At 65.9% G+C, this 57,671-nt stretch carries 50 protein-coding genes (2 of these 50 cut by a window edge); 35 read left to right on the top strand and 15 right to left on the bottom strand.

Features of this window, described 5'->3' with window-relative positions:
• The 23 genes from dinB to dnaE all read left to right on the top strand — a co-directional run.
• Window positions 1-862, top strand: the 3' portion of a protein-coding gene (gene dinB, locus QFZ36_RS00260) for a DNA polymerase IV (protein ID WP_306632951.1). It extends 374 nt beyond the left edge of the window; only the last 862 of its 1,236 coding nucleotides appear in the window; the start codon falls outside the window, past its left edge; its stop codon occupies window positions 860-862.
• Between the two features lie 272 nt (window positions 863-1,134).
• Window positions 1,135-1,506, top strand: coding sequence for a DUF3040 domain-containing protein (locus QFZ36_RS00265; RefSeq protein WP_306632953.1), 372 nt, complete (start codon window positions 1,135-1,137; stop codon window positions 1,504-1,506).
• A gap of 381 nt (window positions 1,507-1,887) precedes the next feature.
• Window positions 1,888-2,316, top strand: coding sequence for a division/cell wall cluster transcriptional repressor MraZ (mraZ, locus tag QFZ36_RS00270; protein ID WP_306632955.1), 429 nt, complete (start codon window positions 1,888-1,890; stop codon window positions 2,314-2,316).
• A gap of 166 nt (window positions 2,317-2,482) precedes the next feature.
• Window positions 2,483-3,475 (top strand): 16S rRNA (cytosine(1402)-N(4))-methyltransferase RsmH, encoded by a 993-nt coding sequence (gene rsmH, locus QFZ36_RS00275; protein WP_306632957.1) that lies wholly within the window; start codon window positions 2,483-2,485, stop codon window positions 3,473-3,475.
• Window positions 3,472-4,179, top strand: coding sequence for a hypothetical protein (locus QFZ36_RS00280; RefSeq protein WP_306632959.1), 708 nt, complete (start codon window positions 3,472-3,474; stop codon window positions 4,177-4,179). The genes rsmH and QFZ36_RS00280 overlap by 4 nt, the downstream gene beginning before the upstream one ends.
• 48 nt (window positions 4,180-4,227) lie before the next feature.
• Window positions 4,228-6,030, top strand: a complete 1,803-nt coding sequence (locus QFZ36_RS00285) for a peptidoglycan D,D-transpeptidase FtsI family protein (RefSeq protein WP_306632961.1) — start codon at window positions 4,228-4,230, stop codon at window positions 6,028-6,030.
• Window positions 6,031-6,101: 71 nt separating this feature from the next.
• On the top strand, window positions 6,102-7,733 hold the full coding sequence (locus tag QFZ36_RS00290) for a UDP-N-acetylmuramoyl-L-alanyl-D-glutamate--2,6-diaminopimelate ligase (protein WP_306632963.1): 1,632 nt from the start codon (window positions 6,102-6,104) through the stop codon (window positions 7,731-7,733).
• Window positions 7,734-7,739: 6 nt separating this feature from the next.
• Window positions 7,740-9,206, top strand: a complete 1,467-nt coding sequence (locus QFZ36_RS00295) for a UDP-N-acetylmuramoyl-tripeptide--D-alanyl-D-alanine ligase (protein WP_306632964.1) — start codon at window positions 7,740-7,742, stop codon at window positions 9,204-9,206.
• Window positions 9,203-10,312, top strand: a complete 1,110-nt coding sequence (gene mraY, locus QFZ36_RS00300) for a phospho-N-acetylmuramoyl-pentapeptide-transferase (RefSeq protein ID WP_306632966.1) — start codon at window positions 9,203-9,205, stop codon at window positions 10,310-10,312. Before QFZ36_RS00295 ends, mraY begins: the two co-directional genes overlap by 4 nt.
• The gene (gene murD / locus QFZ36_RS00305) at window positions 10,294-11,865 is read left to right on the top strand and encodes a UDP-N-acetylmuramoyl-L-alanine--D-glutamate ligase (RefSeq protein ID WP_306632968.1); all 1,572 of its coding nucleotides are present in this window, start codon (window positions 10,294-10,296) and stop codon (window positions 11,863-11,865) included. Before mraY ends, murD begins: the two co-directional genes overlap by 19 nt.
• Before the next feature lie 2 nt (window positions 11,866-11,867).
• Window positions 11,868-13,211 (top strand): putative lipid II flippase FtsW, encoded by a 1,344-nt coding sequence (gene ftsW / locus QFZ36_RS00310; protein WP_306632970.1) that lies wholly within the window; start codon window positions 11,868-11,870, stop codon window positions 13,209-13,211.
• Between the two features lie 6 nt (window positions 13,212-13,217).
• A complete protein-coding gene (gene murG, locus QFZ36_RS00315; protein WP_306632972.1) occupies window positions 13,218-14,318 on the top strand; it encodes an undecaprenyldiphospho-muramoylpentapeptide beta-N-acetylglucosaminyltransferase in 1,101 nt (366 codons plus the stop codon).
• Window positions 14,315-15,691 carry a UDP-N-acetylmuramate--L-alanine ligase gene (gene murC, locus QFZ36_RS00320; RefSeq protein WP_306632974.1) on the top strand — a complete coding sequence of 459 codons (1,377 nt, stop codon included), beginning with the start codon at window positions 14,315-14,317 and terminating at the stop codon, window positions 15,689-15,691. The genes murG and murC overlap by 4 nt, the downstream gene beginning before the upstream one ends.
• Window positions 15,684-16,682 carry a cell division protein FtsQ/DivIB gene (locus QFZ36_RS00325; RefSeq protein ID WP_306632976.1) on the top strand — a complete coding sequence of 333 codons (999 nt, stop codon included), beginning with the start codon at window positions 15,684-15,686 and terminating at the stop codon, window positions 16,680-16,682. Before murC ends, QFZ36_RS00325 begins: the two co-directional genes overlap by 8 nt.
• A 184-nt stretch (window positions 16,683-16,866) precedes the next feature.
• Window positions 16,867-18,105 carry a cell division protein FtsZ gene (gene ftsZ, locus QFZ36_RS00330; RefSeq protein WP_306632977.1) on the top strand — a complete coding sequence of 413 codons (1,239 nt, stop codon included), beginning with the start codon at window positions 16,867-16,869 and terminating at the stop codon, window positions 18,103-18,105.
• 8 nt (window positions 18,106-18,113) lie between these two features.
• Entirely contained in the window at window positions 18,114-18,803 is a 690-nt protein-coding gene (locus tag QFZ36_RS00335) for a polyphenol oxidase family protein (protein WP_306632979.1), read from the top strand.
• Window positions 18,796-19,533: a YggS family pyridoxal phosphate-dependent enzyme gene (locus QFZ36_RS00340; RefSeq protein WP_306632981.1), complete on the top strand. Its 738-nt coding sequence runs from the start codon at window positions 18,796-18,798 to the stop codon at window positions 19,531-19,533. Before QFZ36_RS00335 ends, QFZ36_RS00340 begins: the two co-directional genes overlap by 8 nt.
• Window positions 19,534-19,623: 90 nt before the next feature.
• Window positions 19,624-20,154, top strand: a complete 531-nt coding sequence (locus tag QFZ36_RS00345; RefSeq protein ID WP_306632983.1) for a cell division protein SepF — start codon at window positions 19,624-19,626, stop codon at window positions 20,152-20,154.
• Window positions 20,155-20,277: 123 nt separating this feature from the next.
• Window positions 20,278-20,565, top strand: a complete 288-nt coding sequence (locus QFZ36_RS00350; protein ID WP_306632984.1) for a YggT family protein — start codon at window positions 20,278-20,280, stop codon at window positions 20,563-20,565.
• Window positions 20,566-20,742: 177 nt separating this feature from the next.
• Window positions 20,743-21,432: a DivIVA domain-containing protein gene (locus QFZ36_RS00355; RefSeq protein WP_306632985.1), complete on the top strand. Its 690-nt coding sequence runs from the start codon at window positions 20,743-20,745 to the stop codon at window positions 21,430-21,432.
• Between the two features lie 91 nt (window positions 21,433-21,523).
• Window positions 21,524-22,096, top strand: a complete 573-nt coding sequence (gene lspA, locus QFZ36_RS00360) for a signal peptidase II (RefSeq protein WP_306632986.1) — start codon at window positions 21,524-21,526, stop codon at window positions 22,094-22,096.
• On the top strand, window positions 22,089-23,015 hold the full coding sequence (locus tag QFZ36_RS00365; protein WP_306632987.1) for an RluA family pseudouridine synthase: 927 nt from the start codon (window positions 22,089-22,091) through the stop codon (window positions 23,013-23,015). The genes lspA and QFZ36_RS00365 overlap by 8 nt, the downstream gene beginning before the upstream one ends.
• Before the next feature lie 35 nt (window positions 23,016-23,050).
• Entirely contained in the window at window positions 23,051-26,608 is a 3,558-nt protein-coding gene (gene dnaE / locus QFZ36_RS00370) for a DNA polymerase III subunit alpha (protein ID WP_306632988.1), read from the top strand.
• 91 nt (window positions 26,609-26,699) lie between these two features.
• Here dnaE and QFZ36_RS00375 read toward each other — a convergent pair whose 3' ends face one another.
• Entirely contained in the window at window positions 26,700-27,200 is a 501-nt protein-coding gene (locus tag QFZ36_RS00375; protein ID WP_306632990.1) for a flavin reductase family protein, read from the bottom strand.
• Between the two features lie 130 nt (window positions 27,201-27,330).
• On the opposite strand from QFZ36_RS00375, the gene QFZ36_RS00380 reads away from it, so the two are divergent.
• The 3 genes from QFZ36_RS00380 to nrdR all read left to right on the top strand — a co-directional run bounded on the left by QFZ36_RS00380 (window position 27,331) and on the right by nrdR (window position 29,933).
• On the top strand, window positions 27,331-27,861 hold the full coding sequence (locus QFZ36_RS00380) for a hypothetical protein (RefSeq protein WP_306632991.1): 531 nt from the start codon (window positions 27,331-27,333) through the stop codon (window positions 27,859-27,861).
• A gap of 9 nt (window positions 27,862-27,870) precedes the next feature.
• Window positions 27,871-29,268 (top strand): histidinol dehydrogenase, encoded by a 1,398-nt coding sequence (gene hisD, locus QFZ36_RS00385; RefSeq protein ID WP_306632993.1) that lies wholly within the window; start codon window positions 27,871-27,873, stop codon window positions 29,266-29,268.
• Window positions 29,269-29,426: 158 nt separating this feature from the next.
• Window positions 29,427-29,933 carry a transcriptional regulator NrdR gene (nrdR, locus tag QFZ36_RS00390; protein WP_306632995.1) on the top strand — a complete coding sequence of 169 codons (507 nt, stop codon included), beginning with the start codon at window positions 29,427-29,429 and terminating at the stop codon, window positions 29,931-29,933.
• 121 nt (window positions 29,934-30,054) lie between these two features.
• On the opposite strand, the gene ppgK is transcribed toward nrdR, so the two are convergent.
• Together ppgK and map are read right to left on the bottom strand one after the other, a co-directional pair.
• A complete protein-coding gene (gene ppgK / locus QFZ36_RS00395; RefSeq protein ID WP_306632996.1) occupies window positions 30,055-30,858 on the bottom strand; it encodes a polyphosphate--glucose phosphotransferase in 804 nt (267 codons plus the stop codon).
• A 166-nt stretch (window positions 30,859-31,024) separates the two neighbouring features.
• Entirely contained in the window at window positions 31,025-31,903 is an 879-nt protein-coding gene (map, locus tag QFZ36_RS00400) for a type I methionyl aminopeptidase (protein ID WP_306632998.1), read from the bottom strand.
• 121 nt (window positions 31,904-32,024) lie between these two features.
• On the opposite strand from map, the gene QFZ36_RS00405 reads away from it, so the two are divergent.
• A complete protein-coding gene (locus QFZ36_RS00405; protein WP_142035603.1) occupies window positions 32,025-32,192 on the top strand; it encodes an SPOR domain-containing protein in 168 nt (55 codons plus the stop codon).
• 36 nt (window positions 32,193-32,228) lie between these two features.
• Here QFZ36_RS00405 and panB read toward each other — a convergent pair whose 3' ends face one another.
• On the bottom strand, window positions 32,229-33,125 hold the full coding sequence (gene panB / locus QFZ36_RS00410) for a 3-methyl-2-oxobutanoate hydroxymethyltransferase (RefSeq protein WP_306632999.1): 897 nt from the start codon (window positions 33,123-33,125) through the stop codon (window positions 32,229-32,231).
• A 266-nt stretch (window positions 33,126-33,391) separates the two neighbouring features.
• Between panB and glnA (QFZ36_RS00415) the strand changes: the two genes are divergently transcribed.
• The 5 genes from glnA (QFZ36_RS00415) (at window position 33,392) to QFZ36_RS00435 (ending at window position 39,725) form a co-directional block, all read left to right on the top strand.
• Window positions 33,392-34,732: a type I glutamate--ammonia ligase gene (glnA, locus tag QFZ36_RS00415; RefSeq protein WP_091421917.1), complete on the top strand. Its 1,341-nt coding sequence runs from the start codon at window positions 33,392-33,394 to the stop codon at window positions 34,730-34,732.
• Window positions 34,733-34,741: 9 nt separating this feature from the next.
• On the top strand, window positions 34,742-37,753 hold the full coding sequence (locus tag QFZ36_RS00420; protein ID WP_306633003.1) for a bifunctional [glutamine synthetase] adenylyltransferase/[glutamine synthetase]-adenylyl-L-tyrosine phosphorylase: 3,012 nt from the start codon (window positions 34,742-34,744) through the stop codon (window positions 37,751-37,753).
• 69 nt (window positions 37,754-37,822) lie between these two features.
• Window positions 37,823-38,263 carry a VOC family protein gene (locus QFZ36_RS00425; RefSeq protein ID WP_306633005.1) on the top strand — a complete coding sequence of 147 codons (441 nt, stop codon included), beginning with the start codon at window positions 37,823-37,825 and terminating at the stop codon, window positions 38,261-38,263.
• Complete coding sequence (locus QFZ36_RS00430) at window positions 38,260-38,802, top strand: GNAT family N-acetyltransferase (protein ID WP_373427060.1); 543 nt, start codon at window positions 38,260-38,262, stop codon at window positions 38,800-38,802. Before QFZ36_RS00425 ends, QFZ36_RS00430 begins: the two co-directional genes overlap by 4 nt.
• 272 nt (window positions 38,803-39,074) lie before the next feature.
• Window positions 39,075-39,725, top strand: a complete 651-nt coding sequence (locus tag QFZ36_RS00435; RefSeq protein ID WP_306633006.1) for a hypothetical protein — start codon at window positions 39,075-39,077, stop codon at window positions 39,723-39,725.
• 162 nt (window positions 39,726-39,887) lie between these two features.
• On the opposite strand, the gene glnA (QFZ36_RS00440) is transcribed toward QFZ36_RS00435, so the two are convergent.
• Window positions 39,888-41,312, bottom strand: coding sequence for a type I glutamate--ammonia ligase (glnA, locus tag QFZ36_RS00440; RefSeq protein WP_306633007.1), 1,425 nt, complete (start codon window positions 41,310-41,312; stop codon window positions 39,888-39,890).
• 278 nt (window positions 41,313-41,590) lie between these two features.
• Between glnA (QFZ36_RS00440) and QFZ36_RS00445 the strand changes: the two genes are divergently transcribed.
• Window positions 41,591-42,028: an RDD family protein gene (locus QFZ36_RS00445; protein ID WP_306633008.1), complete on the top strand. Its 438-nt coding sequence runs from the start codon at window positions 41,591-41,593 to the stop codon at window positions 42,026-42,028.
• Between the two features lie 11 nt (window positions 42,029-42,039).
• On the opposite strand, the gene QFZ36_RS00450 is transcribed toward QFZ36_RS00445, so the two are convergent.
• The 4 genes from QFZ36_RS00450 to lipB all read right to left on the bottom strand — a co-directional run bounded on the left by QFZ36_RS00450 (window position 42,040) and on the right by lipB (window position 45,092).
• A complete protein-coding gene (locus QFZ36_RS00450; protein ID WP_373427061.1) occupies window positions 42,040-42,393 on the bottom strand; it encodes a DUF3817 domain-containing protein in 354 nt (117 codons plus the stop codon).
• Between the two features lie 172 nt (window positions 42,394-42,565).
• Window positions 42,566-43,318 carry a DUF4191 domain-containing protein gene (locus QFZ36_RS00455; protein ID WP_306633010.1) on the bottom strand — a complete coding sequence of 251 codons (753 nt, stop codon included), beginning with the start codon at window positions 43,316-43,318 and terminating at the stop codon, window positions 42,566-42,568.
• A gap of 101 nt (window positions 43,319-43,419) precedes the next feature.
• Window positions 43,420-44,427, bottom strand: coding sequence for a lipoyl synthase (lipA, locus tag QFZ36_RS00460; RefSeq protein ID WP_306633012.1), 1,008 nt, complete (start codon window positions 44,425-44,427; stop codon window positions 43,420-43,422).
• Window positions 44,424-45,092, bottom strand: coding sequence for a lipoyl(octanoyl) transferase LipB (gene lipB / locus QFZ36_RS00465; RefSeq protein ID WP_306633014.1), 669 nt, complete (start codon window positions 45,090-45,092; stop codon window positions 44,424-44,426). Before lipB ends, lipA begins: the two co-directional genes overlap by 4 nt.
• Window positions 45,093-45,256: 164 nt before the next feature.
• On the opposite strand from lipB, the gene QFZ36_RS00470 reads away from it, so the two are divergent.
• Complete coding sequence (locus QFZ36_RS00470; protein ID WP_306633016.1) at window positions 45,257-47,086, top strand: serine/threonine-protein kinase; 1,830 nt, start codon at window positions 45,257-45,259, stop codon at window positions 47,084-47,086.
• 30 nt (window positions 47,087-47,116) lie between these two features.
• On the opposite strand, the gene QFZ36_RS00475 is transcribed toward QFZ36_RS00470, so the two are convergent.
• Window positions 47,117-48,010: a TIGR01777 family oxidoreductase gene (locus QFZ36_RS00475; RefSeq protein WP_306633018.1), complete on the bottom strand. Its 894-nt coding sequence runs from the start codon at window positions 48,008-48,010 to the stop codon at window positions 47,117-47,119.
• Window positions 48,011-48,086: 76 nt separating this feature from the next.
• Between QFZ36_RS00475 and QFZ36_RS00480 the strand changes: the two genes are divergently transcribed.
• The gene (locus tag QFZ36_RS00480; protein ID WP_306633020.1) at window positions 48,087-51,623 is read left to right on the top strand and encodes a S41 family peptidase; all 3,537 of its coding nucleotides are present in this window, start codon (window positions 48,087-48,089) and stop codon (window positions 51,621-51,623) included.
• A 76-nt stretch (window positions 51,624-51,699) separates the two neighbouring features.
• Here QFZ36_RS00480 and QFZ36_RS00485 read toward each other — a convergent pair whose 3' ends face one another.
• The 5 genes from QFZ36_RS00485 to QFZ36_RS00505 all read right to left on the bottom strand — a co-directional run.
• The gene (locus QFZ36_RS00485) at window positions 51,700-52,128 is read right to left on the bottom strand and encodes an OsmC family protein (protein ID WP_306633021.1); all 429 of its coding nucleotides are present in this window, start codon (window positions 52,126-52,128) and stop codon (window positions 51,700-51,702) included.
• 190 nt (window positions 52,129-52,318) lie between these two features.
• A complete protein-coding gene (locus tag QFZ36_RS00490; protein ID WP_306633022.1) occupies window positions 52,319-52,669 on the bottom strand; it encodes a hypothetical protein in 351 nt (116 codons plus the stop codon).
• A 176-nt stretch (window positions 52,670-52,845) separates the two neighbouring features.
• Complete coding sequence (gene sucB / locus QFZ36_RS00495; protein WP_306633023.1) at window positions 52,846-54,615, bottom strand: 2-oxoglutarate dehydrogenase, E2 component, dihydrolipoamide succinyltransferase; 1,770 nt, start codon at window positions 54,613-54,615, stop codon at window positions 52,846-52,848.
• Window positions 54,616-54,731: 116 nt separating this feature from the next.
• On the bottom strand, window positions 54,732-56,114 hold the full coding sequence (lpdA, locus tag QFZ36_RS00500; protein WP_306633025.1) for a dihydrolipoyl dehydrogenase: 1,383 nt from the start codon (window positions 56,112-56,114) through the stop codon (window positions 54,732-54,734).
• Window positions 56,115-56,385: 271 nt separating this feature from the next.
• Window positions 56,386-57,671 carry the 3' portion of a leucyl aminopeptidase gene (locus QFZ36_RS00505; RefSeq protein ID WP_306633027.1) on the bottom strand. Its footprint extends 241 nt past the window's final position, so the window shows 1,286 of its 1,527 coding nt (coding positions 242-1,527); its start codon lies beyond the right edge, outside the window; its stop codon occupies window positions 56,386-56,388.

Raw genomic sequence — 57,671 nt, forward strand, 5'->3', positions numbered from 1 at the left:
TGTGACCGGTGCCATCCGCCGGCTGGGTCCACCCCGGGCCATTGGCGAGCTGATCCGCAGCAGGGTGGCTGCGGAGCTGGGGATTACCGCCTCGGTGGGGATAGCGGAGACAAAGTTCGTAGCCAAAATCGCCTCCACCCGCTGTAAGCCGGACGGACTGCTCCTCATCGGCCCCGATCAAACGGTGCCCTACCTGCACAGCCTGCCGGTAGGCGCACTCTGGGGCATAGGCGCCAAAACCGCAGAGGTCCTTGCACGGATGGGCATCCGGACCGTCGCCGATGTGGCAGCCACGCCGGTCTCGTCGCTTCGGAAGATGCTGGGCGCCACAGGAGTGCATGTCCATCAGCTGGCCTGGGGACAGGACCCGCGTCCCGTAACGCCCGTCCGGCTGGAAAAAAGCATCGGTGCCGAAGAAACGTTTGCCGTGGATACAGCGGACGACGCCCTCCTTCACCGGGAACTGCTCCGCCTCGCGCACCGGACGGCCGGGCGCCTGCGCAGTTCGGGAATGGTGGCCCGGACCATCGCGCTGAAGCTGCGCTTCGCCGATTTTTCCACCATCACCCGCAGCCGCACGGTCCAGACACCCGTGGACAGCGCCCAGCTCATCTATGGAGTCGCGCTGCAGCTCCTGGGCTCGGTGGACCGGCCAATGACGGTGAGGCTGGTGGGCGTGCGGGCCGAACAGCTCGAAGACGCGGCCACCACCTCGCTCCAGCTCAGTATTGACCGGCGGGATGACAACTGGCGGGCGGCCGAGCAGGCCCTTGACCAGGTAGCACGCAAATTCGGCAATAAATCCGTTCTTCCTGCCCGTCTCCTGGACCCGGGGAGCGGACCTGATGAACGGGCTGGATAAGCGCCCGGAATAAGCTCCCTGGAGTGCCGGCGAAAGTCATTGCCGTCTTTCAGAACGGCCCTCAACAAACTATCCTTATAAATACAAAGTTTGTGAGTGACTGGACTTACTGCCAGGCTCTCCTGGACATGCTTCCGCACCGGTCTGCATGCCCGGTTTTCGTTTACCGCCACAGCCGGCGGGTACGGGAACCACCAGGGCATACCAGACGTTATTGGTGCAGAAGAATGGCTGGGACCAGCCCGGACGTTGGCCTACAAAAGGAGGTCGTGATGCCGCTGTCGGAGCACGAGCAGAAGCTGCTGGAGCAGCTGGAGAAGCAGCTTCACGAGGATGATCCAAAGTTCGCGAATTCCATGGGGTCGGACCCCGGGCGTTCGTGGTCGACAAGACACGTCGTGATCGGCGTTCTTGGTGCGCTTGCCGGCGTCTTCCTGTTACTCGTCGGCGTCACCCTCCAAAGCATCTTCGTCGGTGTCCTTGGTTTTGTTGTGATGGGCGGCGGCGTGTATTTCGCCACCATGCGCAGCAGTTCGTCCGGCAAGGGCTCGAAGTCCGGCACGGGCAAGGCCGGTAAGCAGCGCAGTTCGTTTATGAGCAGTCTCGAGGAACGTTGGGACGAGAGGCGCAGGGGAGAATCCTGAGTCGCCCTGCCTGCTGACCCGGGCGCCCCCGATCCACCACTTTGCTCCCCCGAATTGGGAGAGAGCAGCAAAAGGACCCGCTTCGGCGGGTCTTTTGCGTTTAATTCAGGTCCTTTGAGGACCTGGCCGCCTGGCTGCGACAAGATCCGGCGGCTGGACGGCCCGCGCGGCGGGTAATTCCGACCTTGCGCCGGGAAAGTCCTCCACTTCCCACCACCAGTGCAATTCCGCGCGAATTCGCGCCTTCTTTCCCAAAGTTTGACCGCCGCCGGCGCCAATTTGCGTTGACTGTGGGGGAAAGTGGAGTAATGTGGAGGACATAAGAGGGTGGTTGCAACATAGGGGATGTGCAGTTCCTGACATCGGACAGGCGGTGGGCCAGTGTTTCTGGGCACTCACTCGCCGCGTCTGGATGAAAAGGGCCGGATCATTCTCCCCGCGAAGTTCCGGGAGGAACTTGCCAGCGGACTGGTCCTTACCAGGGGCCAGGAACGTTGCATCTACGTCTTCAGCGAGAAGGAATTTGCCCGGGTCCACGAGCAAATGCGGGAGGCGCCAATCTCCTCAAAACAGGCGCGGGACTACATCCGCGTCTTTCTCTCTGGAGCCTCGGACGAGGTACCTGACAAGCAGGGGCGCGTGACGATTCCGCCAGCGCTCCGGGAATACGCAGGACTCGGGAGGGAGCTGGCCGTGATTGGTGCCGGAATCCGCGCCGAGATCTGGGACGCCCAGGCCTGGAATGAATACCTCGCAGAGAAGGAAACGGCCTTCTCTGAAACCGATGACCCCATTCCGGGCATTTTGTGACCGGAGCAGGACAGCGGACAACTTCTTGGTTGGGATCTCCAGCCGGCCCACCGGCCGTCCAACCTGGCTCAACTTCCCCGGAGCCAGGCGGGCAGGACGGTAGGCGCGGATGGGGATCCGGGCCAAGAAGCATCCAGGTGACAGCGACGGCGAGAAAGGACGAGGCATGAACGATCAACCGAAGCCCACGTCCGAACGCCATGTACCGGTCCTTCGGGACCGGTGCATCAATTTGTTGGTGCCCGGATTCGAAGCGGCCAGGGGCCGCGGTGAAACCCCCGTGGCCATCGATGCCACGCTCGGTATGGGTGGCCACTCCGAGGCCATGCTGCAGCGCTTCCCCGACTTGCACCTGATCGGTATCGACCGTGATGAAGAAGCCCTTGCCCTGGCCGGAGAACGGCTGGCGCCCTTCGAAGCGCGCACAGACCTTGTGCACGCCGTCTACGACGAAATCGAAGACGTCCTGGCTGACCTCGGCGTTCCCGAAGTGCACGGAATCCTGATGGACCTCGGCGTTTCCTCCCTCCAGCTCGATGAGCGTGAACGCGGCTTCGCCTACTCCTTTGACGCTCCGCTGGATATGCGGATGGACACCAGCCGCGGGCAGACAGCTGCGGACGTGGTGAACAACTACAGCGAAGAGGAACTGGTCCGGATAATCCGTAAATGGGGCGAGGAAAAGTTCGCCGGCCGGATCGCCAACCGGATCGTGGCTGCCAGGGCCGCCAAGCCATTCACCACCACCGGCGAACTCGTGGAGCAGATCCGCTCCGTCGTTCCGGCCGGCGCTGCCAAGTCCGGCGGACACCCGGCCAAGAGGACGTTCCAGGCTCTGAGGATCGAGGTCAACGAGGAACTCGAGGTGCTGGAACGGGCGGTACCCGCCGCGGTGGACGCCACGGCACTGGGGGGCCGCATCGTGGTCATGTCGTACCACTCCCTCGAGGACAAGATCGTCAAGGGTGTCTTCCAGGCCCGCTCGAAATCCTCGGCTCCTCTGGGCTTCCCGGTGGAGCTGGAAGAACACAAACCCGAACTGAAGACCCTGACCAAAGGCACCGAGGTGCCAACCGCCGTCGAAATCGCCGAAAACCCCCGCGCTGCCTCAGCAAGGCTCCGCGCTGTGGAACGAATCCGAGCCAGGAGAGCTGAATGAGCACCGCTGCCGTGAAGAACTTTCCCGTCGTCTCAGGCGCGGCGGCGAAGCAGCTCCCCGCAGGTTCGCCTGAGGCGCCGCGCAGGAGCCGGACGCCCCTCTCCGTAGTCCGGACGGTTCCCCGCAAGCGGCGGGCGCCTTTTGTTGTGCTGTGCTTCGGCATGCTGGCCCTGGCCCTGATCGCCGTCCTGGTGCTGAACATCTCTGTTTCCACCGCCCAGTACCAGCTGGTGGAATTGCGCGCCACCCAGAGCACGCTGACGAAACAGAACCAGGACCTCACCCAGCAGGTCCAGAACTTCGAAGCACCGCAGAATCTTGCCGCGCAGGCGACGAAACTGGGGATGGTCCCTTCCACCGTGAAGGGCCAGATTGACTTGTCCACCCTCTCGGTGACCGGGAAAGCCACGCCGGCTGTCAAGGATGGTGCCGTCGGAGCCGTGATCCCGGCGCCGGCAGTCGCCGGACAGCTGACTGTGGTTCCGCCGCCAAGCAAGGGCGACCCCCTGGAAGCACAGAAACCTGTAGAACAGGCCCCGGCACCGGCTCCGGCCGCTGCAGCCCCCGGTGCCACAACAGGCACCACTGCCGGCGCTGCGCCGGCAGCAACGCCGGCCCAGGCACCCGCAGCCCCGGCGGTGCCCCCCGTTGAACTCCACGGTGGATCGGTTCCCGCTCCGGAGCAGAAGGTTCCCGGGCAGTAACACGGCAGGTCTGACAGGCAACAAGGTCGAGCAGCAAGGAATATCACGGTGGCGCAGAGGACCGGCAAGGCAAGAAGCAGCAAGGTGCCCAACGCCACCAAACGCCTCCGGCTCGGCCTGGGAATCATGCTCACGCTCTTGCTGGTGGTGGGCGGGAAACTCTTCCTGGTCCAGGGGCTCGACGTCGGGGGAATGGCCGAAGCGGCCCTCAACAGCAGGATGAAGCAGACTGTGCTTCCCGCCGAGCGGGGCAGCATCGTGGACTCCACCGGCACGGTCCTGGCCAACAGTGTGATCCGCTACAACGTTGTGGTGGACCAGCGGGTCAACACCAAAACCGAGACGTTCAAGCGCCTGGAGACGGTGGACGGCAAGGAGAAACTGGTGGACGTCAGCCGGGACCAGGGGCTGACAGAGCTCGGCGCGGCGCTCGGCATGCAGAAGGATGCCATCCGCGATGCCGTCACCGGCAAGCAACCCTATTACATTGTGGCCAAGGATGTGAAGCCCGACGTTGAGGACCGCATCTCCAAGCTCCAGATCCCGGGCATCGTCACCGAAGGTGTCAGCAAGCGGGTCTATCCCAACGGTTCCGTGGCGGGCGGCATCATCGGCTTCCTGCAGGACGGCACCACCGGCCTGGCAGGCATCGAGCAGACCCAGGACGGACAGCTGAAGGGCACGGACGGCAAACGCCTGTTCGAGATCGGTGCCGACGGCCTGCGGATCCCGGTGGGCATGGATGAGCTGACGCCGCCGGCGGACGGCAAGGACGTCAAGCTCACCATCAATTCGGACCTGCAGTATTTCGCCCAACAGGCCATCCAAAGCCAGTCAGACAAGCTGGGTGCGGAATGGGGGGTCATCATCGTGATGGACGTCAAAACCGGGAACCTGGTGGCCATGGCCGATACCAATGCTCCCGATCCCAACGATCCCGGCCGCGTGGCCGCCAAGGACCGCGGCGTCCGCGCCATCACCGCTGCCTATGAGCCCGGTTCGGTTGAAAAAATGATCACGGCGGCCGCGCTGATCGATGAGGGGAAGGCCACGCCCCTGGATACCTTTACCCTTCCGCCGTCCTACACAGTGGACGGTCAAACGTTCAGCGATTCATTTGCCCATGGGACCGAGGAGCGCACGCTGGCGGGCATCCTTGGCTACTCCATGAACACCGGTACTGTGATGGCCGGGCAGCGCCTCAGCAAGGAACAACGGTACAACTGGCTCCAGAAGTTCGGCATCGGCGACGCTCCGGACATTGGACTCCCCGCCCCGGCGTCCGGCATCCTCACGCCGTGGGAGCAGTGGGACGGGCGGCAGGAATACACCGTGCTGTTCGGGCAGGGCGTCTCCCAGTCCACCCTCCAGACGGTGCGGGCGTTCCAGTCCATTGCCAACAACGGCGTCATGCTCCAGCCGCGGCTTATCGACTCCTATATTTCCGCCGACGGAACAGAGGAGAAGGTACCCGCCGCCGAGGCACGGCAGATTGTCTCGGAGAACACGGCCCAGCAGGTCCAGGACATCCTGGAAAGCGCGGTAACCGAAGGCCAGATCAAGGACGCCGGAATCGACGGCTACCGGGTCGGGGCAAAGACGGGCACCTCGGAATCGCCCTGCGACGACGGCAAGTCCGGTTTCTGCGGGTACACCGCCTCCATGGTGGGGATGGCACCGATGGATGATCCGCGGTTTATTGTGGAGGTGGTACTCCAGCGGCCCAAGGGCAGCATCTACGGGATTACCAACGGGCCGGTCTTCCGGTCGGTCATGAGCCAGGCGCTGCGGACGTACAACGTCCAGCCGTCCACGGGTGAACCGGCCCGGCTGCCCCAGTTCGCCAAGTAGCAGTCCCGCCCAGAGCATCACCACCGGCCCACCCATGCCGGGCATGATCCACTAGCACCATCGGAGATTCCTTGTCAGAGATCAACTCGCCGGATAACCGCGCCGTCCCGGAGGGACCCGCCGGCCAGGGGCGCTTCCGCCCCTCAAACGTCGAACCGGTGCGGCTGGCAAGCATCGGCGAAGCCATGGACGTTGCGGTGCCCGGCCCCGCAGCTGAAGTGGAAGTCACCGGGATTTCATTGAACTCGCGGACCGTGGAGCCGGGGGACCTGTACGTCGCACTGCCCGGAGCCAGCCGGCACGGGGCCGATTTCGTGCCGCAGGCCATCGAAGCAGGAGCCGTTGCGGTTCTCACCGACGAAGCCGGTGCCAGGCTGCTGGCGTTGTCCGCTGACACGCCCGTACCCGTGGTGATCGTGGAGTCGCCACGGAACGTGGTGGGCCCGCTGTCCGCGGTGATCTATCGCAGCCAGCCGGGTTCCGGCCAGCCGCAGTTATTCGGCGTCACGGGCACCAACGGGAAGACCACCACCACCTACTTCATCAACTCCCTGCTGCGCGCCCTCGGCCGCAGTACCGGCCTGATCGGCACCATCGAGATCCACGCCGGCGGGGACCCGATTCCCAGCCTCCTCACCACCCCGGAATCCACCGATGTGCACGCACTGCTCGCCCTCATGCGCGAAAGGGGGCTGGCGGCCGCTGCGATGGAAGTTTCCTCCCACGCCATCTCCTTCCAGCGGGTGGACGGGGTGCTGTTCGATGTTGCCGGCTTCACCAACCTCACCCAGGACCATCTGGACCTGCACCTCACCATGGAGGACTACTTCGACACCAAAGCTGAGCTTTTTACTCCGCGCCGCGCCCGCGCGGCAGTGGTAACGGTCGACGACGAATGGGGCCGGCGGCTTGCCGGCAGCGCCACCGTGCCGGTCACCACCCTCAGCACCGCCGGAGCGGCAGCCGACTGGACCGTCACGGGAACGGCTCCCCGCGGGCTCGGGACGGAGTTCACCCTGAGCGGACCGGACGGGACGCAGCTTAACGTGCACACCGGGCTGCCGGGCAGCTTCAACGTGGCCAACGCGGCGCTTGCGGCAGTCATGGTGGCCGCGGCAGGAGTGGACTGCGCGACGCTGCAGGCGGCTCTTGATGAGTCCGATCCCTTCACCGTGGCGGTCCCAGGACGCATGCAGCTGGTGTCCACGGAACCTGCCGCCATCGTTGACTTTGCCCACAACACCGACGCCTTGGCCAGGGCCTTGGAGGCCGTACGGTCCCCGGCGGACGACGCCAACCTAATCGTGGTGTTTGGCGCCACAGGCCAGCGTGACCAGGGGAAACGCCCGGCCATGGGTGCCATCGCCGCCCGCCTCGCCGACACCGTCATCATCACCGATGACGACCCCCACGACGAAGATCCGGCCGCAATTCGTGCCGATGTCCTCGCCGGAGCCCGGGAAGCGCAGGAAAAGGACTCCCTGCCCTGCCAGGTCCTGGAGGTCTTCCCGCGCGCTGACGCCATCCGCCGCGCCGTGGAACTGGCCCGCCGGCAGGACACCATCCTGGTGGCCGGCCGCGGCCATGAGGTGTGGCAGGAAGTGAAAGGCGTCAACCTTGCCCTGGACGACAGGGTGGAGCTGCGCAGCGCCTTGACAGCCAGGGGATTCAACGTTCTCCAAGACGACCGGATAGAGTCCTAGACCGAGATGATTGCTTTTACTGCGGCGGAGATCGCCGAAATCACTAACGGGCGCCTGGACGCCGATCCCGGGATCACGCCTCTGTCGGTGGTGACGGACTCCCGCGACGTCACCCCCGGTTCGCTCTACGTCGCAAAGCCCGGCGAGTACGCTGACGGCCACGATTTTGTGGCCGCCGCGTTTTCAGCCGGTGCAAGCCTCGCCCTGGTGGAGCGGCCTGTCCCCGCCGCGGACGGGACAAGCTACCCCTCCGTCCTGGTTCCGGATGCCGTGCTGGCGATGGGGGCCCTGGCTCTAGAGGCTGTGCGCCGGATCCGTAAGGCCCGCGCCGGCCAGGGCAGCGAACTGACGGTAGTGGGAATCACCGGCTCGGCGGGAAAAACCACCACCAAGGACCTCCTCGCCGGAATCCTGTCCACGCAGGGAAACACCGTGGCGCCGCAGGGTTCCTACAACGGCGAAATCGGAGTTCCGCTCACCGTCTTCCGGGCGGGCACCGATACGCGTTATCTCGTGATTGAGATGGGCGCCACCGGAATCGGGCACATCCGTTACCTGGCAGACATGGTCAAACCGGACATCGGGGTGGTCCTGGCCGTGGGAACCGCGCATGCCGGCGAGTTCGGGGGAGTGGAGAACATCGCCCTGGCAAAGGGTGAGCTGGTCGAAGCGATTGCTCCTGCCGGCACTGCCATCCTCAACCTCGACGACGACCGCGTGGCGGCCATGCGCACACGCACCCGGGCCAAGGTACTCGGGTTCTCTGCAGAGGGCCGCGCCGATGCCGCGGTGCAGGCACTAAACGCCGACACCAACGCGGAGGGCAACCCGGAATTCGATCTCCAGCTTCCCGATGGCGAAAGCGGCCTGCACGTCAGTAGCCGCCTCATCGGCGCGCACCATACGGGCAACCTGCTGGCCGCCGCCGCAGCCGCCTGGGCCGCCGGCGTCCCGGGGCAGGACATCGCGTCCTCCCTCAGCAGCCAGACCGCCGTCAGCCGGTGGCGGATGGAGCGGACCGAACGGGCAGACGGCGTCACCATTATCAATGACGCCTACAACGCCAATCCCGAATCCATGCGCGCCGCCCTCCGCACGCTGGCGGACCTGGGACGCGGACGCCGCACCTGGGCGGTGCTGGGCGCCATGCTCGAACTCGGCAGTGACTCCATCCGGGAACACACCACGGTTGGAACCCAGGTGGTCCGGCTCAACATTTCCCGCCTGCTGGTGGTGGGCCGGGAGGCCCGTGCCCTCTATGTCTCCGCCGTCCAGGAAGGCTCCTGGGGCGATGAATGCCTCTTCGCGGAAACCGTGGATGAGGCCTACGACGTACTGAACACCGAACTCGAACCCGGGGACCTGGTCCTGTTCAAGTCCTCCAACAGCGTGGGACTTCGCCATCTGGGCGATCGGATAGCATTACCCCCACAAACCCCTCAACCGGCCGACGAAAGGAGCACTCTGCTGTGATTGCACTTTTGATCGGCGCCGGCCTGGCTCTCTTATTCGCCCTGGTGGGGACTCCGCTCTTCATCCGGCTCCTGGTCCGCCGGGGCTATGGCCAGTTCATCAGGGACGACGGACCCACCTCGCACCACACCAAGCGCGGAACACCCACCATGGGCGGGACTGTAGTGGTGGCAGCCGTACTGCTGAGCTACGGACTCACCCACCTCATCATGCTGATGGTGAATCCTGCTTCTCCGGGCCCCTCCGCCTCCGCCCTGATCCTGCTGTTCCTGATGGTGGGGATGGGGCTGGTGGGCTTCCTTGATGACTTCATCAAGATCTCCAGGCAGCGCAGCCTCGGGCTCAACGCCAAGGCCAAGCTGATCCTGCAGGCCGCAGTTGGCATCATCTTCGCCGTGCTTGCCCTGAACTTTCCCAACGGGGCCGGAGCAACGCCGGCCTCCACCAAGATTTCCCTGGTGCGTGACCTGCCCTGGCTGGACCTTGCCTTCGGCGGGACGGTGCTGGGAACCATTCTTTTTGTGGTGTGGTCCAACCTGATCGTTACGGCGGCCACGAACGGCGTCAACCTGACGGACGGCCTCGATGGCCTGGCTGCGGGCGCCTCGATCATGGTCTTCGGCGCCTATACCCTGATGGGAATCTGGCAAAGCAACCAGGCGTGCGGATCGCCGCGGGAAGCGGGCAGCGGCTGCTACTCCGTCCGTGACCCCCTGGACCTTGCCTTGCTGGCAGCCATCATGAGCGCGGCACTGGTGGGCTTCCTGTGGTGGAACACCTCGCCGGCCAAGCTCTTTATGGGTGACACCGGATCGCTGGCTATTGGCGGCGCCATCGCAGGCTTCGCCATCCTGTCCCGGACCGAACTGCTGCTGGGCATCATCGGCGGACTGTTCGTGCTGATCACCCTGTCCGTGATCATCCAGGTGGGTTACTTCAAGGCCACCGGCGGTAAGCGCGTCTTCAAGATGGCACCGCTGCAGCACCACTTCGAACTGCAGGGGTGGGCCGAAGTAACAGTGGTGGTCCGCTTCTGGATCCTCGGCGGGCTTTTTGTGGCCGTGGGACTGGGAATTTTCTACGCCGAATGGGTGGTGCTGCTGTGACCGTTTCCTCCCGCCTCCAGGACCTTGTCAGCTGGGACTCAGACTGGTCCGGGCTCCGGGTTGTGGTGACCGGCATCGGCGTTTCCGGCTTTGCGGCCGCCGATACCCTCATCGAACTCGGCGCCCGGGTGGTGGTGGTTGATGCCGCCACGAGCGGCACGGCGAAAGCCCATGCTGAAACCTTGAAGATCGTCGGCGCGGCAGATGTCCTGCTGGGGGAGGATGCGGTGGCCCGCATCCCGAAGATCGACGGCGAACTGCCCGAACTGATTGTGACCTCGCCGGGTTGGCGTCCGGACCAGGCGCTCCTCGCCGCCGCCGCACGGGCCCACATCCCGGTATGGGGCGATGTGGAACTCGCCTGGCGGGTGCGGGTCCGCGAGGGCCGCAAGACGGCCGACTGGCTCGCGATCACCGGAACGAACGGCAAGACCACCACCGTTGGGCTCACCGAGTCCATGCTTCGGGCGGCCGGCCTGAAGGCCATCGCAGTGGGTAATGTGGGCACACCCATCCTTGACGCCCTCCGCGACCCTGTGGAGTACGACGTGTTCGCCGTCGAGCTCTCCAGCTTCCAGCTGCACTGGGCGCAATCCCTGTCGCCGGTAGCCAGCGTGTGCCTGAATGTGGCCGAGGACCATGTCGACTGGCACGGCTCGTACGATTCCTACCTTGCGGACAAGGCCAAGGTCTATGAGCAGACGCAGAAGGCCTGCATCTACAACGCCGAACAGATCGAAACCGAGCGGATGGTGGAAAACGCCGACGTCGTGGAAGGCTGCCGCGCCGTCGGTTTCACCACCGTCACTCCTGCCATCAGCATGCTGGGCGTGGTGGAGGGTCTCCTCGTGGACCGGGCGTTCATCACTGAGCGCAAGGACAGCGCCGCGGAACTCGCCTCCATGAGCGACCTCGGCGCCTTCGCACCCCGCCACATGGTGGCCAACGCCCTGGCAGCCGCAGGTCTGGTGCGCGCCTACGGCGTGGACGCAGCAGCGGTTCGCAGGGGAATCCAGGACTACATCCCCGGCGACCACCGGATCCAGCCGGTAGCCCGCCACAACGGCGTGCTGTGGGTCAACGATTCCAAGGCCACCAACCCGCATGCGGCGTCCGCCTCCCTGGCCACCTTCAGCAATGTCGTCTGGATTGCCGGAGGCCTCTCCAAGGGAGTCACCTACGACGAACTGATCCGTGAGCACGTCCGACGCCTCAAAGCCGTGGTGCTCATTGGAAGCGACACTTCTGCCCTCAGCAAGGCCCTCCAGCGACACGCGCCGGATGTCCCGGTGATCATCCCGGGCACGGGCGAAACTGAACAGGTGCAGACTGCCGCAGCGGCTGGTGCCGTCCACGCCGGTTCCTCCGGTGAAACGGTGATGGCCAGTGCCGTTGCGTCAGCAGCACAGCTCGCTGAATCCGGCGATACTGTGCTGATGGCCCCGGCAGCTGCTTCCATGGATCAGTTCTCTTCCTATGCTCACCGTGGCGACACTTTCATCGAAGCTGTCCGCGAGCTGGTGGAAGGGCAGGCCCAGACCGGCGAGGAGTAACAATGGTCAGCACGCCCACCCGGCCCCAGCCAGATAAACAGCAGGCGGGCAAGCCGCGCCCAGGCTCTTCGGCAGCACCGGCGCAGCGTCTGGTTTCCGCCCCCCTCCGGGTAAAAGCCGCCTACCGGAAATTCTGGTCGGCACTGGAAGGAACAGGGACCTCCAAGAACGGCTCCACGTACTACCTCATCCTGGGTTCAACCCTGGCGCTGACCGCGATCGGGATCATGATGGTCCTCTCCGCCTCCAGTGTGGAGTCCATTGCCGCGGGGAAGTCTCCCTACGGGGATGCGCTGAAGCAGGGCGTGTTCGCCGCGATCGGCATCTTCACCATGTTTGTCCTGTCCCGCATCAACGTGGTGTGGCTCAAGCGGCTCGCGTGGCTGGCAATCATCGCCGCAGTGGTCCTCCTGGGCCTGGTGCAGATTGTGGGCGCGGAGGTCAACGGCAACAAAAACTGGATCGACCTCGGCGGCATTACATTCCAGCCGTCGGAAGCGTCCAAGCTGGCACTCGCGCTCTGGATGGCCACTGTCCTGGCCAGGAAGGGCCGGCTGCTTAGCCGCTGGCAGCACGTGGCCATTCCTGCTGTCCCGATGGCCATCATCATTGTTGGCCTGGTCCTGGTGGGAAACGACCTCGGAACGGCCATGATCATCATGATGATCACGGCAGCCGCACTGTTCTTTGCCGGGGCACCCCTTTATCTGTTCGGCATCGCAGGCCTGGTGGCCGCGGCCGGAACAGCCGTTATGGCTGTGACCAGTTCAAACCGCATGTGCCGCATCACCTCCTGGTGGACGGGGGAGTCCTGCGCCGACGGCATTGACGCCAACTACCAGGCCACCAACGGCCTGTACGGGCTCGCCTCGGGAGGCTGGTTCGGGGTAGGGCTGGGGCAAAGCCGGCAGAAGTACAGCTGGATCCCCGAAGCCCACAACGACTTCATCTTCGCCATCATCGGCGAGGAGCTCGGCCTGGTGGGAACCGTCGTCGTCCTGATCCTTTTCGCCATTCTGGGAGCCGCCATCTACCGTGTGGTGGTGGCGCAGGAGGACATGTTCCACCGCGTGCTGGCCGGCACCATCATGGTGTGGCTCCTGGGCCAGGCAACGGTCAACATGTCCGTGGTGACTGGCCTGATGCCCGTGATCGGCGTGCCCCTGCCGTTCATTTCCTATGGCGGCTCCGCCCTGCTGATGTCGCTCTGCGCCATCGGGGTGGTGCTCTCCCTGGCCCGGGAGCAAATGGCCCCGGCCATCCGGCCCAAACGGATGCTGAAGTTCAAGGCCAGACCGGCTCGGGCCTCCGCCGCCACACAAAAGACTGCAAGAAAGCGTGCCTGACCCGAGATGAACCCGCAAAACCCATCAATCGTCCTGGCGGGCGGCGGAACCGCCGGCCACATCAGCCCGCTCCTGGCCATTGCGGCAGCCATCCGCAATGCCGCCCCCGGCGCCGCCCTCCTCGCCGTCGGTACTCCGTCGGGAATGGAAACCCGGCTGGTTCCCGCTGCCGGCGTTGAACTGGCCACGATCGACCGCGTGCCCTTCCCCCGGAAGCCTTCCGCCGACCTCCTCCGCCTGCCGGGGCGCCTTTCCGGCGCCGTGCGGCAGGCCGGCGCCATCCTGGACAACGCCGCCGCGGATGTCCTGGTGGGCGTGGGCGGGTACGTGTGCACACCCATGTACCTGGCCGCCAGGAAGCGCGGCATTCCGATCGTGATCCATGAGGCCAACGCCCGTCCCGGCCTGGCCAACAGGGTGGGCGCGATGTTCACCCGGCGCGTGGCCGTGGCCTTCGACACCACCCCGCTGCGCGGTGCCGTGCACGTGGGCATGCCCATGCGCACCGAAATCTCGCACCTTGACCGGGGCGCGGCCCGCGCGTCCGCCCGCGAAACCCTGGGACTGGACCCCGCCAAACCCACCCTGATCGTCACCGGCGGGTCATCAGGGGCACAGAGCATCAACCGGACCATAGCCGCCGCCCTCGGGCAGTTGGCCGGCGCCGGGATCCAGACCCTGCACGTCACCGGCCGCGGCAAATCACTCCTGGACGACGGCGGCAGGCCGCTGGTTGCCGATGGTTACCGGCAGGTGGAATACATCGACGGCATGGAACTGGCATACGCAGCGGCGGATGTCCTGCTGGCCCGCTCCGGCGCTGCCACCGTCTGCGAGGTTGCCGCCGCCGGCGTGCCCGCCGTCCTGGTGCCGCTGCCCATCGGCAACGGCGAACAGGCGCTGAACGCTGCCGGACTGGTGGCCGCCGGGGGCGGCATGCTGGTGTCTGACCGCGACTTCACGCCCGAGTGGGTGGGCCGGGAGCTCATCCCGCTTGTCACCGATGAGTCCCGGCTCGCCACCATGGCAGCCAATTCCTACCGGCTCGGAATTCGAAACGCCGACCGGCGCATGGCTGGTCTTGTCCTGGAAGCGGTACCCGCATGAGTCCTGTCAGCACCCCCACCCTGGCCTCGCTGGGGAAGGTCCACTTTGTTGGGATCGGCGGCGTGGGCATGTCCGCCGTCGCCAGGATCATGGTGGCGCGTGGCGTTCCCGTCAGCGGCTCTGATGCCAAGGACCTGCCCGTGATGGCGGACCTCGCCGCGGCGGGTGCGCGGATCGCCGTCGGATATAACGCTGCCAACCTGGCAGATGCCCAGACCGTGGTGGCCGGTTCCGCTATCCGCGCCGACAACCCGGAGCTGGCGGCAGCCAGGGAAGCAGGCCTGCCGGTGCTGCACCGCTCCCAGGCCCTCGCGGCCACGATGGGGGAGGACCTGGTGGTTACCGTAGCCGGAACCCACGGCAAGTCCACCACCACCTCCATGGTGGCTGTCCTGCTGCAGGGCGCCGGCCTCGATCCCTCCTTTGCTATCGGCGCCAACGTCCCGGCGCTGGGCGTCAACGCCGCCCACGGCACGTCCGGGATTTTTGTGGCCGAGGCGGACGAATCCGACGGGTCCTTCCTGAACTACCGGCCCAACATCGCGGTAGTCACCAATGTGGAGCCCGACCACCTGGACTACTACGGCACCGCGGAGGCCGTCTACGAATCCTTTGACCGCTTCACCCGCCTGCTGCCTGCCGACGGCGTGCTGATTGCCTGTGCGGACGACCCCGGCGCCCTGGCGTTGGCGCGTCGGACGCGGGAGCGCGGCAATACCCGCGTGGTCCTCTACGGAACGGGCGAAGAGGCCGGGCTGGTGCTGCACGACGGCGGCGCGGGCGACGTGGCGGTGGCCACCCCGGACGGCCGGTTCCCGCTTGAGCTGCAGGTGCCGGGCCGGCATAACGCCCTGAACGCGGCTGCCGCTTTTGCCGTGGCACGTGAGCTGGGAGTGGAGCCGGCCGTGGCGGCCGGGGCCCTGGCGCAGTTCTCCGGGGCCGCGCGGCGCTTCGAACTGAAAGGGCAGGCACGGGGCGTGCGCGTCTTCGACGACTACGCCCACCATCCCACCGAAGTCCGGGCGGCCCTTGCCGCGGCCCGGTCGGTGGCCGGAGACAACAAGGTCCATGTGCTCTTCCAGCCGCACCTGTTTTCGCGCACGCGGGAATTCGCCAGGGAGTTCGCCGAGGCGCTTAACCTTGCCGATACTGCCTGGGTGCTGGATATTTATCCCGCGCGCGAGGATCCGATTCCCGGCGTCACGAGCCAGCTCATCGCAGACCACCTGTCCGACGGCGGGCGGCTGGTCCCCGCCTCCGACGCCGTGGCGGCACTCGCCGGCGCCGCTGCCGAGGGTGACATCATCCTCACCGCCGGCGCGGGCGACGTCACCGCCTACGGGCCGCAGATCGTAGAGGCCCTGCGTGGCTAGTTCCCGCCGCCCCACCTACACGTCCCATGGGCGGCGGCCGGGGAACCCCGAGGCCTGGCCCGGACAGGCGGGCCCAGATGCCGGCGGCAGCCAGGACGTGATCTCGGCCTCGCGGTCCGCGCCGGAGCCCGCCCCGCAGCCGGCCCGAAAAGCCCGCAAAGCCACCTTCGCCGGACTGACAAAGGACGGACTGAAGAAAGATGGGCCAAAGAATGGCGGGCCCGCCAAGGAAAACCCGGGCGGGACCACGCAGGGGTCCGACAGTGCCGGGAAGGTCCTGGCCTTCCCCGAGCCCAAAGGGAAGCGCCAGAAGAGGAACATCCTGGCGGTGGCCCTCACGCTGGTTGCCATCGTGGCCGGGCTCCTTGCCGTTGCGGTCTTTTCCCCTGCCTTGGCCGTACGAACCATCTCGGTGTCCGGAACGCACCTGCTGACACCTGCCCAGGTGGAGGCCGCGCTGGAACCGCTGCGCAACAGACCTCTGCCGCAGATCACCGACGAGGAGGTAGGGCGCCTCCTCGAGCCGCTGGTCCAGGTGAAGTCCGTGTCCGCAGAGGCACGTCCGCCGTCGGGCCTGGCGGTTGCCGTCCGGGAACGCGTGCCGGTGGCGCTGGTCAAACAGGGGGAGCAGTATCAGCTGGTTGACGTGGACGGCATCCAGCTGGCGTCAACAGCCGATCCCGCATCCGTCTCATTGCCAGTCATCGACGGCGGTGCCGGTACCATCGGTAAGGACCTCTTCCGGGCCACGGCCGAGGTGCTGGGCGCCTTGCCGCCGGATGTGCTGGCCAAGCTTTCCAATGCGTCGGCCCAGTCCGTGGATGCGGTGGAACTCAAGCTGGTTGACGGCCAGACCATCATCTGGGGCAACGCCGGCGAGAAGGAACTCAAGGCCAAAGTGCTGGCCGCCCTGCTCAAGGTTCCGATGGATCCGAAGAACCCGGTCAAGGTGTACGACGTAAGTGTGCCCCGGCATCCGGTGACCCGCTGACATGCTTTCTTTCCGGTATTAATCCGACACGCGGAGCCGGTTATTGAATGTGTGAACCAGAGGAAATACCGTCACAGACATGAGTTACTTGACATAACTATAACCTTCAACTCGAAGGTTAAGGTTGCAGGCATTAAGCTCTTCATCAGATTTAGCAATAAGACACGAACAAGGGACACGTAACGTGGCAGCTCCGCAGAATTACTTGGCCGTCATCAAAGTCGTCGGCATCGGCGGCGGTGGCGTGAACGCAGTCAACCGCATGATCGAGGTCGGCCTCCGAGGTGTTGAATTCATCGCCATCAACACCGACGCCCAGGCCCTGCTGATGAGCGACGCCGACGTCAAGCTTGACGTGGGACGCGAACTGACCCGTGGCTTGGGGGCGGGTGCGAATCCCGAGGTGGGCAAGCAGGCTGCCGAAGACCACGCGGACGAGATCGAGGAAGTCCTGCGCGGCGCGGACATGGTGTTCGTCACCGCCGGTGAAGGCGGCGGAACCGGCACCGGCGGCGCTCCCGTGGTCGCCCGCATCGCACGTTCCCTTGGCGCCCTGACCATCGGTGTTGTCACGCGCCCGTTCACCTTTGAAGGCCGCCGCCGTGCCGGTTCCGCCGAAGCCGGCATCGACGCGCTACGCGACGAGGTGGACACCCTCATCGTGATCCCCAACGACCGCCTCCTGTCCATCAGCGACCGCAACGTCTCGGTACTGGATGCCTTCCGTTCCGCTGACCAGGTGCTGCTCTCCGGCGTCCAAGGCATTACGGACCTCATCACCACCCCCGGCCTGATCAACCTTGACTTCGCGGACGTCAAGTCGGTTATGCAGGGCGCCGGTTCCGCGCTGATGGGTATCGGCTCCGCCCGTGGCGAAGACCGTGCCGTCAAGGCCGCCGAGCTCGCCATTGCTTCGCCGCTGCTGGAAGCTTCCATTGATGGTGCGCACGGCGTGCTGCTGTCCATCCAGGGTGGTTCAGACCTTGGCCTGTTCGAGATCAACGAAGCTGCGCGTCTGGTCCAGGAGGTGGCGCACCCGGAGGCCAACATCATCTTCGGTGCCGTCATCGACGACGCCCTCGGCGACGAAGCCCGGGTGACCGTCATTGCCGCCGGGTTCGACGACGTCAAGGCCACCTCGCCCTCGATGGACCAGTCCCAGCCCGCAGCGGCCCCGCAGCGCCCGGCGGCGCCCGCCAACGCTCCGGCGCCTGCCCAGGCACCGTCCGCAGGCAGCCACCAGGCCAGCGTCCAGCCCATCCACGCCGGCGTTGGCGCCGCAGGGCTCAGCAACTGGGGCCAGCAGCGGCCGTCTGCGGTCCCGGCCGACTCGGGCTTCGACGTCGACCTCCCCTCCGTAGTGGAGCCGGACCTCACCGGCAGCCACTCGGATGACCTGGATGTCCCCGACTTCCTGAAGTAGGCTCCGGCTTGTTCCACTGGCGCGCCCGCATCCAGCCTGGCATATCTGTCGCCTTCACTGACGTGGAGGCCGGAAACCTGGCCCTGCACGTGGGTGACGATCCCGACGAGGTAGGCCGGCGCCGCGCGGACCTGGAACGGGCCATTGGCGTCGCGCCGCAGGGCCTGCGGTTCATGAACCAGGTGCACGGCAACGCCGTGGCGGTCATGGGCCAGGACAGCCGGGCTCCCGAGGCCGACGCCATGGTCTCCCGCGGCGTCCCGCTTGCCGTGATGGTGGCGGACTGCATCCCCGTGGTGCTCGCCGGCGAGTCGCCGGACGGGCCTGTTCTGGCGGCCGTGCATGCGGGCCGTCCCGGCATTGCCAACGGGGTTATTCCGGCCGCCGTGGACAGCATGAAGGCCCTCGGCGCCGGCGGCATCCGCGCGTGGCTGGGTCCTTCCATCTGCGGCAGCTGTTACGAGGTACCTGCCGGGCTGCAGGCCGAGGTGGCCGCCGCCGTTCCGGCGTCACGAACCACCACCTCGTGGGGCACCCCCGGGCTGGACCTCCCGGCCGGCGCCCGCAGCCAACTGGCAGAGGCAGGTGTCACCGTGGAATACAGCGGGCCCTGCACCCTGGAAACGCCATCCCTCTTTTCGTACCGGCGCAACAGCGACACCGGGCGCTTCGCCGGCCTGGTGTGGTGCCATGACTGAGGCCGCCCCCGGCGGTGACGCGCGCTCCCTGGAACTGGCACAACGGCTGGCCGCCGTCCGGCAGCGCATCGCCACGGCGGCAGGCGCGGCAGGCCGCGAAGGAAACCTGCCCACCCTGATAGTGGTGACCAAGTTCCACCCCGCAGAGGACATCAAACGGCTCGCAACGCTGGGTGTCACCGATGTCGGGGAGAACCGCGACCAGGAGGCATCAGCGAAGGCACTCGAGCTGGCGGACTGTGGCCTGACCTGGCACTTTGTGGGCCAGCTGCAAAGCAAAAAGGCCAAATCCGTACTCCGGTACGCCGCCGCCGTGCACTCCGTTGACCGGCCCCAGCTCGTGGACGCGCTGGCCAAAGCCGCGCAGGCCGAGCGAGACAACACTGGGCGGGCGCCGCTGGACTGCTTCATCCAGGTCAGCCTGGAGGACGACGCCGGAGCGCACCGCGGCGGCGTGGTCCCCGAAGAAGTGCTGCCCCTTGCTGAACGGATAGCAACCTCGGCCGGCCTGGAGCTGGCAGGGGTGATGGCAGTGGCCCCACTGGGCGCCCCGCCGGAAGCCGCTTTTGAAAAACTCGCCCGGGTCTCGGCCGGGCTGGTGGCGGAGCATCCTGGCGCCATGGCGATTTCCGCCGGAATGAGCCAGGACCTGGAAGCGGCCGTCGCGTTCGGAGCGACACACCTGCGAATCGGCTCCGATATTCTCGGATCGCGTCCCGCCGTGGGGTAGCGTCGGTGCTATTGGAAGTGATGGGCGGGGGACTCCAGTGCTGTCAAGTCATTGGGCGGCCCGCTTAACGGACACGATTAGGAGTCGACCATGGCCGGCGCTCTGCGCAAGACAATGATCTATCTTGGGCTCGCCGACGGCGATGAACACTACGAGTCCGAGCAACAGACCGCACGTAAGGATGAGGACGAAACGATGGAAGCTGACCGCGAGGAGCGCCGTGCCCCTGCACCCGTCCGCGAGGTCAGCCGTGAATCGTCCTACACCCCCGAAGAGGAATACCGCGCTCCAGTGACCCCCATCAAGCGCGCGGCCTCGAGCCGCGAGGAGGCCACCGGTCTCCGCCAGATCACCACTATCCACCCGCGTTCGTACAACGATGCCAAACTCATCGGCGAGAGCTTCCGTGACGGCATCCCCGTCATCATGAACGTTACGGACATGGGTGAGGCCGACGCCAAACGCCTGGTTGATTTCTCTGCCGGCTTGGTTTTTGGCCTCCGCGGCAGCATTGAGCGGGTGACCAACAAGGTTTTCCTGCTCTCGCCGTCATACGTGGAGGTCATCGGCGATGACAAAAAGGCCAGTGAAACCCAAGCCAGCTTCTTCAACCAAAGCTGAGCAGCAGGCTGAAGCAGATGCCAGGCAGGGACACACCTGCCTGGCATCTGTGCTGAAATAGACAAGACACATCGCAAGGGACGCCGCGGTATCCACAAGGGACATGGAGATATGAAGTAAGTCATGGGAATTGTTTTCGGGCTTGTCTATCTCGCGCTTTTGTTGTTCTTTGTCGCACTGATAATTCGCCTGGTCTTCGACTGGGTCCAGATGTTTGCCCGGGAATGGCGCCCCCGCGGCGCAGCCCTGGTGGTGGCGCACACCGTGTACTCCATCACGGATCCGCCGCTGAACGGACTGCGGCGGCTGATCCCGCCGCTGCGCCTTGGCGGCATTTCCCTGGATCTGGGCTTCCTGGTCCTGTTCATTGGCGTGAGCATCGCCATGGGGATCACCAGGGGCCTCGCCTGATTTATCCGCTAGACCAGCAGTGCAGGGATGGGACCCGCCGGGAACCACGAATGTCATGCGAAGAAAAACTCGTGTTTGACACCGCAGTGTTGAATTAGAGGAACAAGACCAAATTTAGGTACCGTAGTTTTGACGGCCGGAAGGCCTACTGACTAACCAGACCAGTGAGGTGACCAGATGGCTTTGACGCCAGAAGACGTTGTCAACAAGCGCTTTCAGCCGACCAAGTTCCGCGAAGGCTACGACCAGGACGAGGTTGATGACTTCCTGGACGAGATCGTCGTCGAGCTCCGCCGCCTGAACCAGGAAAACGACGAACTTCGCAAGAAGCTCGCCGAAGCCGGTTCCAGCGTTCCGGCAAGCACCGTTGCCGCGCCCGTAGTTGAAAAGGTCCCCGCGCCCGTCAAGTCCGACAAAGACGAAGCCCGCGAGAAGGCCGAAGCGGAAGCCAAGGCGGCCGAAGAGCGCAAGAAGAAGGACGCCCAGCAGGCTGCCCCGGCAGCTGCCGCTCCGGCTGCTGCCGCGCCTGCCGCCGCTACCGCTTCAGCCGAGTCGGCTGCCGGCCTGCTCGCCATGGCCCAGCAGATGCACGACCGGCACGTCGCTGACGGACAGGCACAGAAGGACAAGATCATCGCCGAGGCGCAGATCGAAGCCAGCAGCCTGGTCAACGACGCTCAGGAGAAGTCCCGCAAGATCCTTGGTGCCCTCGAGCAGCAGCGTTCGGTGCTCGAGCGCAAGGTGGAGCAGCTGCGTGGCTTCGAGCGTGACTACCGTTCACGCCTGAAGGCTTACATCGAAGGCCAGCTGCGCGACCTTGATGCCCGCGGTTCAGTGGCTACGCCGGAAGTCAGCGAAGCCAACTAGCCTGTCAAGCACGTATTCTGAAAGCCGGTGGCTGAGGATTCCTCGGCCACCGGCTTTTGGCATTGACACCGGTTTTACGAATGAAAGCACCATGACTGACGAACTTGCCGCCGACGCCGCACGCCCTGTCCCGCCCTCGCCGCGCCCCCGCCGCGCCGTGCTGCTGTCCCTCTTTGCCGGGTTCGCAGTCTTCGCCTACGTCCTCGACCAGCTGACCAAGGTCTGGGTCACATCCAGCATGGTGGAAGGGGAGCGGATCCCCGTACTGCCGCCTGTACTGCACTGGTACTTCATCCGGAACTCGGGAGCGGCGTTCTCTATCGGGGAAAACGTCACGTGGGTGTTCTCCATCATCATGGCCGCCGTGGCCGTCGCCATCCTGTTCCAGGTCCGGAAACTCGGCTCGCTCTGGTGGGCCCTGGCGCTGGGCCTGCTGCTGGGCGGTGCGCTGGGCAACCTGACGGACCGGCTCTTTAGGGAACCGTCCTTTGGCATGGGCCACGTGGTGGACTTCATCCAACTGCCCAACTTCGCGATCTTCAACATCGCCGACTCGGCCGTAGTGTCCGCCGTCGCGATCATCTGCATCCTGACGCTGCGGGGCATTTCCATGGACGGAACCCGGCTGACGGCGGCGCGCAAGGAAAAGCCCGGCGATGCTTGAGCGCCTCGTCGTCGCCGAACAGTTTGCCGGGTCCCGTGCCGATGCGGGCATCGCCGGGCTCCTGGGGATATCGCGTTCCCTGGCGGCAACCCTGATTGCCGAGGGCCATGTCCTCAGCAAAGGAAAAGCATTGGGCAAGTCGGCCAGGCTGGTGGCCGGAGATGTCCTCCAGGTGAGCCTGCCGGAACGGCGTGACCCCCTGGAAGTGGTGGAGGAAGTTGTGGAAGGCCTGAAGATCCTGTTGGACGATGACGATTTCGTCGTCGTCGATAAACCCGTGGGTGTGGCCGCGCACCCCTCCCCGGGATGGGTGGGGCCCACTGTTGTGGGCGGCCTCGCCGGGGCCGGCTACCGCATTTCCACCTCAGGTTCCCCCGAGCGCGCCGGCATTGTCCACCGGCTCGACGTCGGCACCTCAGGGGCGATGGTCGTGGCCAAGTCCGAACGCGCTTACACCGCCCTCAAACGCGCTTTCAAGGAGCGCACCGTGGACAAGGTCTACCACGCAGTGGTGCAGGGCCTGCCCGACCCCCTGGTGGGCACCATCGACGCACCCATCGGCCGGCACCCCGGCCATGACTGGCGGTTCGCCGTCATCGAGGACGGCCGGCCGTCCGTCACGCACTATGAAGTGGTGGAAGCCTTCGGCAAGGCAAGCCTGGTGGAAGTACACCTGGAGACTGGACGCACCCATCAGATCAGGGTGCATTTCTCCGCGCTGCGCCACCCCTGCGCCGGCGACCTCACCTATGGGGCCGATCCCCGGCTCGCCGCCACCCTGGGCCTGACCCGCCAGTGGCTGCACGCCCGTGAACTCGGCTTTGAGCACCCGGTCACGGGGGAGCCCGTGCGTGTTGTCAGCGACTACCCGCAGGACCTTGCGTTTGCCCTGGAAGTGCTGGAGTCAGGGCGGGCCTGACCGGCCCCCGCCGGGCCAGCGATTAGAATAGTCCGGTGACTTCCAGCAACGACTCGTTTGTCCATCTCCACAACCACACCGAGTATTCGATGCTGGACGGCGCTGCCAGGCTTGGCGAACTGTTCGACGAAACCGAGCGGCTGGGGATGCCCGCCCTCGCCACCACCGACCACGGCTATCTCTTCGGTGCCTTCGACTTCTGGAAGAAGGCCACCGACAAGGGAATCAAGCCGATCATCGGCGTCGAAGCCTATGTGACTCCCGGAACGGCCCGCGGCGATAAAAGCAGGGTCCGCTGGGGTGAGGAGCACCAGCGCAAGGACGACATCTCCGGTGGTGGTTCCTATACCCACATGACGCTGCTCAGCTACAACAACGCGGGCATGCGGAACCTTTTCCGGGCGTCCTCCATCGCATCCCTGGACGCGGTGTTCGGCAAATGGCCGCGGCTGGACCGGGAGCTTCTGAACACCTACTCCGAGGGGCTCATCGCCACCACAGGGTGCCCGTCCGGGGAGATCCAGACCCGTCTGCGGCTGGGCCAGTACCGCGAGGCGCTGGAGGCCGCCTCCGAGTTCCGCGACATTTTCGGAGCCGAGAACTACTTCTGCGAACTGATGGACCACGGGCTGGACATCGAACGCCGCGTCACCGGGGACCTGATCCGGCTCGCCAAGGAGCTGAACCTTCCCCTCGTTGCCACCAACGACCTCCATTACACGCACGAGCACGACGCCAAGGCCCACGAGGCACTGCTGGCCATCCAGTCCGGCTCAACCCTCCTGGAACCCACGTACGACAACGGCGGTTCCCGCTTCGCCTTCTCCGGCAGCGGCTACTACCTGAAGTCGCCGCAGGAGATGCGGGAGCTGTTCCGGGACCACCCCGACGCCTGCGACAACACGCTGCTGATCGCGGAGCGTTGCGAGGTCTCCTTCAACACCGGCGCCAACTACATGCCCCGGTTCCCCTGCCCTCCGGGGGAGGACGAGACGTCCTGGCTGGTCAAGGAAGTGGCCACGGGACTCGACTACCGCTACCCCGGCGGCGTCCCGGACGAGGTCCGGGCGCAGGCGGACTACGAGCTCGGTGTCATCACCTCCATGGGTTTCCCCGGCTACTTCCTGGTGGTGGCGGACTTCATCAACTGGGCCAAGAACAACGGCATCCGGGTCGGTCCCGGCCGTGGTTCGGGTGCCGGCTCCATGGTGGCCTACGCGATGCGCATCACCGACCTGGACCCGCTGCGGCACGGACTCATCTTCGAACGGTTCCTGAACCCGGACCGTGTTTCCATGCCCGACTTCGACGTGGACTTCGATGACCGGCGCCGCTCCGAAGTGATCGACTACGTGACCCGCAAGTACGGTGACGAGCGCGTAGCCATGATCGTCACCTATGGCACCATTAAGACCAAGCAGGCGCTGAAGGATTCTTCGCGTGTGCTTGGCTACCCGTTCAGCATGGGTGAAACGCTCACCAAGGCACTTCCCCCGGCCGTGATGGCCAAGGACATCCCGCTGGCGGACATCCAGAACCCGGAGGCCAAGCGTTACGGCGAGGCCGGCGACTTCCGCCAACTGATCAGTACCGATCCGGAAGCTGCCAAGGTCTTCGAAACCGCGCTGGGCATCGAGGGGCTGAAGCGCCAGTGGGGCGTGCACGCGGCCGGCGTGATTATGTCCTCGGATCCCATCATCGACGTCATCCCCATCATGCGCCGGATCCAGGACGGCCAGGTGATCACGCAATTCGATTACCCCACCTGTGAAGGCCTTGGCCTGATCAAGATGGACTTCCTGGGCCTGCGGAACCTGACGATCATTTCCGACGCCCTGGAAAACATTAAGATGAACCGCGGCGTGGACCTGGACCTTGAGGCCTTGGAACTCGACGACGCGCCGTCCTACGAACTGCTGGCCCGCGGCGACACCCTGGGCGTCTTCCAGCTCGACGGCGGCCCCATGCGGTCCCTGCTCAAACTGATGAAGCCGGACAACTTCGAAGACATCTCGGCTGTCCTGGCGCTGTACCGGCCAGGCCCCATGGGCGCCAACGCGCACACCGACTACGCGCTGCGGAAAAACGGGATCCAGGAAGTCATCCCCATCCACCCCGAACTCAAGGAACCGCTGGCGGAAATCCTCGGCGGAACCTACGGCCTGATTGTGTACCAGGAACAGGTTATGGCCGTGGCGCAGAAGCTGGCCGGCTACTCGCTGGGCCAGGCAGACATCCTCCGCCGCGCCATGGGCAAAAAGAAGAAATCCGAACTGGACAAGCAGTTCGCCGGCTTCTCCCAGGGCATGCAGGACAACGGCTACTCCATGGAGGCCGTAAAAACCCTGTGGGACATCCTGCTGCCCTTCTCCGACTACGCCTTCAACAAAGCCCACTCGGCTGCCTACGGCGTGATCTCCTACTGGACCGCCTATCTCAAGGCGCACTATGCCCCCGAGTACATGGCCGCGCTGCTCACCTCCGTGGGTGACGACAAGGACAAGTCCGCCATCTACCTGAACGAATGCCGGCGCATGGGCATCACCGTGCTCCCGCCGGACGTCAATGAGTCCGCCCTGAACTTCACTCCGGTGGGCAACGACATCCGCTTCGGCATGGGCGCGATCCGCAACGTCGGCGTCAACGTGGTGGAGGCCATGGTGGCCGCGCGCGAGAGCGAGGGCGCGTTTACGTCCTTCAAGGACTACCTGATGAAGGTCCCGGCCGTGGTCTGCAACAAGCGGACCATCGAGTCACTGATCAAGTCGGGCGCCTTCGACTCGCTGGGCCACCACCGCCGCGCCCTGGCGATGATCCACGAAGAAGCCATCGACTCGGTCATCACGCTCAAGCGGAACGAAGCGATCGGGCAGTTCGACCTCTTTGCCGGCTTCGAGGAAGCCGAATCGGAGTCGTCGCTGAGCATCGACATCCCCGACCTGCCGGAATGGGAGAAGAAGGACAAACTCTCCTTCGAGCGGGACATGCTGGGCCTGTACGTCTCGGACCACCCCCTGCAGGGCCTCGAAGGGGTGTTGAGCCAGCACGCGGAAATGAGCATCACATCCGTCCTGGGTGAAGACGGGCCGCAGGACGGTGCGATTATCACCATCGCCGGCATGATCACCTCGCTGAGCCGGCGCATTGCGAAGGCCAGCGGAAACGCCTACGCCCGGGCGGAGGTGGAGGACCTCGGCGGTTCGATGGAAGTCATGTTCTTCGGCCAGGTTTACGGACCTATCGCCTCGGTACTGGCCGAGGACCTGATCGTGGTGGTCAAGGGGCGCCTGCAGAAGCGCGACGACGGTGCGATCACCCTCAACTGCATGGAGCTTTCCGTTCCGGACCTGAGCGAAGGCCTGGGCGGCCCGCTGGTAATCACCATGCCCACGCACAAGGCCACCGAAGCCGTGGTTACGGAGCTTGGCGATGTGCTCCGCACGCACCGGGGCAACTCCGAGGTGCGCCTGCACCTGCAGGGTGACACCCGCACGGAAATTATGGGCCTGCCGGTCCACCTCCGCGTGAACCCGAGCCCCTCACTGTTTGGCGACCTGAAGGTCCTGCTGGGCCCGGCCTGCCTGGACGCCTGACAGGGGCTGGACGCCTGAAAAGGCTGGACGCCTGAAAAGGCTGGACGACGGCGGGCGCCAAGTGCCGCCGTCGTCCGCCGGTTGGGGGAAGCTAGATTTCGTAGTCCAGCGGCACAGGCTGGCCGTACGCGCCGCCGTGGTATAGGAGCGGCGAGCCTTCCCCGCCCACCTGGCCGTCAACCACCTGTACCACCACCACTGCGTTGTTCTCGAACGAGAGGCGCATCTGCACCTCGCCGATCAGCCAGCCGGCCACGTCCTTCAGCACCGGTACGCCGTGCGGCCCCACCTCCCAGTGGTCACCCTCGAAGCGGTTGGTGCCGCGGGCAAAACGGTCGGCCAGCGCCTGGTTCTCGAGGCCGAGCATGTGGACCCCGATGTAGGTGGTGTTGGCCACGGCCGGCCAGGACCCGGAGCTGCGTGCCATGTTGAAAGTGAAGCGCGGCGGCTGCGCGGACAGGGATGCCACGGACGTGGCGGTAAACCCGAACGGGCGGTCCTGGTAGTTGACCGTGATGATGGCGACGCCGGCCGCATGGCGCCGGAACATTTCCTTGAACGTCCGTTCGAAGGGCGCCTCGTTTTCGGTCACGTCAAACTCCTGATAGTGGATGGCTGTGTGTTCTCCTTCAACTGTATGGGTCCCGCCGGGCCGGCGGGGAATCTCTTGAAGCCCCACGTCAGGGAGTTAAGCTGCCGGAACAACTGTTAAGGTTTGTTGCATGACAGATCCGACCGCGCGCGCACGCCCGCGCCTGCCCTGGGCCATGTTCGTGCTGCCGGCGGCGGCCGGCGTGCCGGCAGGGATTCTCTGGTGGCTGCTGGCACCGGGAGGCCTCAACCTCATCACCCGGGACCCCGCACTCGGCGATGGCGCCCACCCGCAGGTCTGGCTGCCCAGGGACTTGACGCTGGCCGGGCTCCTGGTCTTCGCAGGGTGCCTGCTGGCAGTGTTCCTGACGGACAAAAAGCGCCAGGATCCGCAGTTAAGCCTCCTAATGGGCCTCGCCGGCGGGCTGTGCGGCGCACTCCTGGCGTGGCAGGCGGGCGTGTTGACCGCCCGGCTGTTTGGGCCGGCCGTCGATGCCACCGCCAATGCGAGTATCGCTTTTTCGTTGCGGGCTTTGCCGGTGCTGCTGCTGTGGCCAGCCGCCACCGCGATGTCCGTTTTTGTGCTGGAGTTGATGCACCTCCTGGGCAAGAAGGACGACGGCGGCGCGGAGGGGCGCGGCACGCTGCGGCTGGGCCCGTAAAATAGTGCGGTGACCATTTCTTCGGAGTTTCCCGCCACCCCTGCCGCTGCCGCCGTGAGCTTCCGCACCGTTGACCTCCGGGGCCGGAACCTGACCCTCGCGGGGCTCCGGGCCGCCGTGCCCCGCGCCCAGGGACAGACTGTGGCCGACGCTGAAGAAAAGGTCCTCGACATCATTTCGGCTGTCCGGCAGCGTGGCTTCGATGCCCTGGCCGAGCTGGCCCTGCGCTTTGACGGCGCCGAACAGGACCACCCGCTGGTCCCGCAGGAGGCCCTCGCGGATGCCCTGGGGCAGCTGGACCCGGCCGTTCGGCGGGCGCTGGAAGAATCCATCAGCCGGGCACGCCGTTTTGCGGACGGCCAGCGTCCCCGCAACATTGACGTACAACTCGGCGACGGCGCCCTGGTCAGCCAGAACTGGGTGCCGGTGGCCAGGGTAGGTCTCTACGTTCCCGGCGGCCTGGCCGTCTACCCCTCGTCCGTGATCATGAACGTGGTGCCGGCCCTGGCCGCCGGGGTGCAGTCCATCGCCCTGGCCTCACCTCCGCAGAAGGAGTTCGGCGGGCTTCCGCACCCCACCATCCTTGCCGCCGCAGCACTGCTCGGCATTACCGAGGTGTACGCCATTGGCGGAGCGCAGGCGATCGCCGCGTTCGCCTACGGGGTGCCCTCAACGGAAGCCGGTCCTGCGCTGGAGCCCGTGGACGTGGTCACCGGACCGGGCAACATCTTCGTGGCCACCGCCAAACGCCTGGTGAAGGGCGTGGTGGGAATCGACTCCGAGGCAGGGACCACGGAGATCGCCATTTTGGCCGACTCCTCCGCCCAGCCTGCGCTGGTGGCGGCCGACCTCATCAGCCAGGCAGAGCATGATCCCAAGGCAGCATCGGTGCTGATTACCGACTCGGAGGACCTTGCCGGAGCCGTGCGCGCTGAGCTGGAGCTTCAAGCGGCGGCCACCAAGCACTCGACCCGGGTCCGCGAAGCCCTCTCCGGCCCCCAGTCAGGGGTTGTCCTGGTGGAGGATTTGGACCAGGGCATCGCAGCCTGCGACGCGTACGCTGCTGAGCACCTGGAGATCATGACCCGGGATGCAGCCGCCGTGGCCGCGAGGATCCGAAACGCCGGGGCCATTTTTGTTGGCGACTACAGTCCGGTGAGCCTGGGGGACTACTGCGCGGGGTCCAACCACGTGCTGCCCACCAGCGGTACAGCAGCCTTTTCTTCCGGACTGAACGTCACCACCTTCCTGCGCGCAATCCAGGTGGTGAACTACAGCCGTGAGGCGCTGGCGGAGGTCAGCCGGCACATCGTGAGCCTGTCCGGCGCGGAAGACCTGCCCGCGCACGGGGAAGCTGTCACGGCCCGCTTCGCTGGCCGGCCTGTCGGCGGGCCTGACGATATCTAGTACTGCCCACCACAAGATGTAGTAGTTACACGCTTGTTATTAGCGTATGCCGGGACATAGAATTGAAGGCGCAGCAGGGCCTCTGTGGGCCCCGGGACCTGCCACTTCATACTGCACGCTGCAACCTGACACTGTCACGGAGCCAAAGAAGGGACGCCATGTACTGTCCGTTCTGCCGCAACCCCGATTCCCGGGTCGTGGACAGCCGCATGGCGGACGATGGCTCGGCCATTCGCCGCCGCCGCCAGTGCCCTGAGTGCGGGCGCAGGTTCACCACTGTGGAAACCACCAGCCTGTCGGTGATCAAGCGATCCGGCGTGGGGGAGCCCTTCAGCCGGAGCAAGGTGATCAACGGCGTCCGCAAGGCCTGCCAGGGGCGGCCGGTCAGCGAAGACGATCTCGCCCTGCTGGCCCAGGAAGTCGAAGAGCAGATCCGCTCCTCCGGTGCGGCCGAAATCGACGCCCACGAGGTGGGCCTGGTGATCCTCGGGCCGCTGCAGAAGCTGGACAAAGTGGCCTATCTCCGGTTCGCCAGCGTGTACCAGGCCTTTGAATCCCTTGAAGACTTTGAAACGGCCATTGCCCTGCTCCGCCAGGAAGCCGAAGACGACGCCAAGGGCATCACCGCCAAGGGCACCAAAACCTCGGAAAAAAGCCCTCTGTAGGGCGCACCCTGATCTCCGGTGGTGGCAGCGGAGGGGAAGCCGCAGCCACCACCGGCACACACTGCATCCAAAGAATGCCCCTTCCGAACGGAAGGGGCATTCTGCTTCTACTGGACGTCCTCTATTTGGCGAGCTTGTGCTTCAGGGCGATCTCGATGGCGGCGCCCACGATGCCGGCCTCGTTGCGAAGAACCGCCGGGACGATTGGCGTGCGGAGCTTGAGGTTGGGCAGATATTCGTCGGCCCGCTTGGAGATGCCGCCGCCCACGATGAACAGTTCGGGGGAGAACAGGAACTCGACGTGGGAGAAGTAGCGCTGCAGCAGGACGCTGTATTCGTCCCAGGACAGGCCGTCGCGTTCTCGGGCCACAGCGGAGGCCTTGGTCTCGGCGTCGTGGCCGTCGATCTCCAGGTGGCCCAGTTCGGCGTTCGGCACCAGCTTGCCGTCGAAGATGAAGGCCGAGCCGATGCCGGTGCCCAGCGTGATCACCAGGACCGTGCCCGCCACCCCTGCGCCCGCGCCGTACCGTGCTTCGGCGAGCCCGGCGGCGTCGGCGTCGTTGATGACCTCTACCGGCCGGCCCAGGCGCGCGGTCAGGAGGGCATCGATGTCCGTGTTAAGCCAGCTTTTGTCAACGTTGGCGGCGGAGTGCACCACGCCGTGCTGGATGATGCCCGGGAAGGTCACACCCACGGGGGAGCCCGCGGCGGGTGCTTCCGGACGGGCGGAGAGCTCGGAAACCACCAGCGCCACGGCCTCGGCCACTGCCTCGGGGGTGGCGGGCTGCGGCGTGGGTACGCGGAACCGGTCGCCGAGGAGCTTGCCCTTCTTCAGGTCGACAATGCCGCCCTTGATTCCCGTGCCTCCGATATCGATGCCGATCAGCGGGGCTTTTTTGTGCGACTTCTCGTCCTTGTTGGCCAATGGGTTTCCGTTCGTGGCAGGGGCGGGCAGGGAAGGGGCGGCGGGCAGCCGGCCCCGGTGTTGCTAAGTCAGCGGTGGCTGCTGATCCAGCAGCGGGTGGTTGAGTCTGTCAGCGGCAGACGCAGCGGCAGCAAAGCAAGGGCCGGCCGCCGGGTGGTGCAGCCGGTCAGGGCAGGGTGAGGATTTCTGCGCCTGTATCCGTGACCAGCAGGGTGTGCTCAAACTGCGCGGTGCGCTTGCGGTCCCGGGTCACAACGGTCCAGTCATCGGCCCACATCTCCCACTCCACTGTTCCCAGGGTGAGCATCGGTTCAATGGTGAACACCATGCCGGCCTCAATCACCGTGTTGTAGGCGGGGGCGGCATCGTAGTGCGGGATGATCAGCCCGGTGTGGAACGCTTCGCCAACGCCGTGCCCGGTGAAGTCCCGGACCACGCCGTAGCCGAACCGCTTGGCGTAGGACTGGATGGCGCGCCCGATCACGTTGATTTCGCGGCCGGGCGCAACGGCCTTGATGGCCCGGTTCAGGGATTCCTGCGTCCGTTCCACCAGGAGTCGTGATTCCTCGTCAACATCGCCCACGGTGAAGGTGTAGTTGGTGTCGCCGTGGACGCCGCCGATGTAGGCCGTGATGTCGATATTGATGATGTCGCCGTCCTGGACCACCGTTGTATCCGGGATCCCGTGGCAAATGACCTCGTTCAACGACGAGCACAAGGACTTGGGGAACCCCCGGTACCCCAGCGTGGAGGGGTAGGCGTGGTGGTCAAGGAGGAATTCGTGGCCCACCTTGTCCAGCTGGTCCGTGGTGACGCCGGGCTCGATGTGTTTGCCCACCTCGACGATGGCCTGCGCGGCGATCCTGGCGGCAACGCGGATCTTCTCGATCGTTTCGGCGGATTTGACCTCCGAGCCGGTGAACTTGGCAGGTGCCGGCTTGCCGACATACTCCGGACGGGGGATGGACGCCGGTACTGGACGCTGCGGACCAACGGTTCCCTGGGTGAGGGTGCCGATGGGTGCAGTGGAGGCAAGGGAAGGCATAGATTGATCATATAAGGCACCACAGAAGGCCTAACAACCGGGAGCCGCGTCTGTGCCGCGTAAGAGTTTAAGTTACGCGCGTCACGCCGCAGCTTCCCGGCCGGCGGAACGGGGAACAGCGATGACTGAGTACTGGTACAACATCAAGACCCACGAGGTTGAGGAGGACCGGCTGTCGGACTGGAGCCAGCTGATCGGCCCGTACAAGACCAGGAAAGAGGCTGAGCACGCCCTGGAAAAGGTCCGCGCGCGCAATGAGGCGTGGGAAAAGCAGGACGACGACGACTGACGGCCGGGTGCCGGCTTCTCTCGGCCGGCTGGTTGTTCAGAAAGTGTGCTCCGGGCCCGGGAACTGGCCTGACCGGACATCCTCACCGTAGGCTGCGGCGGCGTCAAGAAGCGTGGTGCGAAGGTCCGCGTACTGTTTGACGAACTTGGCCATCCTGCCGCCGCGCAGGCCCGCCATGTCCTGCCACACGAGGACCTGGCCGGTGGTTTCCTTGCCGGCGCCGATGCCGACGGTGGGAACGCTGACGGCCGCGTCCACCGCGGCCGCTGTCTCCGCGGGGACCATTTCCATCAGCACGCTGAAGGCGCCCGCCTCAGCCAGCGCGACGGCGTCGTCAATCAACCTTTGGGCATCGTCGCCGCGGCCCTGGACGCGGTACCCGCCCAGCGCGTGCTCGCTCTGCGGGGTGAAACCGATGTGGGCCATCACGGGGATTCCGGCCTGAACCATTGCCCGGACAGTGGGAGCGTAGTACTTCCCGCCCTCGATCTTGACCGCGTGCGCCAGGCCCTCCTTCAGGAACCTCACACCCGCGGCCACCGCCTGCTCAGGCGAGACCTCGTAGCTGCCGAACGGCAGGTCGGCCACCACAAGTGCGCGCTTGGCGGAACGTGCCACGGCCCGGCACAGCGGAAGCAGTTCGTCCACGGTGACCGGAAGGCTGGTTTCGTTGCCGTAGACATTGTTGGAGGCCGAGTCTCCCACCAGGAGCACCTCGATGCCGGCGGCGTCGAAGATTTCTGCGGTGTACTGCTCGTAGGCAGTCAGCATCGCGAACTTGGTGCCGTCATCCTTGGCCTGCTGGAGGTGGTGGACGCGGACTTTTGCGGGCTTTCGGCCGGAGCCGGCCGGGGCGCCCTGCCCGGGCCCGTTGCCGTACGGGGCGGGAACGTCGGCGGGCACGCTTGAGTCGGAGCTGTTGCTTGTGGCCATGGCATGAGCGTAGTGCCGTATCCACAGTCCTAGCCAGCGGCGGCGACTTCCTTCCGGGTGATTCGCGTCATATGAACGGGGGCGGGGCGGCACGGACCCGGCGCTGCGGCTGGTGCCCTTCACCGCCCCGGAGTGTTAATGCTGTGTTACACGGCCTGCGGGCTCCAACATCGCCGCCAATTGCTTAGTACAGTGTTGGTGAACTGCTTTCCGGCTTCCTCCTCTACGGACCGGGGCATGGACGTTGACCGACAGAAGAGGCCATCATGGACCGCCAGCAAGAGTTTGTCCTGCGCACAATCGAAGAGCGCGACGTACGTTTCGTGCGCCTGTGGTTCACCGACGTCGTGGGTTCACTCAAGTCCGTGGCCCTGGCGCCCGCCGAAGTTGAGGGCGCCTTCGAGGAAGGCCTGGGCTTCGATGGTTCAGCCATTGAGGGCCTCGCCCGCGTCTTTGAATCCGACATGCTGGCGCAGCCGGACCCGTCGACCTTCCAGATCCTGCCGTGGCGCGGCGAAACCGAGCAGACCTCCCGCATGTTCTGCGACATTCTCACTCCGGACGGGGAGCCCTCGGCCGCAGATCCGCGCAACGTCCTCAAGCGCACCCTCGCCAAAGCTGCGGATATGGGCTTCACCTGCTACACCCACCCGGAGATCGAGTTTTACCTCCTCAAGTCCCAGGAACCGGGCCCGGACGGCGCTCCGGTCCCCGTGGACGAGGGCGGCTATTTTGACCACGTGCCCGGCGGCGTAGCGCAGGATTTCCGCCGGACCGCTGTGACCATGCTGGAATCGGTGGGAATCTCGGTGGAGTTCAGCCACCACGAGGCCGGGCCCGGCCAGAACGAGATTGACCTCCGGTACGCCGATGCGCTGCAGACAGCGGACAACATCATGACGTTCCGTACCGTCATCAAGGAAGTGGCGCTCCAGCAGGGGACTTACGCCACGTTCATGCCCAAGCCGTTCACCGCACACCCCGGCTCCGGCATGCACACCCACTTCTCCCTCTTTGAAGGGGACACCAACGCCTTCTACGAAGCCGGCGCCGAGTTCCAGCTGTCCAAGACTGCCCGCCAGTTCATTGCCGGCATCCTCAAGCACGCGCCCGAGTTCACGGCCGTCACCAACCAGTTCGTGAACTCCTACAAGCGACTCTGGGGCGGCGGCGAGGCTCCGAGCTACCTGAGCTGGGGGCACAACAACCGCTCCGCGCTGGTCCGCGTCCCGCTGTACAAGCCGGGCAAGGGCCAGTCCGCCCGGATTGAGTACCGCGGCATCGATTCGGCCGCCAACCCGTACCTCGCCTACGCTGTCCTGCTGGGCGCCGGGCTCAAGGGCATCGAAGAGGGCTATGACCTGCCTGCGGCGGCCGAGGACGACGTCTGGTCGCTGAGTTCGGCCGAGCGCCGTGCCATGGGCCACGATCCCCTCCCCGCGAGCCTGCATGACGCCATCCGCTCCATGGAGGATTCCGAACTGATGCCGCAGATCCTGGGCGAGCAGGTCTTCGAACACTTCCTGCGCAACAAGCGCGCCGAGTGGCAGGACTACCGCCTTCAGGTAACGCCCTACGAGCTGCAGCGCAACCTGGGCATTCTCTAGGGAGTGGTGGTGAGCCTCGCACGGCGCCTGATTTCCGCCGGTTTCAGCGATCTCGAAAAGGGCGCGCGGTTCCTGGCTGCCCGCGAGCTCGAGGGACTGGACGAAGACAGGCTCTTTGCAGGGCTCCAAATGGCGGCCAGCCCGGACACTGCCCTGCAGTCCCTGGTCCGCCTGATCGAAAAGCATCCGGCCCTGCGGGAGCTGGCGGACGCCGACCCCGAGACCAGCGAACCGCTCTACCGTGTCCTGGGAGCATCGGAGGCGCTGGGGGAGTTCCTCATCCGCCACCCCGAACACCTGTCCGCCTTTGAGGTGCGGCCCAGCCCGGAGCCAATGCCGGCAGATCCGCGGGAGCTGCGCGCTTCACTGCTGCAGTCCGTCGGCGCCGATCCGCGCGCCGCCCGGCCCGTCGCCGCAGCCACAGGGACGGACGCCTACGCAGCCCTGCGCACGGCTTACCGCAGGGGAATCGTGGACCTGGCGGTCAAGGACCTGTGCGCTGCGGACCCCCTGGACTTTATGCCGGCCGTGGGCGGGGAGCTCGCCGACCTGGCGGGCGCCGCCATCGAGGCTGCCCTCGCCGTCTCGCGCGCCGAGGCAGCCAGCCAGTTCGGCGCCGGGGACGTGGCCGACGTCGGCCTGGCCGTTATTGGCATGGGCAAATGCGGAGCCCGCGAGCTGAACTACATTTCCGACGTCGATGTCATCTATGTGGTGGACCCTGGCGGCCTGGACGACGCGCGGGCCGCCACCATCGGCACCGCGCTGGCCAGCGGAATCTCCCGGGCCATCTCATCGGTAGCCCGGGAACCCGGGCTCTGGGAGGTGGACGCGAACCTCCGGCCTGAGGGCAAGTCCGGGCCGCTGGTCCGCACCCTCGCCTCCCACCAGACGTACTACGCGCGCTGGGCCCAGAGCTGGGAGTTCCAGGCGCTGCTGAAGGCCCGTACCATCGCCGGTGACGCAGCCCTCGGCAGGCTGTACGAGGAAGCCATCACTCCGCTGATCTGGAGCTCGGCCAGCCGTGACGGGTTTGTTGAATCCGTCCAGGCCATGCGCCGGCGCGTCACCGAACACATTCCGCCCGCGGAGGAGCAGCGGCAGATCAAGCTGGGCCGCGGGGGACTGCGCGACGTCGAATTCACCGTCCAGCTGCTGCAGCTGGTGCACGGAAAATCCGACGAATCGCTCCGCCGGCGCGACACCACGTCGGCGATAGCCGCCTTGTCCGCCGGCGGCTACATCGGGCGGGCCGATGCGGCGGCTTTCGACAACGCCTACCGGTACCTGCGGCTCCTGGAGCACCGCATCCAGCTCTTCCAGCTGCGCAGGACCCACCTCATGCCCGTGGGTGAACCAGCGCTGCGGGCGCTGGCCAAGGGAGTGCTGGGCCCGTTTTCGAATGAACGCCCGCACGCGGACGCCCTGCTGGCCGCATGGCAGAAGACCAAGCGCTCAGTGCGTGAGCTGCATGAACGGATCTTTTACCGGCCCCTGCTCAACACGGCAGCCAAGCTCAGCACGGAGGACGCCAAGCTGACGCCCGAAGCCGCCCAGGGCCGGCTCGCCGCCCTCGGCTACCGGGATCCGCAAGGGGCCATGCGCCACATCGAGGCCCTCACCGCCGGTGTCAGCCGCAGGGCCGCGCTGCAGCGTCAGCTGCTGCCCATCCTGCTGGACTGGCTGGCCGATGGGGTGGATCCCGACGCCGGACTCCTTGCCTTCCGCCGCGTCAGCGAAGCCCTCGGTACCACGCACTGGTACCTGGGCATGCTCCGGGACTCCAAAGCGGCGGCAGAACGCTTATGCCACGTGCTCTCCAACTCGCGGCTGATCGCGGACCTGCTGGAAGTCTCCCCGGAATCCGTGGCGTGGCTCGGCCATGACAAGGACCTGGTGCCGGCCAGCTTCGAGGGTCAGTGGCAGGAGATCACCTCCAAGATGTCCCGCCACGCGGATCCCGAAAGCGCCATGCGGCTGATCCGGCTGATCCGGCGGCGCGAGACCCTGCGGATCGCCATCGCCGACTCCGCGGGACTGCTGGACCAGGACAAGGTGGGGGCGGCATTGGCGGACACCGACCGGGCAGCCGTCCTGGGTGCGCTGCGCGTGGCCGAAGGAATCGTGTCGGCCAACGGCCCGTTGAAGACCGCTGTCCTGGTGGTTGCCATGGGCCGGCAGGGCGGCCGCGAAATCGGCTACGGATCCGACGCCGACGTAATCTACGTCCACCGCTCGCTCCCGGGATTCTCCGAGGGTGAAGCGCAGGAGCAGGCGTCGCGCATTGTTGCCAAGGTCTCCAGCCTCCTCACCCAGCCGCTGAAGCCGGCCATCATGGCCGAACGGGTCCTGCAGGTGGATGCGGACCTGCGGCCCGAGGGTAAAAACGGGGCGATGGTGCGCTCCCTGGATTCCTACGCCGAGTACTACCGGCGCTGGTCGCTCGCCTGGGAGGCGCAGGCACTGCTGCGGGCCCGGCCCGTCGCCGGGGACGACACCCTGGCTGCGGACTTCGTGGAACTCATCGACCCCATCCGCTACCCGGAATCTGTGTCCGAGCAGGATGTGCGCGAAATCAGGCGGATCAAAGCCCGGGTGGAGTCCGAACGCCTGCCCCGTGGCGCGGATCCTGCCCGGCACCTCAAGCTGGGCCGCGGCGGCCTCAGCGATGTCGAGTGGCTGGTCCAGCTGCTGCAGCTCCAGCACGCGGGCAAACACCCGGAGCTGCGGACCACCTCCACAATCGGGGCGCTCGAGGCCGCGACCCAACTGGGCCTGCTCGTGCGGGACGACGCGGACCTCCTTGCTGCGGCCTGGCGGCTGGCCAGCCGGATCAGGTCTGCCAACGTCATCTGGAGCGGCAAGGCCTCAGACCTGCTCCCGTCCTCGCGGCGCGACCTGGAGGCCGTGGCACGCTGGTGCGGCTATGAACCGGGCCAGGCCGCGGCACTGGAAGAGGACTACCTGCGGGTCAGCCGCCGGGCCCGCGCGGTCTTTGAACGGATTTTCTACGGCCAGTAGCCGGTCGCATGTCCCGGCAGGGCCGGGGGAGTGGTGCCATCAGTCAGTGCCCGGTGCTAGGTTGGGCCGATGGCTACCCAACTCTTCCTTAACCTGCCCGTCCAGGACCTGAAACGCTCGGTCGACTTCTTTGCCGCCCTGGGCTTCACCTTCAACCCTGACTTCACGGACGAGAATGCCACATGCATGGTCGTTAACGAGAACGCCTATGTGATGCTCCTGGTGGAGGCGTTCTTCAAAACGTTCACCGCCAAGGAAATCGCCGGCACCAAAGGTACGACGGAGGCGATCATCGCCTACTCCGTGGACAGCAGGGAAGCCGTGGACGAGGCAGTACGGACTGCGCTGGCAAACGGCGGCTCCGCGTCCCAGGACCCCCAGGACTACGGCTTTATGTACAACCACAGCTTCCAGGACCCGGACGGACACCTGTGGGAGGTCCTCTGGATGGACCCGGCAGGTCCGCCGGCCGAATCCGCGGACGAAGGTTCCACCGGCCCGCAGTCCTGAACGGCCAGGGCCTGGGTGTCTGGCTCATCCCACTCAAGGACCTTGACGACGATGCCCGCGCCATCCAGCTGGAGGCAGTGGCCGGACTTGAACTTGGGCCGGGGCAGGACAAGTTTGTTGGCGATCCGCTGCGGATGGTCCTGGCCGGGCTGGCTGAGGAGTCGCGCCGTCCCTACGTGATTGAATCCAATGGCCAGGCCCTGGGGGTACTCACGCTGCAGGCGGGGGCGGCCCGGCTTGCCGGATGGCCGGACGACGACTCGGCCTGGCTGCTGCGCGGTTTCCTCATCGACAGGCGCCAGCAGGGCAAAGGCTATGGTCCGCTCGCTGCTGCCGCCGCCGTGGCGGCCGCGGAAAAGCTGAGCCGCCGGCACGGGACCGGGGAGGCCGGCGTCGTCCTCTCCGTCAATGAAGCCAATCCCGGAGGCCTGGCCGCCTACCGTCGCGCCGGGTTCGAAGACCGGGGACAATACGTGGGCGGGGCGGCAGGCCCCCAGCGGACGATGTTCCGGGGGTTTGCTGCGGGTGACCCGCCGTAACCATATGGCGCGGCGTTGCACTCGGTCGCGGATTGGCAGATCATGTGGATTGGCGGTGTTCTTCAAACCTTGTTGGGGGGAAGGCTACTTTAGTCTTCGTCTCGAGGAACATCCGCCAGGGGGTCCGGCTCCCGGTCTCAGCACGTCTGGAGCCGGATTCCCACCTTCCGCAGCGGATTGACGGGGGCCAATAACTCCCGGCCATCCAGGCACTTCCGCACTCCGCTTCCGGCCCTTATGCTGAGGACTACAAATCGTCCTTTGGGGTAACTATGAAGCGGATCAGGATCGCCCTTCCGGCCCTTGCGCTGGTGCTCGCAGCATGTTCAGCGCCGGCACCCGTGCAAGACGCCCCGACGGCCGGAGCGGCGGGCACAAAGTCCGATTCACCGCCGGGCACGGCAACACCGGCTGCCGTGCCCGGAGGTCGGTACAAGCTCACAACAGCGTCGGGTGCCGATATTGCTTTCACGCTGCCGACACCCGCGACGGACCCTGCTGTGGCGGCAATCGAGGCCTACAGGGTCAAAGTCGGTGCGGAGCCCGTTTCATATCTCGTGGCGGACGTGGACAACCGCAAAGGTACGCTACCCGTCAATATGTACATGGTGAGCGCCTTCAGTGAAGACGGGCGCCAGTTCACGTTTTCCAGTGTTGCCGATGCCATCCACGGCTGGGCGCCCACGTACAGCTACGACTACAAGTGGTCCATGGATGGCCGGACCTTGGATGCGGCTGAAGGCGAGGGGCTGAAGGGTGAAGCGGATGCGCTGTACAACGCGGACACAAGCAACGCGGACGTAGCGGAGCGCACCACTATTATCCTCGCTTCTTCCGAGGCCGGACTGCCAACTGCGTTCGCCAAGGTCGCCGTGCAGCCATCAACTCTGGGCAATGAAGAACTGGCAGAGCCGGCGGGTTGACGCCGCGCAACCCAGGGCCGCTCTTAATCATGCGTTGAATTGGGCAGCCGCTTTATGCAGCAGAAAGGCCGGCCTCAAAGGGTTAACTTTTGAGGCCGGCCTTTCCGTATGAAGATTTGCGGACTGCCCGCGGATCATGCCCGCTTTCGCCGCATGATCCGACTAGACGCCGTAGTAGAGCTCGAACTCGTAGGGGTTCGGGCGCAGCGACAGCGGGCGGATCTCGTTCTCGTACTTGTACTCGATCCAGGTGTCGATCAGGTCCTGGGTGAAGACGCCGCCGGCCTGCAGGAACTCGTTGTCCTCGGCCAGGGCCTCCAGGGCTTCCTCAAGCGTGCCCGGAGCCTTGGGGATGTCCTTGGCTTCTTCTGCGGGGAGCTCGTAGAGGTCCTTGTCGATCGGTGCCGGCGGTTCGATGCGGTTGCGGATGCCGTCGATGCCGGCCATCAGCTGGGCAGCGAAGGCCAGGTACGGGTTGGAGGAGGGGTCCGGTGCGCGGAACTCGATGCGCTTGGCCTTGGGGTTGGTGCCCGTGATGGGGATACGGATACCGGCGGAGCGGTTGCCCTGCGAGTAGACCATGTTAACCGGGGCTTCGAAGCCCTTGACCAGGCGGCGGTAGGAGTTCACCGTCGGGTTGGTGAAGGCGAGGACGGCGTCGGCGTGCTTGAGCAGGCCACCGATGTACCAGCGGGCGGTGTCGGACAGGCCGGCGTAGCCCTTCTCGTCGTAGAACAGCGGGTCGCCGTTGCTCCACAGCGACTGGTGGCAGTGCATGCCCGAGCCGTTGTCGCCAAAGACCGGCTTCGGCATGAAGGTGACGGACTTGCCCCAGGCATCTGCGGTGTTCTTGATGACGTACTTGAACTTCTGCAGGTCATCGGCAGCGTGCGTCAGGGTGGTGAACTTGTAGTTGATCTCGGCCTGGCCGGCGGATCCAACTTCGTGGTGGCTGCGCTCGACCTCGAGGCCGGCTTCGTCCAGGGCAACACACATGGCGTCGCGCAGGTCAGCCTGCTTGTCAGTGGGGGAAACCGGGAAGTAACCGCCCTTGACGGGGGTCTTGTAGCCGAGGTTTCCGCCCTCTTCCTCGCGGCCGGTGTTCCAGTGCGCTTCCTCGGAATCGATCTTGTAGAAGCTGCCCTGCGGTGAGGACTGGTACTGGACGTTGTCGAACACGAAGAACTCTGCTTCGGGAGCGAAGAATGCGGTGTCTGCGATGCCGGTGGAGGCAAGGTACGCTTCGGCCTTCTCAGCCACGCCACGGGGGTCGCGGTGGTACGGGTCGCCCGTGCGGGGGTTGACGATGGAGAAGTTCAGCGCAAGGGTCTTTTCCATGCGGAAGGTGTCCAGGAACGCGGTGGTGACGTCCGGGATCAGCTGCATGTCGGACTCGGCGATGCCTTGGAAGCCGCGGATGGAGGATCCGTCGAAGAGCTGGCCGTTGATGAAGAAGTCAGCGTCAACGCTCTTTGCCGGCACGTTGAAGTGCTGCTGGACACCCGGGAGATCGGTGAAGCGGATATCGACGAACTTAATATCTTCGTCCTTGATGAACTTGAGGACTTCGTCCGCAGTCTTGAACATCTATGCTCCTAACGCATATGTAAATATCTGGCGTGACAGCCATCTGATCCAACGCAATCCAAAGGCAGGGAGACCAATGGGTTTCCCTGCTGATGTGCACCCTGCCGGGGGATTCGCTTGAAACTGCTAACAGCCTATGGATGGGGCATTTCCCGTCCGTGTCCGCATTGTTTCGGGCAGGTTACAGAATGCCCTGTTATGGCAACGCTATCTGCCGTCCACACTGTGGTCTAACCGCTTCCACACTGTGGGCGGGTGAACCCGGCTAAACTTGGACGGTGGTAGATCGCAAAGACCTCGGTTCCTGGCTCACCGGCCCCGACACCTCCGGCATTTCCAAATATCCGGGTGAGCGCCTTGGACTGCCCGAGGCCGGGCCCGGTTCCATCGCCCGGGCAGGCCGCCGGATCCTTGCCATCATGATCGACTGGGGCATCGCGCTGCTGATCAGCAACTTCGCGTTCGGCGGCGACGCCTGGGCAACGCTGGCGGTCTTCGCCGTCGAGCAGATCCTCCTGGTGGGCACGCTCGGCTACAGCATCGGCCACCGTGTCACGGGCATTCATGTGGTGCGGGCCGGGGGCGGAGCGCCGGGACCGCTGGCGGCCCTCGTGAGGTCGCTGTTGCTCTGCCTGGTGGTCCCCGCCGTCATTTTCGACCCGGACCATCGAGGCCTCCACGACAAGGCGATGGATACGCTGCTGCTGCGCCGGTAGGAACCCGTGCTTCAGACCCGGCTGGTTTCCTGGGCAGCTGCGGCCTCGGATGCGGCGGCGGGAAGGTGTCCCCGCTTGCCGGCCCAGCGCTCGAACCAGAGCGTGGCAAAGGGGAAGACGGCGGAAATTCCGGCGAAGACCGCCACCACGAAGGGCCAGCGCTGGAGCCGCCAGAGCGCCAGCACTGTGATTCCGTAGCCAACGAACAAAGCTCCGTGGACGGGCCCGGCCACCTGGACGCCAATTTCCGTGGTGCCCGCAATCCACTTGAAATACATGCCGGCCAGGAGCGCCGCCCAGCTGAAGGCTTCAGCGACGGCGAGAATCCGGAAGGCCCGGAGCACCAGGGCTTTAACGGCGCCCACGGGCTGGACGGGGGTTGGATTGTCCTCGCCCGTCCGGTCCCCGTTGACTTGATGAACGTCCGTCTGGTCCTGCGTCAGGTTGTTGTGGTTCACGCTGTCCTGTCCTCCTGGCGGTGTTGGTGCACTAAAAAGCCCCGGTACCGGCAGGTAGCCGGATACCGGGGCGCTTGGCCTAGCGTCCGCGGTTGGGGCGGGCTTTGTAGGGGTCGATGCCTTTGGGAATGGGGAGCCGGTTGCCCAGCGAAGCGATCCGCTTGGACACGGCATTGACCTCGAGCTTGGTCAGTTCGTTCTTCAGCTTGCCCATCTTCTTGGCCACCTGGCTGATGGGCACCTGGCCCTCGCCGCGCCCGCTTTCAATCACGTGGACGGTGACGTTGGGCAGGATACGTGCGAGCCGCTTGCGTTCTGCGTCCAGCAGCGGCTTGACGCGGTGGCTGGGTCCTTCGCTGACAAGCACGATGCCGGGACGGCCGATGGCGCGGAATACGGCGTCCTGCGTGCGGGGGTTGACGGCAACGGGCTGTTCCTCGGTGACCCAGCCCCGGCGGAGCGTCCCCAAGGCAGCGCCGGAGGCGCCCGGCTGGTTTTCGATCTGGGCGAAGGCGGCGCGCTCGGCACGGCGCGACAGGATCAGCGTGGCACCCAGCAGGCCCAGCGGGATGCCGATGATCAGGCCAGTGATCCAGTTCTCCAGCCAGAATCCCACCAGGAAGCTGACAGCCACGACACCGAGGAAGACCAGCAGCATCAGCCATGGGACCATGGGGTCATGACGGCGGGTCATGTTAAAGACTTCGCCGATCTGCTTGAGCCGGTTGGGCTTCTTGACCTTCGCTTCTTTCGGCTTGCGGGAGAAGATGCCACGCTTCGGCTCGCCGGAGGCAGCCGGAGTGGAGTTGCTGGAATCAGGGGATTTCGCCATAGTGCCTCAATTCTACGTGACCAAAGCCGAAGGGCCGGCACCGGAGTTCTCCGGTACCGGCCCTTCGGGGGACAGCCTTTTTGGCGTCAGGGGTGTTTGCGTCAGGAATGAGCGGCGAGCAGTGAGCTGGCTTCCTGGCGGGTGCTGCCGGAGGACTCGATGTGGGCGAGTTCGGCGGGGATCTCCCAGCCTTTCTTCCGCATGGCGGTGGCCCAGAGCCGGCCGGCGCGGTAGGAGGAACGGACCAGCGGGCCGGACATCACCCCGAGGAAGCCGATCTCGTCCGCTTCCTGCTGCAGGTCCACGAATTCCTGCGGCTTGACCCACCGGTCCACCGGCAGGTGCCGTTCACTCGGGCGCAGGTACTGGGTGATGGTGATCAGGTCGCACCCGGCCTCGTGCAGGTCTTTGAGCGCCTCGGAGATCTCTTCGCGGGTTTCGCCCATGCCCAGGATCAGGTTGGACTTGGTCACCATGCCCAGGTTCCGGCCCTGCGTGATTACATCAAGGGACCGTTCGTAGCGGAACGCCGGCCGGATCCGCTTGAAAATCCTCGGCACCGTCTCCACGTTGTGGGCGAACACCTCGGGCTTGGAATCGCAGATCGCGGCGATGTGTTCGGGTTTGCCGGAGAAGTCCGGGATCAGCAGCTCCACCCCGGTGCCGGGGTTCAGTTCGTGGATCTTGCGGACCGTCTCTGCGTACAGCCACACACCCTCGTCCTCGAGGTCGTCCCTGGCCACGCCGGTGACGGTGGCGTAGCGCAGCTGCATGGCCTGCACGGACCTGGCCACCTTGGTGGGTTCGAACCGGTCCACCGGGGAGGGTTTGCCGGTATCGATCTGGCAGAAATCACAGCGCCGGGTGCATTCGGACCCGCCGATCAGGAAGGTGGCTTCCTTGTCCTCCCAGCATTCAAAGATGTTGGGGCAGCCGGCCTCCTCACACACGGTGTGCAGGCCTTCCTTCTTCACCAGGTTCTTCAACCCGACGAATTCGGGGCCCATCTGGACCTTGGCCTTGATCCAGTCCGGCTTGCGCTCCACCGGGACAGCCGAGTTGCGCTGTTCAACGCGCAAAAGCTTCCGGCCTTCAGGTGCCAATGTCACAGTAGAGCTCCTTCGGGGGTAGCGACCAGGGCGTCTTCATTCTTGCGCAGTTCTTCGGTGATCCGGGAAACGAGGTCCGCCGGGGCAACGTCATAACCGGTTTCCTGGGCGATGGTGGTCACGCCGGCATCTGTGATGCCGCAGGCGATGATCTGGGAATAAGGGGAGAGATCGTTGTTGCAGTTGATGGCAAAGCCGTGCATGGTGACACCCTCGTGCACCCGGATGCCGATGGCAGCGATCTTCCTGTCCGGGCCTTTTTCGTCCGCCGTGAGCCATACTCCGGCACGGCCTTTGATCCGGACGGCCTGGATGCCGTAGTCGGCGAGGACGGTGATGATCACGGATTCGAGGCGTTCCACATAGTCCCGGATGCCCGCGCGGTTCTTCAGCTTGATGATGGGGTACCCCACCAGCTGGCCCGGGCCGTGCCAGGTGAGCTTGCCGCCGCGGTCCACTGGGACCACGGGAGTGCCGTCGAAAGGCCGTTCGTGGTCCTCGGTCCGTTTACCGGCCGTGTAGACAGGGGCGTGTTCCAGGAGAAGGACAGTGCTTGGCGCCTTGTCGGCGACGACGTTGTCATGGAGTTCGCTCTGAATGGCCCAACCGCGGGTGTAGTCCACAAAGTCCGGAGCAAGACCCAGCTGTGAAAACTCAAGAGTCATGGCATCCAGCTTAGACCTTGGGCGGCTGCACACCCGGTTTAGTGCTGAAGCTCACCCCGGGCTGTGAGCCAGCCCCTTGAGCCGCGGAAACTCCTGGGGCGGGCCGGGACCAGTGCCTGTGGATAACTTCTGCACGCTGTTGCGGATTCGGCTAGACATAGGTCATGGAAGAATTGCAGCGCCCAAGGGTCCCCGGCTACGCCGTGGGGCGGTTGCTCGGCCAGGGGGGCAGCTCCTCGGTCTGGCTGGTCAAGGAGGAACGGACCGGCCGGGAGTTTGCCCTGAAGTGCTTCCGCCGGGCCGCGCGGAGGGCAGCACGCGGGGAAGCAATGACGGAAGAGGGCATCCGCCGCGAGATCCGCATCTTGTCCGTCCTGGACCATCCCCACCTCATCAAGGCCCAAAGCGCCGTGACCCTGGAAGACGGGGCTGACGGTAACACCGCCCTGCTCATGGACTACGCGCCCGCCGGTTCGCTCGGTGACCTGGTGGCGGCCAGGGGCAGGCTCAGCGTCGGTGAGACAGTGACAGTATTGACTCCCGTCGCCCAGGTGCTCGGATACCTGCACAGCAAGGGGTTCACACATGCTGATGTCTCGCCGGGCAACGTCCTGTTTACCTTTCAGGGGAAGCCGATGCTGTCCGACGTCGGCATCGCTCGGATGCTTGGCGATCCTGCTTCCGCCCCGGGGCGGGGCACACCCGGTTTTATGGACCCGGCGCCGGTGGACGCCGTCCGGGCTGGCCTTCAACCCGAATGCGACGTCTATTCAGCGGCCGCCCTGGGCTGGTTCTGCCTCACCGGGACACCGCCGGAACGATCGGCGGACCGTCCGCCGCTGACCCTCCTGATTCCCGAGGTCCCCCGGGAGCTCGCCGCTGCCTTGGAGTCCGGGCTCAACGAAGACCGGCGGCTCCGGCCGACGGCAGCAGCCCTGGGGACGGCCGTATACCGGAGCGCATCACCGTTGCCCCTTGACCTCGCGCCCGCGGTCCACCACACGGTCCTCCCTGAGCTGGTGACGCGCCTGCACGCGGCCGCACCGCCCAGCGGGCTCCGCGAAAGGCTCGATGGCCTGCACAGGCGCCTGACGACGTCGAAATGGTCCGGCTTGTTCGCCGGCCCGCTGACGGAGCGATTCCCGACGTCGAACCGCGGCTTGCCCGCAGCGGACGGCGCTGCGGCGGACGACGATTCGATGGACCAGGCCAAGGGGGAGCGGGCATCGGCGAATCAGGCCCCGCCGGAACGAGCTATGGGGGAACAGGCCAAGGAGGACGACGCCATGGCGGACCGGCCCACGGAAGACAGGCCCATGGCGGACCGGGCCATGGGGGACCGGGCCGCGGGGGACCAGCGGAAGGGCCGGCACAGCCAGCGGGAACGCGGCGGGCCGGTGCGGCGTCGGGCTTCTGCCGCCGCGGCCATCGCCATAGCCGCCGCTGCAGCCGCCTGCTGGCTCTCCGGAGCGGTAGTTACAGCGGCAGGACCCGGTTTCCCGCCCGCCAGCCAAAGTCCCGGAACCGGAGCTGCCGGCGCGGAACCGCATCCTGTAGAGGAACGACAGCAACCAGATCCGGCCGATGCCGCACGGCAGCAGGCAGGATCACCTGATCCCGGCGTGGCCCTCCAGGGCCTGTCAACACTGAGGTCACTGGCTTTCAGTTCAGGGCGGCTGGAACTGCTGGAAGAGGTGAACCATCCCGGGTCCGGTGCGGCGGCCGCAGACCAGCAAATCCGTGAGCGCTTGAAGTTATCGGGTCACACCCTGGCCGGATTTTCCAGCACCCTGTCGCACCTGGCAGCGGAGGAGGGTGGAACAGCAGCCCGCACCGTGGTTGCGGTGACGTCCTCCTCATCCGCCTACGAGGAGAAGGACGCCCGGGGTGCTGTGGTTGCAACGGGCAACGCCGGCGCGGAACAGCGGCTCCGGGTGGTCCTCGTGTCAGTTGACGGCAAGTGGCTGGTCAGCGAAATCCTTCCCGGCGCTTGACCTGTCCGGTGGCCCCGGACCGGGTGCCCCCTACTCCTTGCCAACCACCCACTGCACGGCTTGCTCCAGTGTTGGATGCTGCCAGGTGAATCCCGCAGACGACAGCCGGTCGGGTTCCATCCGCTGGCTGGCGAGCAGCAACTCGTCGGCCAGGTTACGCATGGCAAGCCGCAGCACCGGGGCCGGGACCCGCAGGGCGGCGGGCCGGTGCAGGGCACGGGCCAAGGCGGCCACAAGGGTGTTGACGTCGGCCTCCTCCGGCGCACAAAGGTTGACCGGCCCGCTCAGATCTGACTGCAGCAGGAACAGGAAGGCCGCCGAAACATCCGGCAGGGTGACCCAGGGCCAAAATTGACGGCCGTTCCCCAAAGGCCCGCCCACACCCAGCCGTATCAGGGGGAGCAGCCTGCCCAGGGCCCCGCCGGAACGGCTGAGGACCACGGCTGTCCGCGGATTCACCACCCGCACGCCCGGGGGAGCGGTGGCGGAAGCCGCCTCCCACTCACCACAAATCCGCGCCAGCGTTCCGGTTCCTTGCGGCGCATTTTCCCGAAGCACTGTGTTTCCGGCATCGCCGTAGTAGTTGGCGCCGGATTGGCTGACAAATACTTGTGGCGGGGAATCCAGCTGGCCCATTGCCTGGGTGAGGGTCCGTGTGGCGTCGAGGCGCGACTTGAGAAGCTCCTCAACCCGCCCGCGCGTCCATGGCCTGTCCCCGATGCCGGCGCCGGAAAGATTAACAACGGCGTCGGCTCCGGCCAATGCCCTCGGGTCCAGTTCCCCGGCGGCGGGGTTCCAGCGGACTTCCGCCGCTGAGGAGGGCTCGCGCCTGACGAGGGAAACGACCTGATGTCCGGCATCGCGGAAAGTTGCGGACATGTGGGTTCCGATCAGCCCGGAGGCCCCGGCGATGACTATGCGCATGGGGTCCATCACACCACGGCTGCCGCGGCGCAGGAACCTCCGGCAGGGCCGCCCGGGGGTTGACTATGATCGAACGATGACCTCTTCGAGCTACTTCCGTTACCCGCACCTGCACGGCGATCTGGTCACCTTCGTGGCCGAGGACGACGTGTGGATTGCGCCCCTGGGCGGCGGCCGCGCCTGGCGTGTCTCCTCGCTCCAGCTGCCTGCCCGCAACCCCCGCTTCACCCCCGACGGACAGAGGCTCGTGTGGACGGTGGTCCAGGGAACGGCGCCGGAGGTGGTGTCCGCGGCAGTGGACGGCGGCGATTACCGGCAGCTCACGTACTTTGGCCACAGCACCACCAGGGTCAAAGGCTTCACGGCCAACGGCTCGGTAGTGGTCACCAGCGCCTTCCGCCAGGCCGAAAGCCGGCACACGCACGCCTACAGCGTCCCCCTCGACGGCGGCTGGGCGGAAGAACTGCCATTTGGCCCGGTTGAGTCGGTGGCCTTCGGCCCCGAGGTGGGCGACGAGCGGCCCGTCGTGGTCGGCAGTGTCCTGTCCCGCGAGCCCGCCTGGTGGAAGCGCTACCGCGGCGGCACCGCAGGAAAGCTCTGGATTGATAACGACGGCAACGGTGAGTTTGAGCGCCTGCTGCCGGACCTCGATGGCAACCTCGCCGATCCCCTGTGGGTGGACGGCCGCATCGCGTTCCTGTCGGACCACGAGGGCTACGGCAACCTCTATTCAGTGCTGCCGAACGGAAAGGACCTGCAGCGCCACACGGACCATGAGGATTTCTATGTCCGCCACGCCAGCACCGACGGGAAGCGGATCGTTTTCGAGTCCGCCGGCGAACTGTGGATGGTTCCCGGGCTCGGGTCCGAGGCCGTGCGGCTGGACATCACCCTGGGCTCTGCTTCGCAGTCGAGGCGGTCGGCCCTGCTTAACACAGTCAAACACCTCGCCGAGGTAGCCCCGGACGTAGCCGGCTCGGCCAGCGCGGTGGAGGCCCACGGCACCATCTCCTGGCTCCGGCACAAGGACGGGCCCGCCCGAATCATCGAAGCAACACCGGGAGTCCGTGCACGCCTGCCCAGGCCGCTGAAGGGCGGGCGGCTGGCCTACGTCGCCGATCATGACGGCGTCGAAGCGCTGTTCATCAAGAATGTCGCCGCGCCTGTCCCCGGCACTGGAGCCCCCGCCGCCGCAGGCGCTGCCACAACCGCAGGGCGTCCGGACGCTGCAGCAGCTGCCCCCGTACCCGGCCGGGACGAGGACCAAGTGCCCTTGCCGCAGCCTGTCCCGGCTGCCGGCGCTGCAGTCCTGGGAGCGGGCACCTCGATGCCAGCGCCCAGGGATGACCAGCAGGCGGACGTCGCCCCGGAGGGTGGCAACTTGGTTGCCGGGGCAAACGCCGCGATAACGGGGCAGGCAGGGGAAAACTCGCAGGCCGAAGTGCTGCGCGTCGGCTTTCCCCATCCCACCCGGACCAGCTCGCTGGAGGCAAGCCCGGACGGTGAGTGGCTCGCGCTGGGCACATCGTTCGGCGAGGTGTACGCGGTCAACACCCGGAGCGGGGAACTGACGCTGGTGGCCAGCATCGGCGAAGGCACCGTTTCTGACCTCGCCTGGTCCGGGGACTCGCGGTGGCTGGTATGGTCCGAGCCGGTCACCTCCTTCGGGTCTCGCAGCCGGCTCCGCCTCGCAAAGGTGGCGGATCCCGGCGCGGTCCCGGTGGACGTCACGGATGGCCGGTTCCGGGACACGTCTCCGGCCTTCACTCCGGACGGAAAGTTCCTGTCGTTCCTGTCGAACCGCAGCTTCGACCCCGTCTATGACGGGCACTCCTTCGACCTCTCCTTCCCCAGCCCCATCAAGCCCTACCTCGTGGCACTGGCTGCCGACACGCCGTCGCCCTTTGGTCCGTCGGTGGACCCGGATGCAAGGGAGGAGACCGCGGCTGAAGTGGAGCCGACCCAGGATGATGCGGCCGCTCCGGAGGTCACTGTGGATCCGGAAGGCCTCGCCCACCGGGTCATCGGGGTCCCCGTGCCCCAAGGCAACTACACATCCCTGAAGGCCGCCGACGGTGCCTTGCTGTGGCTCGACTGGGCCCTCGCCGGCGTGACCGGTGACGGCAAAGCCAGCCAGGACGAGAAGGACGAACGGCCCAGCCTGTCGCGTTTCGACCTGGTCCGCCGCAAGCAGACCACCTTGGTGGAGGCGGTGGACAGCTTCCGGCTCTCCGGCGACCGCAGCAAAGTGGTGCTGGTATCCGACAAGAAGGTCACCGTTGTCCCCGCCGACAAAAAGGTGGACGAGGAATCGGGCGATCTGGTCAAGGTGGACCTGGGCCGCATCAGAGTGATGATGGAGCCGCTCCGTGTCTGGGGCCAGGCATTCGATGAAGCATGGCGCCTGCAGCGCGACTTCTTCTGGGCCGAAGACATGGCCGGGCAGGACTGGGAGTCGGTTCACAAGCGCTACCGTCCGCTCGTGGACCGCCTGGGCTCGCACGACGACCTGGTGGACCTCCTCTGGGAGCTGCACGGCGAACTGGGCACCTCCCACGCCTACGTCCGCCCGGCTGCCGTCACCGAAAACGGCAGCCACGGCCAGGGCAGGCTCGGCGCGGACCTTTCACTCACCGCCGCCGGTTGGGAAATCACCCGCATCCTTGCCGGCGAGTCCTCGGACCCGCTGGCAACGTCTCCGCTGACAAGGCCCGGCGTGGGCGCCAGGGCCGGTGACATCCTGCTTGCCATCGACGGCGTTCCGCTGTCCGGGTCGGTCACGCCGGCCATGCAGCTGGTGGGAGCCGCCGGCCGTGCCGTGGAACTGACGCTGCTCAACGGCGCCGCGCACGGCGAACGGGCCGGCAGGCAGCGGCGGGTCGCCGTCGTTCCGGTGAAGGATGAGGAGCGCCTGCGGTACCAGGAATGGGTGGCCTCGAACCGGCGGACGGTGCGTGAGGCGTCCGGCGGCACGTTCGGGTACCTGCACATCCCGGACATGATGGCCAACGGCTGGGCGCAGCTCCACCGCGACCTCGATACGGAAACGGCGCTGGACGGCCTCATTGTGGACGTACGGCGCAACCGCGGCGGGCACACCTCCCAGCTGGTGGCCGAGCTGATCGGCCGCAAGGTCACCGGCTGGAGCATGCCGCGGGGCGAAAAGCCGCGGACCTATCCGCACCACGCCCCGCGCGGGCCGGTCATTATCCTCGCCGACGAGTTTGCCGGTTCCGACGGTGACATCATCACCCAGGTGTCCAAGCTGCGCGGCATCGGACCGGTGATCGGAACGCGCACCTGGGGCGGTGTGGTGGGCATTGACAACAGGTTCTCCCTGGCCGACGGCACGGGCGTCACGCAGCCGCGGTACGCGAACTGGTTCGGCGGCGGCGTTGGCTGGAGCGTCGAGAACTACGGCGTGGACCCGGACATTGAAGTGGCCTACCCGCCGCACGCCTACGCCGCGGGGCGGGATCCGCAACTTGAATACGGCATTGGTGCGCTGAAGGAGATGGTGCAGGAGCTTCCCACTGACCGGCCGCCGGCCCGTGAGGGGTACCGCCGGCTCCGCCCGGCACCGTTGCCGGCGCGCCAGCGGACCGACGCGTAGCCAAACCAAAAAGGCCCTGCCTGACCGGAACATTCCGGTGAGGCAGGGCCTTTTATTGTTTACTGTCGCGGAGCGATCAGGATTCGAGCGTAGCGTCCAGCGTGATGTCGATGCTGGCGAGGGCGCCGGAGACCGGGCAGCCGACCTTGGCGTCCGCTGCGATCTTCTGGAACTCATCCTCGGAAATGCCGGGGACCCGCGCTGACATCGTGAGGTGGCTGCCGGTGATGCCGGTGCCGGGGACGAACGTTACGTCGGCCTTGGTGCGGACTTCCTCGGGTGTGTGGCCTGCGTTTGCGAGCTCATTGCTGAAGGCCATGGAGAAGCAGGCGGCGTGGGCCGCGGCGATGAGCTCCTCCGGGCTTGTTTTGCCGTTGGCCGCTTCCGTGCGGGCCTTCCAAGTGACGTCAAAAGTGCCAAGGCCTGAGGTGGCCAGGCTGGTGGTACCGGAACCCTCGGTCAGGTTGCCGTTCCATACTGCATTTGCTGAACGTGTTGCTGCCATGTTCACTCCTCAGATTGATCATTACCGGGGCAGGCTGCTGCCTCACCCCGCCGTTCCCCATCCTAGGGACTTCCACCCGGCGGTGCATCAGCTGTCCGCTGTCAGAGGATTGTGACCAATGCTTAAAACGACGACGGCGGCGCCCTTTTGAAGGGGGCGCCGCCGTCGTTGTGGCTCCAGTGGAAGCGGGTTACTGCCAGATGGTGGCAATAGCCACGTTCAGCAGCGCCAGGCCGCCCACGCCGTGAGCCAGGCCCTTGCTGACCGGCTCGTTGTTCTTGTACTTCCGGCGGCCGATAAACGCCAGCACGCCAACAACGAGGGCGATGGCGAACTTGATGCCCAGCTTGACGTAGTTGGCGTCAATGTCCAGGGCCGGGATCAGGCCCATCAGGGCGATGCCGGTGAGGAGCTGGAGCATGGCGCCGTCGAACTGGCGGGGGTGGACGGTGGGATTTTTCATCTGGCCGATCCAGATGCCCACGATCATGGCGGCGCCGACGATGTGCAGGAAAACCACGATGTTATAGACGATGTTCATGGGACCAGTGTAACCAGAGGTTCTACAGCTTGTAGTAGTTCCGCGGGGGTGGTTCATCCCTCCGCGGCCGGTTGAGGCCGGCTTGCTGGGCTTCGTGCTGTTAAACGCGACGGCGGTGCAGGACTGGCGCTGGTTTCCCACCGCTGCCTGCACCGCCGTCGTGCGCTAGTTGGCTGCTACAGCCCCAGGTCCGCCTCGAAGGCGCCCTCTTCGAGGCGTGCCTTCAGGGTTTGGAGGAACCGGCCGGCGTCCGCGCCGTCCACCAGGCGGTGGTCGTACGTCAGCGACAGGTACATCATGGAGCGGATGGCGATCGAGTCGTCACCGTTCTCGTCGGCAACAACCACGGCGCGCTTGACGATGGCGCCGGTGCCGAGGATGCCCACCTGCGGCTGGTTGATGATCGGGGTGTCGAACAGGGCTCCGACTGAACCGATGTTGGTGATGCTGAAGGTACCGCCGGACAGTTCGTCCGGGCCGATCTTACCGCCGCGGGTGCGGCCGGCGACGTCGGCGATCTTGCCGGCCAGCCCGGCAAGGTTCAGGTTGCCGGCGTCGGAAATGACCGGGACCAGCAGGCCCTTGTCGGTGTCGACGGCGATGGCCAGGTGCTCGGCGTTGTGGTAGGTGATCTCCTGCTTGTCCTCGTCGTAAGCAGCGTTGAGCTTGGGGTGCTGCTTGAGTGCCTCGGCGACGGCCTTGGCGATGAACGGCAGGAACGTCAGCTTGACGCCGTTCTGGGCCTGGAACGAGTTCTTGGCGCGGGCGCGGAGCTTGGCCACCTTGGTCATGTCCACTTCATGGACCTGGGTCAGCTGCGTGGAGATTTCGAGGGACTCGCGCATGCGGCGGGCGATGACCTGGCGGATGCGTGGTGCCTTCTGCGTGGTGCCGCGCAGCGAGGATACAGCGGCATTGGATGCTGCCGGAGCGGACGCGGCGGGTGCTGCCGACGGGGCTGCAGCGGGAGCAGCCTTGGCTTCGGCAGCGGCGATGACGTCCTGCTTGCGGATGCGTCCGCCCACGCCGGTGCCGGAGAGCGATGCGATGTCCACGCCGTGCTGGTTGGCCAGCTTGCGGACCAGGGGAGTGACGTAACCGGAGTCGGAGCCGCCAGTTGCCGGTGCGGACTCAGCAGGCGCGGATGCGGGGGCCGGGGCCGCTGCGGGTGCCGGTGCTGCTGCAGGTGCGGGTGCCGGTGCTGCCTGCGGGGCGGGTGCTTCGGCCTTCGGCGCTGCAGCTGCGGGGGCTTCCTGGGCCGGAGCTTCCTGTGCCGGGGCATCGGTGGAGGGTGCTTCGGCGGGAGCAGCTGCGGCTCCGGAACCGATGACGGCCAGGACGGAACCGACCTCTGCGGTTTCGTCTTCGTTGACGCGGATCTCCTGCAGGGTGCCGGCAACGGGGGACGGGATTTCGGTGTCCACCTTGTCGGTGGATACTTCCAGGAGGGGCTCGTCAACTTCGACGGAATCGCCAACGGCCTTCAGCCAGCGGGTGACGGTGCCTTCGGTGACGCTTTCACCCAGGGCCGGGAGGGTGACCTCGTGGCCTTCGCCGCCGCCGGCTGCCGGTGCCTCTGCCGCGGGTGCTGCAGGTGCAGACTGGGCCGGAGCTTCCTGGGCAGGTGCTTCTTCGGCGGGTGCGGCAGCGGGAGCTTCCTGTGCCGGAGCTTCTTCGGCGGGTGCAGCCGCGGGGGCACCGCCGCCGGAACCGTCGCCAATGCGGACCAGGGGAGCGCCCACCTCGGCGGTCTCGTCCTCGGCGACCAGGATTTCCTCAATCACGCCGGCGACAGGAGAGGGGATTTCAGTGTCTACTTTGTCGGTGGAGACCTCGAGCAGCGGCTCGTCCACCTCTACCCGGTCACCTACCTGCTTGAGCCAGCGGGTGACGGTTCCTTCGGTGACGCTCTCACCGAGGGCGGGCAAGTTAACGGATTCAGACATGTCGTCCCCGTTCTCCTTATTGATCTTTAGTGCGGATGATTGCAGCCTTGTTGGCCAGCCTAGTGCACCCGGCATTCCGTGCCGGGTGCACCAGGCCTGTGGTGCTTGGGGGGAGACTAGCCGTGCAGGGGCTTGCCGGCGAGGGCCAGGTGGGCTTCGCCCAGGGCCTCGTTCTGGGTGGGGTGGGCGTGCACCAGCTGCGCCACATCCTCGGGGTATGCTTCCCAGTTCACGATCAGCTGGGCCTCGCCCACCTGCTCGCCCATGCGGGCGCCGATCATGTGGACGCCCACTACGGGGCCGTCCTTCTGGCGGACCAGCTTAACCAGTCCGGAGGTGCCCAGGATGGAGCTCTTGCCGTTGCCGGCCAGGTTGTATTCCTGGGTCTGGACCTGGTCCTCGCCGAACTTCTCCTTGGCAGCCTTTTCGGTGTAGCCAACGGTGGCGATTTCGGGTTCGGAGTAGGTGACCTTGGGGATGTTGATGTCCTCGACGATCACGGGCTTGAGGCCGGCGATTTCCTCGGCCACGAAGATGCCCTGCTGGTAGCCGCGGTGGGCCAGCTGGACGCCGGGGACAATGTCGCCGACGGCGTAGATGTTGCCCACGCCGGTGTGCAGGCGCTCGTTGGTGATGACGAAGCCGCGGTCGATGGTGATGCCGGCTTCCTCGTAGCCCAGGTTGGCGGTGACGGGGCCACGGCCGACGGCAACGAGGAGCAGGTCCGCTTCGAAGGTCTTGCCGTCCACGAGGGTGACCTTGACGCCGTCGTTGTTCTGCTCAACGCCCTGGAAGAACACGCCGGTGGAGAACTTGATGCCGCGCTTCTTGAAGGCGCGCTCGAAGTTCTTGACGATGGTGGCGTCCTCGTTGGGGACCAGCGAGGGCAGGCCTTCCACGATGGTGACGTCTGCCCCGAAGGACTTCCAAACGGACGCGAACTCGACGCCGATCACGCCGCCGCCCAGGATGATGACGCTCTTGGGGATGGAGTCCATGGTCAGGGCCTGGTCCGAGGTGATGACCTTGCCGCCGATTTCCAGGCCCGGAAGGGTGCGGGAGTAGGAACCGGTGGCCAAAACAATGTTCTTGCCCTTGTAGGCAGTGCCGTTCACCACGACGGTGTCGGTGCCCTGGAGCTTGCCCTCACCTTCGATGACGGTGATGCCCTTGGACTTGATGAGGCCCTGCAGACCCTTGTACTTGCCGGCGATGATGCCGTCCTTGTACCCGTTGACGGCGGTGATGTCGATGCCGTCGAGGGTGACGTTCACGCCGTACTTGGCGGAGTCACGGGCGTGGTCGGCGAGCTCTGCAGAGTGCAGCAGCGCCTTGGTGGGGATGCAGCCGTTGTGGAGGCAGGTGCCGCCCAGCTTTGCCTTCTCCACGAGGCCGACGGTAAGGCCAAGCTGTACGGCCCGCAGGGCGGCGGCGTACCCGCCGCTGCCTCCACCGAGTACCAGGATGTCGAATTCTTGCGCAGTTGCCTGATCGGCCACTTAAACGCTCCCTCGCGTGAACGATGACGCGGTCCTGCGCATCATCTGGTCTTTGGAACTTGCACTGCCGTGATTATGCCAGCGTGCCTGTTCTCTTGCATTTGTGACTACCGTGGTTCACCTTAGCGAACCACTTATCCATGCTCCACCTTGGCGCCGCGTTTGTGGAGCGCTTGTGTCGAGTGTCACGCGGCCCTGCGGCGCAGGGAACATTCCCGCGCCGCAGGGCGTGTGGCTGCCGGCCGCGGCGGGCCGGCATCAGCCGGTGCTGTCAGGCAGCTGCTGCCAGGATGTCCTCCACATAGGCCACCAGGGTCCGGACCGTGCAGCCCGTTCCCTGCTTGTGGGTGTAGCCATAGGGACTTCCGTTGTTGAAGGAAGGCCCGGCGATGTCGATGTGGGCCCAGGGAATCTGTTCCCCGTCCTTGCCCTTACCCACGAATTCGCGGAGGAAAACCGCTGCGGTCATCATGCCGCCGTGGCGTTCGCCGATGTTGGCCAGGTCCGCAACCTGGGAGTCGATGCTGGGGCGCAGTTCCTCGGGCAGCGGCATGGGCCAGACGAGTTCTCCGGCGCGGTCCGCCGCCGCCTTCAGCGGGCCTGTCACGCTGTCAGAGCCCATCACCCCGGCGGTGCGGTTTCCCAGGGCGATCAGCTGTGCACCCGTGAGCGTGGCAACGTCGATGATGGCGTCCGGGTATTCACGGCTGGCGGCCACGATGCCGTCGGCCATGACCAGCCGGCCCTCGGCATCGGTGTTCAGGACCTCCACGGTCTTTCCGCCGAACATCGTGAGGACGTCCGCCGGGCGGGACGCGGCGCCGGAGGGCATGTTTTCGGCAATGCAGAGCCAGGCGGTCGCCTTGACCGGCAGGCCAAGTCCCGCGAGGGCAAGGACAGTGTTAAGGACGACGGCGGCACCGGCCATGTCGCTCTTCATGTCGCCCATGCCGAGGGCCGGCTTGATGGAGATGCCGCCGGTGTCGAACGTGATGCCTTTGCCAACGAGGGCGATCTTCGAAGTTGCCTTGGCAGGGGAGTATTCGACCTTGACCAGGCGGGGCTGGCGGGCAGAGCCCTTGCCGACGCCCATGATGCCGCCGAAGCCTTCCTTTTCGAGCCGCTTTTCGTCCCAGACGGTGACTTTGACGGGCAGGCCCTTGGCCAGGTCCTTGGCGGCCTCGGCGAACGTTTCGGGGTAGAGGTGGCTCGGCGGCTGGTTGACCAGCGACCGGGTGGCGTTGACCGCCTTGCCAATCAGCCCGGCGCGCTTCAGCGCGGCATCCAAGCCGTCGTCACCGGCCAGCTCCGTGTAGATGACGGCGTTCTTCACGGGATCCTTCAGTCCGTCCTTTGAGGAACGGAATTCCGTGAAGGAATAGGCGCCCAGGGCGGCACCTTCGGCCACTGCCGCCACATCGGCGACGGACGCCGTCGGAAGCGCCAGCACAACGGTTGCGAGGCCGGCAAGCTGGCGGACAGCGGAACCCGCCGCACGGCGGAGCGCTTCTCCCGCGAGCGGCTTTCCGGCCGATACGCTGCCGGTGCCGGCGAGGA

Origin of the sequence: Pseudarthrobacter siccitolerans (genome assembly GCF_030823375.1) — a bacterium.
Lineage (GTDB): Bacteria > Actinomycetota > Actinomycetes > Actinomycetales > Micrococcaceae > Arthrobacter > Arthrobacter siccitolerans_A.

What these genes read in the sequence shown, in the direction of transcription:
- QFZ36_RS00265 (WP_306632953.1), top strand. Translation starts at nt 1,135, where the DNA reads ATGCCGCTGTCGGAGCACGAGCAGAAGCTGCTGGAGCAGCTGGAGAAG.
- rsmH (WP_306632957.1), top strand. Translation starts at nt 2,483, where the DNA reads ATGAACGATCAACCGAAGCCCACGTCCGAACGCCATGTACCGGTCCTT.
- QFZ36_RS00280 (WP_306632959.1), top strand. Translation starts at nt 3,472, where the DNA reads ATGAGCACCGCTGCCGTGAAGAACTTTCCCGTCGTCTCAGGCGCGGCG.
- QFZ36_RS00295 (WP_306632964.1), top strand. Translation starts at nt 7,740, where the DNA reads ATGATTGCTTTTACTGCGGCGGAGATCGCCGAAATCACTAACGGGCGC.
- murD (WP_306632968.1), top strand. Translation starts at nt 10,294, where the DNA reads ATGGGTGGTGCTGCTGTGACCGTTTCCTCCCGCCTCCAGGACCTTGTC.
- ftsW (WP_306632970.1), top strand. Translation starts at nt 11,868, where the DNA reads ATGGTCAGCACGCCCACCCGGCCCCAGCCAGATAAACAGCAGGCGGGC.
- murG (WP_306632972.1), top strand. Translation starts at nt 13,218, where the DNA reads ATGAACCCGCAAAACCCATCAATCGTCCTGGCGGGCGGCGGAACCGCC.
- murC (WP_306632974.1), top strand. Translation starts at nt 14,315, where the DNA reads ATGAGTCCTGTCAGCACCCCCACCCTGGCCTCGCTGGGGAAGGTCCAC.
- QFZ36_RS00340 (WP_306632981.1), top strand. Translation starts at nt 18,796, where the DNA reads ATGACTGAGGCCGCCCCCGGCGGTGACGCGCGCTCCCTGGAACTGGCA.
- QFZ36_RS00345 (WP_306632983.1), top strand. Translation starts at nt 19,624, where the DNA reads ATGGCCGGCGCTCTGCGCAAGACAATGATCTATCTTGGGCTCGCCGAC.
- QFZ36_RS00350 (WP_306632984.1), top strand. Translation starts at nt 20,278, where the DNA reads ATGGGAATTGTTTTCGGGCTTGTCTATCTCGCGCTTTTGTTGTTCTTT.
- QFZ36_RS00355 (WP_306632985.1), top strand. Translation starts at nt 20,743, where the DNA reads ATGGCTTTGACGCCAGAAGACGTTGTCAACAAGCGCTTTCAGCCGACC.
- lspA (WP_306632986.1), top strand. Translation starts at nt 21,524, where the DNA reads ATGACTGACGAACTTGCCGCCGACGCCGCACGCCCTGTCCCGCCCTCG.
- QFZ36_RS00365 (WP_306632987.1), top strand. Translation starts at nt 22,089, where the DNA reads ATGCTTGAGCGCCTCGTCGTCGCCGAACAGTTTGCCGGGTCCCGTGCC.
- QFZ36_RS00380 (WP_306632991.1), top strand. Translation starts at nt 27,331, where the DNA reads ATGACAGATCCGACCGCGCGCGCACGCCCGCGCCTGCCCTGGGCCATG.
- nrdR (WP_306632995.1), top strand. Translation starts at nt 29,427, where the DNA reads ATGTACTGTCCGTTCTGCCGCAACCCCGATTCCCGGGTCGTGGACAGC.
- map (WP_306632998.1), bottom strand. Translation starts at nt 31,903, where the DNA reads ATGCCTTCCCTTGCCTCCACTGCACCCATCGGCACCCTCACCCAGGGA.
- QFZ36_RS00405 (WP_142035603.1), top strand. Translation starts at nt 32,025, where the DNA reads ATGACTGAGTACTGGTACAACATCAAGACCCACGAGGTTGAGGAGGAC.
- panB (WP_306632999.1), bottom strand. Translation starts at nt 33,125, where the DNA reads ATGGCCACAAGCAACAGCTCCGACTCAAGCGTGCCCGCCGACGTTCCC.
- glnA (WP_091421917.1), top strand. Translation starts at nt 33,392, where the DNA reads ATGGACCGCCAGCAAGAGTTTGTCCTGCGCACAATCGAAGAGCGCGAC.
- QFZ36_RS00425 (WP_306633005.1), top strand. Translation starts at nt 37,823, where the DNA reads ATGGCTACCCAACTCTTCCTTAACCTGCCCGTCCAGGACCTGAAACGC.
- QFZ36_RS00435 (WP_306633006.1), top strand. Translation starts at nt 39,075, where the DNA reads ATGAAGCGGATCAGGATCGCCCTTCCGGCCCTTGCGCTGGTGCTCGCA.
- glnA (WP_306633007.1), bottom strand. Translation starts at nt 41,312, where the DNA reads ATGTTCAAGACTGCGGACGAAGTCCTCAAGTTCATCAAGGACGAAGAT.
- QFZ36_RS00455 (WP_306633010.1), bottom strand. Translation starts at nt 43,318, where the DNA reads ATGGCGAAATCCCCTGATTCCAGCAACTCCACTCCGGCTGCCTCCGGC.
- lipB (WP_306633014.1), bottom strand. Translation starts at nt 45,092, where the DNA reads ATGACTCTTGAGTTTTCACAGCTGGGTCTTGCTCCGGACTTTGTGGAC.
- QFZ36_RS00470 (WP_306633016.1), top strand. Translation starts at nt 45,257, where the DNA reads ATGGAAGAATTGCAGCGCCCAAGGGTCCCCGGCTACGCCGTGGGGCGG.
- QFZ36_RS00475 (WP_306633018.1), bottom strand. Translation starts at nt 48,010, where the DNA reads ATGCGCATAGTCATCGCCGGGGCCTCCGGGCTGATCGGAACCCACATG.
- QFZ36_RS00480 (WP_306633020.1), top strand. Translation starts at nt 48,087, where the DNA reads ATGACCTCTTCGAGCTACTTCCGTTACCCGCACCTGCACGGCGATCTG.
- QFZ36_RS00485 (WP_306633021.1), bottom strand. Translation starts at nt 52,128, where the DNA reads ATGGCAGCAACACGTTCAGCAAATGCAGTATGGAACGGCAACCTGACC.
- QFZ36_RS00490 (WP_306633022.1), bottom strand. Translation starts at nt 52,669, where the DNA reads ATGAACATCGTCTATAACATCGTGGTTTTCCTGCACATCGTCGGCGCC.
- sucB (WP_306633023.1), bottom strand. Translation starts at nt 54,615, where the DNA reads ATGTCTGAATCCGTTAACTTGCCCGCCCTCGGTGAGAGCGTCACCGAA.